Origin of the sequence: Rhodococcus sp. 1168 (assembly GCF_002091955.1) — a bacterium.
Taxonomy (GTDB): domain Bacteria; phylum Actinomycetota; class Actinomycetes; order Mycobacteriales; family Mycobacteriaceae; genus Rhodococcoides.
Genome location: NZ_MKKY01000079.1, coordinates 115,344 through 173,014 on the forward strand (window position 1 = coordinate 115,344; position 57,671 = coordinate 173,014).

Consider the following 57,671-nt stretch of genomic DNA (forward strand, 5'->3'; position numbering starts at 1 on the left):
CAACCAGATCCTCGACGCTGATTCGCTGCTTGCATTGCAGGTCAACGGTGTCGACCTCTCCCCAGACCATGGGTTCCCAGCACGGATCATCGTCCCAGCCATGCCGGGGGTGCACAACACCAAATGGGTCAAGGCAATCGAATTCAGGGGCGCGTGATGGCAGCGTTCACCCGCGTCTACGGTGCTCGCCCCCTGCACCTTCTTGCAGTGTGTTTCGCGTTGTCGCTGGTGGGGTACGTGGTCTACGTGGCAGGCATAGCGACGTTCTGGAATCGGGACGTCTGGTGGCAATCGATTGCAGTGTGGTTCGCCGGTGCCATCGTCGTCCACGACCTCCTTCTCTTTCCCCTGTATTCGCTCGCTGACCGCTCGCTCGCTGCTGGACTCGACGCGATGCGCGGACGCGGTCCCGCACTCACCTGGCGCGTATCCCCGCTCAACTACATCCGCATCCCACTTATGGGCACGGCGCTGACCTTCGTCCTGTTCTTTCCCGGAATCATTCAGCAAGGATCCGAAACATTTACTACAGCAACCGGATTGACGCAGGGGCCCTACCTCGGTCGCTGGTTGATACTGACAGCGGTGCTGTTCGGCGTCAGCGCACTGGCGTACGCGATCCGTATCGCACAGACCTCGAGCAGGAGATCGCCGTGAGAGTGACGGCGGACGATCTGTTCAGCAGAGCCTCGTGCGGCCTGCCCTGTTGGATGGGGCACTCGGACGGAACCCGTGAGCCGCTACCGACTGCGCGCTGGATGGGCGGTCCGGCATCGAGCATCGAAGACCGAATCGCCGACGGCCGGATGATCGGCCACTGCAACGGCCCCACACTCGATCTCGGCTGTGGGCCCGGTCGACTCACCGAGGGCCTGGCACGACGCGGCATCTCCGCGCTCGGCGTCGACACCTCGAAGAAGGCCATCGATCTGACTGTCGGGCGCGGTGGAAGGGCGGTACTTCGCGACCTGTTCGAGCCCCTACCCAATGCCGGTGACTGGGCCTGCGTCCTGCTGGCCGACGGCAACATCGGCATCGGCGGCGACCCGGTCCGGTTGCTTCGCCGAGCAGCAGAGCTCATTCGACCCGACGGCGCCGTCATCGCCGAGGTCCACGCGCCCGGTGCCGCCGAAGTACAACGACAGACAGTTCGTTGGGAGACCGACACGATGGTGGGTGACTGGTTCGCGTGGGCGAGCGTCAGCGCCAACGCAACCTATGCCATCGCCCACGCAGCGGGGCTCGCTGTCGTCGATATCGCACCGATCCACGGACGGTTCTTCGCACGGCTGGAGCGTGTTTAACCGCCCGCGCAGCGCATCACCAGTTGGTGAAGAGCAGATGGTTGATTGCAAGGGCCACGAGCACTTGCAATCCCAACCAGAACCGGTGTGTGCGTTGTGGAAGCACAGCGGGCGCCAGGAGCATCCACATGGCGAACGGCAGCCAGATGCGCTCGGTTTCGGCCTTGCTCAGCTGACTCAGGTCTGCCATCACCACCGCCGCAAGCCCGGCAATGACCAGAAGATTGATAGGCTGCACCCGAGAGAAGATGCGCGGAAACGCAGCAGGCACGGCAATCCCGACCGCACAGAACAATGCCGCGAAGTTGGCCCAACCCCAGTACTCGAACGGCCGGTCCGTCGCGATGCCCTGGTAGTAACGCTCCTGCACGAGCTCGTAACCGTCGAACCACCAGAAACCGTAGGCGGTGAAGATCGCTGCCACGACGAGGGCACCAGCGATCGCACCGAGAAGCGACCACACGGCCGGGCGCACCGCGCGCCCGGCGACAAGCACCGCCGCGGCCGGGAGCGCCATCAACGCCAAGCCGTAATTGAGGTAGACGCCGAACCCCAGAAGCACACCCGCGGCAAGCGATACTGGCCGGCGGTTCTCCTGCATCGACAGTGCGAGCAATGCGATTCCCCAGGCCACCACGCCGGCGTAGAACGCGTCGGCAGACACCGCGAGCCAGACAGCTGCGGGAGCAAGCGCCACGAACGGGGCTGCGCGACGCGCCATCGTTTCGTCACCGAGGGCACGAACGGTCACCATGAGCGCCATAGCGGCGCTGGTGCCGACGAGTACGCACAACCATGCCGCCCACGCACCGCCACTGAGCCCGAGTCGATCCAGCCACACGAACGTCAGCAGCGCGCCCGGCGGATGGCCGGACACATGCGTCGTCCACGAGTCTGCCTGGTAATCGAGAATGCGTTCGGAGAAACCCTGCAGCATCGCCGGTATGTCGGTGATGTCGGGAACCTCGTGGAGATACTCGTCGATGGAGGACAACCGCGTCGAGAATCCGCGTCGCCAGCCGTCGACCATGGCGAGCGCCATCGTCCACGCGAGCGACACACCCCAGGTGAGCGGGAGCAGCATCCGCCACGACAGTCTCCGAGCGATCTCCGGCCCCCACAGGACGCCCGCGATCGCGATGAAAATCGCGAACGGAGTGCCCCAGCCGAGGTGAAGCTCACGAAATCCGAAAAGCGGTGCTGCGTCGGCGAAATCACGAACCTGCTGCGGGGTACGGTTGATGATCGGCGTGATCAGCTCGTTGTCCAGATACGGGACCACGAATGCCACTGCGACGAGCGCAACGGCGAGGACAGCCGCGATAGATTCTCTCCAGTACCGGATAGCGTTCACCTAACGTTGCGATCCACGTGGAAATCTCGAACATCGATGGGCTCAGCATACCGAGGACGGAAATGAATCAATGACATCAACGCCGACAACAACTTCGCACCGAGCCGACATCGCGGTCATCGGTGGTAGCGGCTTCTACTCGTTCTTCGGGCAAGACGCACAGTCGGTCACGATCGACACACCGTACGGTTCGACGAGCGGGCCCATCACGATCGACGACGTCGACGGCCGTACCGTCGCATTCCTTCCGCGCCACGGAGCTCGTCACGAGTACTCCCCGCACACGCTGCCCTACCGCGCCAACATGTGGGCCCTGCGCATGCTCGGAGTGCAGCGCATCTTCGCCCCGTGTGCCGTCGGGAGCCTGCTCCCCGAATACGGGCCCGGAACAGTGGTGATTCCCGACCAACTCGTCGATCGCACGAGCGGGCGCCCGCAGACCTACTTCGACAACGGCGGAGTCCACGTCGAATTCGCCGATCCGTACTGCGCCGACCTACGCACCGCGGCGTTGCAGCCCGGCACTGTCGACGGCGGCACGATGGTGATCGTCGAGGGCCCTCGATTCTCTACCCGCGCCGAGAGCCAGTGGTATGCCCGTCAGGGGTGGGCACTGGTGAACATGACCGGACATCCCGAGGCGGTACTGGCCCGCGAACTCGAATTGTGTTACGCCCCGATCGCTCTCGTCACGGACCTCGATGCGGGGGTCGAGGCAGGGCAGGGTGTTCGAGCAGTGGACGTGTTCGCCGAATTTCAGAAGAACATCGAACCACTGAAGGCCTTGGTTCGGTCGGCTATCAGCGCCGCTCTGATGGGCCCATGCGAATCGTGCCGCGTGCACGAGGGCGTCGAACTTCCGATCGAGCTGCCATGACCCGTGTATTGCTCACCGGGGCAGCTGGATTCATCGGCGGACACATCCTCGACGCACTCCGTTCCAGCTACGACGTCGTCGCGATCGACGCATTTCTTCCCTCCGCGCACGGGAGCGATCGACCGATCCTGGGTATCGAGAGGGTCGACGTCCGAGACCACGACTCGCTCGTGGACGTACTGTCCGGAGTCGACGCCGTGTGCCACCAGGCTGCCGTCGTCGGCGCAGGCGTCGACGCCGCGGACGCACCGGCGTACGCAAGCCACAACGATTTCGGCACCGCCGTGCTGCTCTCGGCAATGGCCGAAGCCGGCTGCACACGCTTGGTGCTTGCGTCATCGATGGTCGTCTACGGCGAGGGGCGATACACCAATGCTGCGGGCGAGACGGTGGTGCCCGGTCCGCGCACGCGCGCTGATCTCGACGAAGGCCGCTTCGACAACATCGACCCGAACACCGGCGAAAGCCTGAACTGGGCTCTGGTGAAAGAAGATTCGGCATTGCAGCCGCGAAGCACCTATGCCGCGAGCAAGCTTGCGCAGGAAAACTACGCCCTCGCCTGGTCTCTCGCCACCGGCGGCTCGGTGACCGCGCTTCGCTACCACAACGTCTACGGACCGAACATGCCACGCAACACTCCGTACTCCGGTGTCGCAGCGATGTTCCGCTCCTCCCTCGAGGCCGGACGGCCGCCGCAGGTGTACGAGGACGGATTGCAGGCACGCGACTTCGTGCACGTCTCCGACGTCGCCGCGGCAAACGTACTGTCCATCGCGGCCGCTCTGCCCGGATTCACCGCACTCAATGTGTCCTCGGGTCATCCGATCACCATCGGTGAAGTCGCGACTGCACTGTCCCAGGCCTGCGCCGGGCCGGCACCCGAAGTGACCGGACAGTACCGCTCCGGCGATGTCCGACATGTGGTGGCGAGCCCCGAATTTGCCGTATCCGCAATCGGATTCGAAGCCGCAATCTCACCGGTCGATGGGCTGCGCGAATTCGCAACCGCCCCTCTTCGCGACGCCGAAGGCACCGGTGCCCCGCGTGTTTGAGCCGACCGATGTCACCGTGGTGATCCCCTGCATGAACGAGGAAGGCTCACTCCCCAGCGTCCTCGCCGACATGCCCGCCGGCTACCGCGTCATCGTCGTCGACAACAATTCTGTGGACGACACTGTCAAGGTTGCCCGGGCGCACGGCGCCGCCGTCGTGCAGGAGTCCGTGCCCGGTTACGGATCGGCCGTACACGCCGGAGTTCTCGCCGCGACAACCGAAGTCGTGTGCGTTCTCGACGGCGACGGCTCGATGGATCCACGTGAGCTACCCCTACTGGTCACCGCTCTCGAAGAAGCGGATCTCGCCGTAGGTCGACGCAAGACCGTCCGCGGGAACTCACCGATCCATGCCCGAATCGGCAATGCCGTCCTGGCCCTTCGGCTTCGAACAAAATACAACCTGCCCGTCCATGATCTCGGCGCCATCCGCGCAGTACGACGCCGAGCACTTCTCGACCTCGATGTGACCGACCGCCGGTCCGGTTACCCACTGCAACTACTCGTCCTCGCCTCGAAAGCCGGCTGGGCAGTCGTCGAACACGACGTCTCCTACAGTCCACGGACAGCAGGGACCTCGAAGGTGTCCGGCTCGGTCAAGGGAACCGTCGTCGCAATGCGGGACTTCTGGAAGGTGCTCTCGTGAAAGTTACCGCCCTCATCGTCGCCAAAGCTCCCGTACCAGGACTCGCGAAAACCCGGCTCGCGAAAACCCTCGGCGACGACGCGGCCGCCGACATCGCTGCCGCCGCCCTGCTCGACACCCTCGACGCCGTATCCGCCGCCGACTTCGACGAGCGCATCGTCGCCATGACCGGGGACCTCGCCCAAGCGAGCCGACACGAAAACATAACTGCGGCACTCGCGTCGTACATCGTGATTCCGCAGCGAGGCGACGGCTTCGCCGAGCGACTGCGTTACGCGCACGAGGACGCTGCAGCGTCGGGCAATCCCGTCTTCCAGATCGGGATGGACACCCCCCAGGTAACAGTCACCCTGCTGAACGAGGCCGCAACGCGGCTCACCGAGCCGGGGCGAACGGTGCTCGGCATGGCCGAGGACGGCGGCTGGTGGGGGTTGGGCATCGCAGACCCCGCGCTCGCCCGCGGGCTACTCGAAGTGACCATGTCCAGTCCCACCACGGGCGCCGACACTCGCAGGGCGCTCGAAGCACTCGGCGCGGACATCGTGGCACTGCCGATTCTGCGTGACGTCGACCACGCCTCGGACCTCGATATCGTCGCAGCTCAGTGCCTGGGCAGCAGCAGCTTCCGAGGGACGGTCGAGCAGGTCGTTCGGCACCAGCAGAGGTAGCCACTGTCGGTCCGTAACCAATCCGTGACCATTGTCGATCGCATTGCAACAATCGAAAAGCTTGGTTTCTACGCGCATTCTCAGATATCGGTGCTAGAAAGACCATGTGCTTGGAATATTCATCGGTATAGCCGTCTGGTTGGTGGTGGCTCTCGCGGTCGCCATCGTGCTGGGCCGCGTCGCGCGTCGTGCCGATTCCGAGGAACTTGGATCGACTCTGGACTGGGATACCGCAGACATCGACGACACCGTCCCGCACGACTGACTTGCACCTCAGCAAAAACGGACTTATCGATTTTTTCTCAGCGCTGACCAAACCATTTGCTTTGCTCTGCCTAAAGAATATAAAAGTCGGCACGACAGGTGAAACCTCGGGTTATGCTTCCCGCGGGCTGTGATGAACTCGAATGACAGCCGGGGGGCTAGTGCCCGTTTCACGTCGGTCGCTGTTGCTGCTGTGGTCACAATTCTCGTGATTGCCGGTCCTGCACGGCCAATCCGATTATCGTAAATACGATTCCAGGACTGAACGGTGTCTTCGGCCTCCCGCAGCTCACCGGACGGACCGTGGCCCTCGCGCAGGCCACGGGATGTCCAGTCCGAACTAAACCCAGAACGTCAACATGCTGGGCACCGACCTCGGAATCATGTGGGACAACGGCAACGGCGAGATCCTGACCGCCTTCGGCGATACGGCAGGCCTCGGATTTCCGAATCTTTTGCAGGACGGGGCAACCCCGGCTACGTCTCACGCGTACTCGAAAAAGACATCCTGGACCTCGCCGCGTACGAATATTGAACCGGCGCCGAATGGAAGATGGGCGACCCCGCGCTCGCGGTCCCCATCGTCGACGACGTCGGCGGGCTGTCCGTCGCGTACAACCAATACCTCGGTCAATACCTGATGCTCACCACGGACGCTTCCGATTCGATCGTCATGCGACGCCCCCCGCCCGCCGGCCCGTGGAGTCCGCCCGAGGTACTCGTGCACACCAACCAGCTTCGCAGTGCATATGCCCCCTACATGCACCCTTGGTCCGCGGGTCCTGACCTGCACTTCCTCGACACGGTGCACCAGAACTACAACGTCCTGCTCCTGCGCACCACGTTGTGACGCGTCGGCGACATATGGTCGTCGGAATGGATGCAACAGCGTGGGACAACAAATATGCGGCCGCCGACCTGGTCTACGGATCGCCTCCCAACCAGGCGCTGGTCGAATACGCCACCGCGCTTCCGCGCGGGCGGGCGTTGGACCTGGCGGCCGGTGAGGGCAGGAACGCCCTGTGGCTGGCCACCCGCGGATGGGAGGTCACCGCCGTCGACTTCTCGGCCGTCGGGCTCGAGAAGGGGCGGCGGATCGCCGCGAAATCGCCCAAGTCGGTACGAGACCGACTCACCTGGGTCCATGCCGATGTGACGAAGCTCTCAACAGAGCCCGGTTATGACTTGGTCCTCGTTCTCTATCTTCACCTGCCCCCAGAACAACGCCGACGGGTGATTCGGAGCGCAATCGACGCTCTGAAACCTGACGGAATCCTCATGATTCTCGGTCACCACTCGCTCAACCTCACCGACGGGGTCGGCGGGCCACAGGATTCCGAAATACTCTATTCCCCTGAGGATTTGGCTTCCGATGTCGACGGATCGGGCGTGGTAATCCGGGCCGAGAAGCGTCTGCGGGACACCGATCAAGGCACGGCAATCGACGCTTTACTACTCGCGAGTAGGTCCCCTCTTGGCAGCGGGAATGAACGGGGGTAATATCCAGTTATGTTACCGACGAGTAGCTAACTTGGGCGGTACTCACGAGACCGCACCACCGAGCATGGAGAGTACGAGCATGGGCCATTACAAGAGCAACCTGCGGGACCTCGAGTTCAACCTCTTCGAGCTGTTCGGGCTCGACGAGTCTCTCGCAGGTGACAACTTCGGCGACCTCGACGGGGAGGCAGCCCGCGACATGCTTCGCGAGGTAGTCCGCCTGGCAGAAGGACCGGTAGCCGAGTCCTTCGCCGAATCCGACCGAAACCCGCCTGTGTTCGACCCCGACACTCACACCGTCAAGCTGCCGGAGGCTTTCAAGAAGTCGTTCAAGGCGCTGTACGACGGCGAGTGGTGGCGTGTCGGTCTCGACGAAGAAGTCGGCGGCATCCCCGCGCCTCGCACTCTCGGCTGGGCACTCAACGAGTTGCTGCTCGGCGCCAACCCTGCCGCGTTCATGTACTCCGCGGGACCAGGATTCGCCAACGTGCTCTACAACAACGGCACCGATGAGCAGAAGGAATGGGCGAAGGTCATCGTCGAGCGCAAGTGGGGCGCAACGATGGTGCTCACCGAGCCCGACGCCGGATCCGACGTCGGCGCAGGCCGCACCAAGGCCATCAAGCAGGACGACGGCTCCTGGCACATCGAAGGCGTCAAGCGGTTCATCACCTCGGCCGTGTCCGACGATCTCTTCGAGAACACCATGCACCTGGTTCTCGCTCGCCCGGAAGGTGCCGGACCCGGTACCAAGGGCTTGAGCCTGTTCTACGTACCGAACACCCACTTCGACTTCGAGACCGGCGAACTCGGCGAGCGCAACGGCGTATTCGTCACCGGCGTCGAGCACAAGATGGGCCTCAAGGTCTCCACCACCTGCGAGCTCACCTTCGGTGGCCACGACATCCCGGCCAAGGGCTGGCTCGTCGGCGAGGTCCACAAGGGCATCGCGCAGATGTTCGACGTCATCGAGCACGCTCGAATGATGGTCGGCACCAAGGCGATCGCCACCCTCTCCACCGGATACCTCAACGCGCTGGACTACGCCAAGGAGCGTGTCCAGGGCGCCGATCTGACGCAGATGACGAACAAGGCAGCACCCCGCGTCACCATCACGCACCACCCCGATGTTCGTCGCAGCCTGATCACCCAGAAGGCATACGCCGAGGGCCTGCGCGCGGTATACCTCTTCACCGCGGCACACCAGGACCCGATCACCGCCAAGCAGGTATCCGACGCAGACGACGACATCGCCTACCGCGTCAACGATCTGCTTCTCCCGATCGTCAAGGGCGTCGGATCCGAAATCGCCTACAGTCAGCTGGCGGAAAGCCTCCAGACGCTCGGCGGATCCGGGTTCCTGCAGGACTACCCGATCGAGCAGTACATCCGCGACTCGAAGATCGACTCGCTGTACGAGGGCACGACGGCCATCCAGGCGCAGGACTTCTTCTTCCGCAAGATCGCCCGTGACCGTGGCGTCGCGCTGGCTCACATCGCCGGCCAGATCAAGTCGTTCATCGACAGCGAAGCAGGCAACGGTCGACTCAAGGCCGAGCGCGCGCTTCTCGCCACCGCACTCGAAGATGTGCAGGCCATCGTCACCACGATGACCCAGCAGCTCATGGGAGCTCAGGAGCAGCCGACCGAGCTGTACAAGGTCGGCCTCGCATCAGTCCGCTTCCTCATGGGCTTCGGCGACCTGCTCATCGGCTGGCTGCTGCTGCGTCAGTCCGAAATTGCCATCACGGCACTCGACAACGGTGCAGAGGGCAAGGAAAAGTCGTTCTACGAGGGCAAGGTCGCAGTCGCGTCCTTCTTCGCCAAGAACATCCTGCCCCAGCTGACCGCCACCCGCGGCATCCTCGCCAACACAGACCTCGACGTCATGGAGCTCGACGAAGCGGCATTCTGATTCACCCCCGTACACAAACGGCCGCATCCCCATCCTTCGGGGTGCGGCCGTTGTTTTTGCGCTCGCTACCCTTCTTCGGCGGCAAGGCGGCGGAACTTACTGCTGTGGAACACGATCGGTGCTACATCTCTGATCTCCAGTTCGTTGATCCGCATCAGCACGATCGCATGATCGCCTGCGGGTACTTGTTCGGTGACGGTGGCGTCGAGCCACATACTCGCTCCGCCGATGAATACGGCGCCGTCCTCGGTCGTCGTCACGTCCAGACCCTCGAACCGGTTACCTGTCTTGGCGGCCAATGTCCGCGCAGCGCCGTCGTGCGCTTCGCCCAACACACTGATGCCGATGCGCTTCGAGACAGTGAATCTAGGCCACGTCGTCGACGTGTTCTGCACGCAGAACGCCACGAGCGGCGGGTCCATCGACACAGCGACGAAGCTGCTCGCAGCCATGCCGACGGGAGCACCGTCGATTTCGGCGCACAGTGCGACGACACCGCTGGGGAACTGACCGAAAGCGGCGCGAAGGACACCGTTGTCGAGTTCGGTGTTGGCGAGAGGCATGAGATATCCGTTCTGGTCTGAGCAGCGTGATCAGGTGGTGACATCTGACCTTACGTTCGGTCATCCTGCCAGCACACCTCGTAGTCCACGCTACGAGTTTCGGTAGACGAGAGTCCTGCGCCCGGATTTTCGGGAATGAAATATGCCGCGACAGTGTCGTACTGTCGAGTAACTAGTTAGCAGTACTCACGGAGGTTGTTGTTGTGTCGAGAATCGATAGCTACGTAGCGCTCGGGGACTCGTTCACCGAGGGCGTCGGCGACGCCGATCCCACCAGCGCAAACGGAGTCAAGGGCTGGGCCGACCGCGTCGCCGAACAGCTCGGCGCCACGAACCCGGAATTTCGCTACGCCAATCTCGCGGTGCGCGGAAGATTGGTCGACCAGGTGATCGGAGACCAAGTCGGCATCGCCGTCGACGCCGAACCCGACCTCATCACCATCTACGCCGGCGGAAACGACCTGATGCGGCCCAAGGTGGACATCGACGCCATCGTCTCCAGATACGACTCGGCACTGGCAGATCTGGTCGCCACCGGCGCGCGGGTCGTCGCCTTCACCGGATACGACGCGGGCTGGGCACCACTGTTCCGCTCACTGCGTGGACGCACTGCGATCTACAACGAACTTCTGCGGGAAGTAGCCGACCGTCGGGGAGTCGAACTCGTCGACTTCTGGCGTCTCGACGGCTACGACGACACCCGGATGTGGGACTCGGATCGTCTGCACATGTCCACGCGTGGACACATGCGGATGGCATCCGAGGTTCTCGATCACCTCGGTGTCTCGCATTCGATCGAACTCGAACCATTGGAGCCACGCGCACCCATCGCGCCTGCGGCCAAGCGGCGTGAGAATGCCGAATGGGTGAAGTCCTTCGCGGCGCCGTGGGTGTCACGACGCCTCCGCGGCGCATCCTCCGGTGACGACGTTGCGCCGAAGCACACGACGCTTCGGTCTCAGCTGCACTAGCGCGGAAAGCGACTAGTTCTCGCTGCTCTCCGGCTGCTCCGCCGGCTCGGCTGCCGGAGGATCGGCAGGAGCGAACGGTGTCGGCTCGGCAGCCGGTGTAGCCGCTGGAGAAGCCGCAGGCTCGGCTGCCGGAGGTGCGGGCGCCGGAGGTGGAGCGTCGGCAGGTTTCGGATCAGGTTCGCGTGACTGGCATTTCACGATCGGAATCGGATCGTACTTCACCGTGCGAGTCTCTCGTGATATCTCTTTGCCCGACGCGATATCGGTGATCACTCTGGTATTGCTCGCCGTGAATCCCGGTCCACCACTGGACGGAACGCACTGATCACCGGCAGGGAGCGTGACCGTATTGGGAGAGGTCGGGTTGGTCCGCGGCCCGGTACTCGACTGGACCTCCACCGTCTTCGTTCCCCAAAGCCGAACCGTCACATCAGAACCCGTACCGAACGACTCGATGACGATGCCAGTCTTGGCAGGGTTGGTGAACTTCAGGTCGATAGCACCCTCGAATACCGTCGCCTCGCGGGCCTCGGGATATCTACTGATGTAATAACTGTGCTCGGTGTGCCCGGCGTCTTCCATTCCGCCGAAGTACGCCGCGTTGTACAACGTCGTCGCGAACTGACTGATGCCGCCGCCGACTGCCCGGTCCGGTCTCCCGTTGTCGATGATCCCCGACTCGACGAAGCCCTGTGCCGTCCCGCGTGGTCCAGTGTATCCGTTGAGCGAGAACGTAGCTCCTGGCTTCACCAACGCACCGTTGACGATATCGGCGGTGAGTCTGATATTGACTCCGGACGCGTACTCGAATCCGCCGGTGGTGTACTCGGCGACAACTTCCTTGATGCCGAGCGCCTGCGCGCCCTCGGTTGTCAGTGCCGGTGGCGCGGGCGCGTACACCGCCTCGGTGGTTCGGGCATCCGGGGAGGCCAACAAGGTCGGCAACTGCTCGAGCGTCACCGGCCACTGCACCAACTCGCCGACGACACCAGGCACGATGGTCGGCGCACCTGATCCCAAAACGAACGACGCATCCTTCGGGACCGTCTCGGTAGCGACCAACTGCGGCGCGAGAATTCGGATCGCTGCGTCGTTGTCGTACCGCGCCGCGAGTGACCCATCCTCTCCCGGCTCGAAGGACACGACCTGGCCGACGACCTCAGGGGCCAGCACTGCGGCTGCAGAGTTCTTGCCGGTGAACACCACCGGCGCGGACACCGCAGGCACGGCGATCTGGGTGAGCACCCGATCGACCTCGTCCTGGTGCACCGTCACATCAGCGGTCTCCACGGGTACCTCGACATCCCCGAAAGCCCAACGCTTCTGCATTGACTCGCGCGCGCCGGCAACGTCGAGCGCCAGGCCGGGAGCGGGCACCACACCTACTGCGGTCGCACCCTCGAAGACGATGTCGCCTTCCACCGGCGCGCGGTCGGTCTGCGCACGAATCGACTCCACGGTCGCATCGAGCGCAGCGGCATCGACCGTCGACTCCACGCCGATCTCGCGATGACCGAAGAACGAACCGATCCGAGTGAACGGATTGATCGGCTGCGACCCCGCGCGATCGAGCGTCGCGTTCCAATCCACACCGAGCCCTGCTGCGGCCGGTACGAACTCGAGGTTCAGCTCTCCTGCCTCGACAGCAACGGGCTGCTCGACGCGTGCGCCGAGCTCCGAACGAAGCTTCGCCTCGGCGTCGTCGTGCGAAAGGCTTCCGACGTCCACTCCGGCAACAGTGACTCCACGCGGAACTGCGCCGCTGGAAGACAACCAGTCCGCGGTGTAGAACACGGCCGAGATCGCTACAGCAGCGCCCGCCAAGACTGCGACCTTCACCCACGGAGGCTTCTGATCCGAGCCGACCGTTCCAGCGCCTGCTGGGTCGGGCGTTGCCGAACTTGCGGCGGGAGAGGTGACAGGCGGTTCGGGCGGCCTCGTAGCGACAACTGGCTCCACAGGACTCGGAGGAACCGCTGAATACGCTTCCGTCGCCGGCTCGTTCTCGTCCTTCGACGGTTGACTCGACTCGTCCTGCACGGGAGGTGAAGAGCTCTCGGGAGGTACAACCGTCATAGCCTCGGTGACCGCGTCGTACGGCAGTACCTCTTCGGGCTGCGTGTCCTCTACTGGGCCTTCAGGGACCGGGCCTTCAGGGACCGGAGGCTCCTGACGCTCGTGCGGTTCTGTGCCGTCTCCACCGATGCTCACGTTCAAGCCCTCCCACAACCCCCACCGATTTCGATCGACTGTCGTGCCCGAGCTTACGCATCCGCTGTCGACGCGGAGTTGTCGAGCCACCTCGATCGAGACGTAGGAGGCTCCGCACCGCTGCCGGGTCGGGGGTCGGGCAGCAGTACGGAGCCACTACGAGTATCGGCAATCTTTGTGAAGCGTTACAACCGAGCTTCGAAAATCTCTGGTGTTCATTCAATTGAATGAACACAGGGCCCTCACCTGTGTCCGAAGTCCACTGCCCGCGCCCAGTGGCCGGTCTTCACCAGGGCCAACGTCAACAGCAGCCGGTTCTGGGGATCGGAGAGAACACGACCGGTCAGCTCCTCGATCTGCCTGATTCGGTAGATCACGGTGTTTCGATGGCAGAAGAGCACCTTCGCGGCGTTGGTCGGGGACCCATCACTGGCTAGAACATGAGCGAGGGTGCCGAGCAGCGTGTCACGCTGCGGCTCCGGGTGTGTCCACAACGACCCGAGTGCGTGACGCACGAGCAGCTCCGAGCATTGGTCGTCGGCCGCCAAGATCACGCGTGGGAGCCGATCGGTAGCCAGCGCGACCCCCGCCTCCCCGTCGGCGACGGTCCCGGCAGTCAATGCTGCGAGTCGATACGCAGCTGCGAACGACGACAGCCCGTCGGGCGAGTGCGCGACCCCCACCCTTCCCGCCGCCCGCGGCACCAACGCCTCGACAACTCCTGCCAGCGATCCGCGCGTCAACGCGACCAACGCGAACTGATGTCCGTCGCGGATGTTCCAGTGCGACACCGCGCCGATTTGGTCGAGCGCGTCCTCCGGCGCCGGCAGCGGCGACTCGCCCTGATCGTCGAGCACTCCGACAACGCACGCGATTGCTTGCGAAGCGGACAGCCCGAGAGTCGCCCTGGCTTCGAGGACGAACGCCGGATCGCCTCCACGACCGCTGCGAAGGCCGTCGAGAATGGCGAGCACATTGGCGATGTCGCGCTGCTGCATTCGCGCGCTTTCGCGTCGATACGCCTGGACGAGTGTTTCGTACTGCCCATCGAGGGCCCGCCAGAGCTGTTGCCCGGCAAGGAGAAGCAACCTTTCGTCGATCACCAATCGGTGCTGTTCCCGCTCGATCATCAACTCTTCCCATAATGTTCTACTGCCGAGCGTGTACGCCTTGAGGACCAGTTCCATCGGTATCCCCTGACGCGCCCGTTCTCGCCCGGTCCGACGCCACACTTCACGGGTCGTGTCCGAGACCTCGCGGGGTCTCGACATCGTGAGCAGACCCTGCCGGACGTGTTCACGGGTGCTGCGTCGAATCTCGGCGGCAATGTCCGGCGCACTGGATGCGAGGTAGGCGGGTTCCTGCTCGATCAATGCCAGCGTGATCGAATCCGCGATCGCATCGGCCCGGCGCAGCAATGTCGACCATGCTTGCTGGATCGTCGCCTGATCCGAGGCACTGAGGTTGCGGCGCGAGGGCTGGCCCGAACTGGTTCTGGCCGGCGGTCCGCTCACAGGCACAGCTTTGCGCACTTCGCCTAGACCTGTGGGCGAATTGACCGGTGCTGGTGTCCTCGAACCCAAACATTTTGTGCGCTGCGTCCATACCGCGCGTTGTGCTGACCGGCCATAGTGAACCCACCACCGATTGTGAGGTAGATCACTTGACCGCAAATTCAGCATGCGAACCAGTGTTCGACATGAAGTCCATCGATGTCACATTCGGCGGCATCGTGGCCCTCTCCGACGTCAGCCTCGACGTCCGGCCAGGCGAGGTCCTCGGAGTGATCGGCCCGAACGGAGCAGGTAAGACGACCCTGTTCAACGTCGCGTGTGGACTTGTCCGACCACAGGCAGGCACCATCACCCGAAACGGGAGGCCGCTCACACGCCTGACCCCCCACCATCTGCCTGGCTTGGGGATGAGCCGGACCCTCCAAGGGCTCGGACTCTTCGACCGGATGACGGTCCTCGACAACGTCATGATCGGCGCCGACCGCACCGCCCACGCCGGATTTCTCTCCGGCATCCTCGGACTACCCCGAAGCTCACGCGACGACGCCGCGGTGCGCGCCACCGCCATGTCCACGCTCGAAGAACTGCGTATCGACTCCTACGCTCACCGATTTCCGCCGAGCCTGCCCTACGCAGTGCGCAAACGGGTTGCTCTGGCCCGCGCTCTTGTCAGCGCGCCGTCCCTACTCCTCCTCGACGAGCCTGCATCAGGCCTGTCCTCGGACGAAATGGACGAACTCGCAACACTCATCCGCTCACTTGCGGGCGGCGAATTCGCGAGCACTTCGATCCTGCTCGTGGAACATCACATGGATCTCGTCATGAGCGTCTGTGACCGAATCTTCGTACTCGACTTCGGCAAGGTCATCGCACAGGGCACACCCGAAGACGTACGCGAGGATCCGGCCGTCCTTGCCGCCTATCTGGGAAACGAAGTGACACATGAAAACTGACACCCTGCAGCTGGAAATCACCGACCTCACCGTGCACTACGGTCCGGTCAAGGCTCTCGACTCGGTATCTATGTCCATCCGCGCAGGCACCGTCACCGCGGTCCTCGGCGCGAACGGTGCAGGCAAGACGACTCTCCTCCGGGCCATCTCAGGTCTGCTGCATCCCACCTCGGGAAGTATCACGATGGCTGGGGGAGAACTCGTCGGGGTCGCACCGGATCGCATGTCGCGCAAAGGACTCGCCCACGTCCCCGAGGGTCGCGGCGTCATCGCCGAGCTGACCGTGGAGGAGAACCTCCGCCTCGGCGCAATGGGCCGCAACAAAAGCCACGACGCGGTCACCCTGGATCGGATCTACACGATGTTCCCACCGCTCGACACGAGGCGATCCTTGTCCGCACACACGTTGTCCGGTGGTGAACGCCAGATGCTCGTCATCGGCCGAGCGCTCATGGCGACCCCGACGGTACTACTGCTCGACGAACCCTCGTTGGGTCTCGCACCGAAAGTGATCGCCCAGATCTTCGAGACACTGCGGATGCTCGTCGAAACCGAGTCCATGACAGTGGTTCTCGTAGAACAGAACGCACGCAGCGCCCTGTCGATCGCCGAGCATGCAGTCGTACTCGACCTCGGCACGGTTGCCGTCGAAGGGTCCGCCGACATCCTGGCCGACGACGACGCTCTCCGCCACGCCTACCTCGGATTCTGACGAGCCGAAAGGAACCCCACCGACGTGCAGCAACTGCTCACCATCCTCCTGAACGGGGTGACGACCGGCATGATCTATGCCGCGTTCGCTCTTGCCCTGGTTCTCATCTGGCGCTCGACGCGCATCGTGAATTTCGCGCAGGCACCCATGGCCATGATCACCACCTACGTCGCTCTCGTCGTCATCGACGCCGGCTACTCCTACTGGATCGGATTCGGCGTCGCGCTTCTCAGCGGGCTGATACTGGGCGCGTTGATCGAACGCCTGGTCATTCGGTTCGTCGACACGTCTTCGCACATCAATCCGATCATCCTCACCCTCGGGTTGTTCATCATCATTCACGCGACCGCCGCCATCGTCTTCGGCAACCAATTCCGTTCTTTTCCAGCACCTTTCGGACTCTCGGGCCGAATGATCGGTGACCTCAACGTCGCTCTCACGGGATACGACATCTTCAAGATCGTCGCCGTGCTGGTCGTACTCGGACTACTCGTACTACTCTTTCGCTTCACCGACCTCGGCCTCAAGATGCGTGCGAGCGCCTTCGAGCAGGAAGTGGCCAAACTGCTCGGCGTCCGCGTCAGCAGAATGCTCACCCTCGGCTGGGCGCTCGCCGCCGTCGTAGGCTCACTGGCCGGCCTGCTCATCGCAGGCGGATCACTGGTCCACCCCGGTTACATGGATTCCATCGTCGTATTCGGCTTCGTCGCAGCCGTTCTCGGCGGACTCGACTCCCCCGGCGGTGCAGTCGTCGGCGGCCTCATGATGGGAATCGGCCTCAGCCTCGTCAGCGGCTACCTCGGCCAGGACCTCGTATCCACTGCAGCCCTGGTGATACTGATCGTCGTCCTGCTGCTGAAGCCGAGCGGACTGTTCGCTCACGCCACGGCAAGAAGGGTTTGACATGAGCGCACCCGCGAAAGATCGAGCCAACCCTGCGCCGAAACCAACACCACCACTGTGGACCCGAGTGATATCGACCCCGGTCCGTCGTCACATACTCTGTGCCGTACTCGCTCTCGTGGTGATCGTGCTCGTGATGGAAAGCATCAGCACCTTCCGGCAGAGCCAACTGACCTCGGTGGCATACCTCGCCATCGCTGCAGGCGGCCTCACCATCCTGACCGGCATCAACGGTCAACTCTCCCTCGGCCACGGCGCATTCATGGCAGTCGGCGCGTATACGGCCGCACTGATGTTGCGGGCCCAGGACTCCGGATGGACCGTCCCGTTGGTCTTGCTCGCCGCAACGGTGGTGACCTCCATCGTCGGCGTCATCGTCGGCATCGCGGCCGCACGCTTGCACGGCCCCTATCTGGCGGGAGCGACACTCGCACTCGCCGTCGCAGTTCCCGGCCTTGCCCTTTACTTCTCCGAATACCTCGGCGGCGAACAAGGTCTCGTGATCCCGGTGCCGAAAGTACCCACACTGCTCGACGACGCGATGTTCTTCCTGACCGGAAACGAGCTCAGCGGAACGAAATTCGTGTCCTACATCAGCTGGGTACTTCTCGTAATCGTCTTCGCACTGTTGGCCAATGTCGCTTCGAGCCGCACCGGGCGACGCTGGCGAGCCGTACGTGACGACGAAGTCGCCGCCGAACTCGCAGGCATAAACCTGGGCCGCGCCCGAATCCTCGCCTTCGTCGTCAGCGCAGCCTGCGCAGGCGCCGCCGGAGCCGTACTGGCAATGGCGTCGAGAATCGCAGCACCGAGCGGGTTCACGCTGACACTGTCCCTGACACTGCTCTCCGCCGTCGTGATCGGCGGGCTCGGATCACTGTCCGGTGCCCTCATCGGCGCCCTACTGCTGACCTACATCCCACCGGTGGTCACCAATCTCGGTCTCGATGCCGGCCTCAGCAGCCTGCAGTCCGCAGAACTCGCACCGCTCGTGACCGGAGTCTTCACCGTCCTGGTCATCCTGTTCGCGCCATCCGGGCTGATGGGCATCATCCGCAACCGGCGTCTGAAAAGAAAAGGGGAGAAATGAAAAGATCCACAACGCTGGCGGTGCGCGTCACCGCCGTCGCGGCCGTCGTGTCCTTGGCTGCATCGTGTGGCGCAGGCGGACGTGACGAGGCCACCGAGACCACCGAAGGCTCGACGGTCGGAATCTCCGACACTTCGGTGAAGATCGGTGCCCACTTTCCGTTGACCGGCGTCGCAGCCCCGGGATACAGCGAAATCCCTACCGGTGCAAAGGCTTACTTCGACTACGTCAACGCCGCCGGCGGTGTGAACGGACGCCAGATCGAGTACGTGGTGCGCGATGACTCGTACGATCCGACCACCACCACACAAGTAGTCAACGAACTGGTACTCCAGGATGAAGTGTTCGCCGTCGTCGGTGGACTGGGCACCGCAACGCACAGCGCGGTCATCGACTTCCTCAACGAGGAGGGCGTACCCGACCTCTTCGTATCCTCGGGCGCCATCATGTGGGGCAACGATCCCGAGAAATACCCGAACACCTTCGGCTGGCAACCCGACTACCAGGTCGAAGGCAAGATCATCGGCGACTGGGTTGCGAAAAACCGCCCCGATGCCAAGATCGGCCTGTTCCTGCAGGACGACGACCTCGGCCGAGACAGCGAGGAAGCCGTCCGCCAGTACCTGGACGATCAGATCGTCGAGGTCGTTCGCTACACCTCCGGCAACACCGACGTCGCCCCACAGATCGCGGCATTGCAAGGCGCAGGCGCCGATCTGATCCTCGGCTTCAACGTACCGTCCTACACCGCTTTGAGCCAGCTCACCTCGATGCGGCTCAACTACACACCCGAGTGGTTCTACAGCTCCATCGGCTCCGACGTCGATCTCGTCGGATCGTTGCTGGGACGCTTCTCGCAAGGCGCCGTCTCCGAGGGCAGCCAGTCCCTCGAAGGCATGCTCTCACTCGAATACATCCCCGGCATCGACTCGAAGGACAACGAGTGGACGAAGCTGTGGAACAAAGTGTGGGCCGAGAACGGCACCGGCGAACCACTGACCAACTATCGGGTCTACGGCCTGAGCCAGGCCTACGCGTTCGTCACGGCATTGCAGGCAGCGGGAGAAAACCCGACACGCGAAGGCATCGTCGACGCAATCCAAGCCGGCGGAATGGACTTCGAGGGACCACAACTCGCACCGTTCCGCTACTCCGAGGACAGTCATCTCGGAATCTCGGGTGCCAGCATCTACCAGATAAAGAACGGTGTTCCCGAGTACCTGACGCCGGTCATGCAGACGGACATCGGTGACTCACCCGTAGTCGAGTACGAGGGCGAAGAGTCCACGCCACCGGAAAGTGGTATCCCGGAGTAGTACTTTTCAGGCCTTGCTATAACGATCGGCAGATCCGTCAACCCCTCGTGTGACAGATCTGCCGATCGTTCCCCCGTTGATCGAGTGCTTGTTCAGCGCTCGATGATTGCGGTGACGCCTTGGCCGCCGGCGGCACAGATGGAGATCAGGCCACGGCCCGAACCCTTCTCCGCGAGCATCTTGGCCAGCGAGGCGACGATACGGCCACCGGTAGCAGCGAACGGGTGGCCCGCCGCGAGCGAGGAACCGTTGACGTTGAGCTTGCTGCGATCGATGGAACCGAGCGCACCGTCCAAGCCGAGACGCTCCTTGCAATACTCCTCGCTCTCGAACGCCTGCAGCGTCGCGAGCACGACGGATGCGAACGCCTCGTGAATCTCGTAGTAATCGAAGTCTTGAAGTGTAAGCCCGTTACGGGCCAGTAGGCGCGGAATTGCGTACGTCGGGGCCATCAACAGGCCGTCCGTATACGAACCGTTGCCGTGGATGTAGTCCACGGCGGCAGTTTCCGAATCCACCAGGTGCGCGAGAACCGGCAAGTTGCGCTCTGCGGCCCACTCGTCCGTCGACAGCAACGCCGCCGAAGCGCCGTCGGTGAGAGGCGTCGAGTTGCCGGCCGTCATGGTCGCGTCACCCAGCTTGGTCCCGAAGACCGGCTTCAGCGTCGAGAGCTTCTCCACGGTTGATCCCGGCCGTAGGTTGTCATCGCGGGTGAGACCGAGGAATGGCGTCACCAGGTCGTCGAAGAAGCCACGGTCGTAGGCGGCAGCCATGTTCTGGTGGCTCGCGGCAGCCAGTTCGTCCTGGTCCTCGCGGCGGATGCCGAATTCCTTCGACGTTATCGCCGCATGGTCACCCATGGACATGCCGGTACGCGGCTCTCCGTTGCGAGGGATCTCGATCCCCAGCATGGACGGTCGAACGTTGCCGAGAAGTTTGAGTCGATCGGTGGCCGACTTCGCGCGGTTGAGCGAAAGCAAGAACTCGCGCAGGTCGTCGCCGACGGCGATGGGTGCATCGGAGGTGGTGTCGACGCCGCCGCCGATACCGGAATCGATACGACCGGCCGCGATGGCATCACCGACGGCCACGATCGTCTGCAGACCCGTCCCGCATGCCTGCTGCAGGTCGTAGGCGGGGGTATACGGACTCAGCGCGCTACCGAGAACGGTTTCGCGAGTGAGATTGAAATCCCGGCTGTGCTTGAGTACCGCGCCCGCAGCGACGAGGCCGAGACGCTCGCCTTGCAGATTGAACCTGCTGACCAGGCCGTCGATAGTTGCGGTGAGCATGTCCTGGTTGGACGCCCGCGCATACTTCTTGTCCGAGCGAGCAAACGGAATGCGGTTGCCACCGACGATTGCGACCGGTCGTAGTTGCTTGCTTGTCACTTGTGGTCTCCCAACATCCGGAAAGAAAAAGGCCTTGGTGGAGTTTCATCTTACTGGCGAGTAAGTTGGTTGTCGACACCCGGTCGTGCGCTTTGCACCCGTGTGTGCGCCTTTCACCGGGCGTGCACGTGGGACCGCGAAGGCGCCAAGTGAAAGGTAGGACAAGTGGCAGCCACCAAGGGAGCCCCAGACCTCTACTCAACGTTCTTGGCGTCCGCGCCTGGAGCATTCATCGCCAAGCAGGCAGGACTGCCGCAGCCCGAGAAGCTGCGTCGGTACAAGGCAGGCGAACCGCCCCTGGCCGGACCCGTCCTGATCGGCGGCAACGGCCGACTCGTCGAGCCACTGCGCGAACTGCTCTCCGACTACCCGCAGGCGCAGGCGAACGACGCCAAATACGGCGCGCTGGTCTTCGACGCCACCGGCATCGGTAACGTCGCAGAGCTCGAGCAGCTCTTCCAGTTCTTCCAGCCCGTCATCCGCAACCTCGCGCCTTCGGCGCGCGTCGTCGTCATCGGCACTACGCCGGAGAAGACGGCAAACGTCGACGAGCACATCGCCCAGCGGGCCCTCGAAGGCTTCACCCGCAGCGTCGGCAAAGAGGTCAAGCGCGGCGCGACGGCTCAGCTGGTCTACATCTCCCCCGACGCATCGACCGGGCTCTCCGGACTCGAATCCACCCTGCGCTTCCTCCTGTCCGCCAAGTCGGCCTTCGTCGACGGCCAGGTCATCGTCGTCGGCGACGCCGATTCCACCGCACCTGCATCCTGGGACAAGCCGCTTGCCGGCAAGGTCGCAGTAGTTACCGGTGCGGCCCGCGGCATCGGTGCCACCATCGCCGAGGTGCTGGCGCGCGACGGCGCACACGTCATCGCAGCAGACATCCCCGCCGCCGGTGAGGCGTTGTCCGAGACCGCCAACAAGGTCGGCGGCACCTCACTCGCACTCGACGTCACCGCACCCGATGCCGCCGAGGTGCTCGCCAAGCACCTCCTCGAGCGTCACGGCGGCGCCGATATCATCGTCCACAACGCCGGCATCACCCGCGACAAGACACTCGCCAACATGGACGAGAGTCGCTGGAACTCGGTCATCGGCGTGAATCTGGCTGCGCCACAGCGCATCACCGATCACCTGGTGAAGGTCGGTGCACTCAAGGAAGGCGGCCGCGTCGTCGATGTCTCTTCCATCGCAGGCATCGCCGGTAACCGCGGCCAGACAAACTACGGCACGTCCAAGGCGGGCGTCATCGGCCTCGTCCAGGCGTCGGCCCCCGTTCTCGCGGCCAAGTCGATCACCATCAACGCCGTCGCACCCGGATTCATCGAAACCGCGATGACCGCCGCCATCCCCTTCGCCACCCGCGAGGCCGGCCGACGCATGAGCTCGCTGCTGCAGGGCGGCCAGACCGTCGACGTCGCAGAACTGGTGTCCTACTTCGCTTCTCCCGCATCGAACGCCGTCACCGGGCAGATCGTCCGCGTCTGCGGTCAGAGCCTCCTCGGCGCATGAGCGTCGTCGAGCTCTCGGAGCAGCCCAAGATTTCGGAAATCTATACCGCGGCGGCGCGTAGTGCCTTGCCGTTCTTCGGCGCGAAGTCGTCTTCGGTGCCGTCCACCGAGTTCGAGCTCCGCGGCCTGAGGGTCGATCTCGACAATCTCGCCGATTACTGCAAGGCCACCGGATTGCGCTTCGGTGACATCCTGCCCATCACGTATCCGTTCACGCTCGTCTTCCCGACGGTCATGAAACTGATGGTGTCCAAGGGCTTTCCGTTCGCGGCGATCGGTTCGGTGCATGCGGAGAACGTTATCGAGGCGCTTCGGCCGATCTCTGCCTCGGAGCCACTGGACGTTCGTGTGCACGCGGAGAACCTGCGCGAGCACCGCAAGGGACTACTGGTCGACCTGATCAGCGAAGTAAGCGTCGGACGCGAGCTCGTCTGGAGGCAGACCTCGAGCTTCCTGAGCCTGCAGAAGACCTCACTGTCCGGCGAACTCCGTGAAGCCCCGCCTGCCGACGAGGTGCCACCGCCCCCGACGCGGACACTTCGAGTCGATCAGAAGACGATCAGCAAGTATGCGTCGATATCGGGTGATCGCAATCCGATTCACGTATCCACGCTCGGTGCTAAGGCATTCGGCTTCCCGAAGACCATCGCGCATGGAATGTGGAGCGCGGCTGCAGCATTGCAGATAGTCGAGGGCCGAATTCCCGAGAAGGTCACTTACAGCGTCAGTTTCGGCAAGCCGATCGTGCTGCCCGCAACCGTGAACCTGTATGCCGAATCCGTCGGCACCGGTTGGGACCTCTCGCTTTTGAACCCCAAGAAGGGGTACCCGCACCTCACCGCCACGTTGCGGTAACCGAAGCAGCCCCTACGTCAGCCGAACGTAGGGGCTGTTTCATGCCCAAGCGTTCGTACACGAAGCGCAGGTCCTACGCGTTGGTTGCGGACTTCTTACCCGCCAGACCTCGCCATGCGAGGTTCTCGAGCAGATCGGCAGCCGCGTCGACCTCGATCTCACCGCCGGCGACACGATCGGCTACTGCCTCACCCGCGCCCACCAACGCCACTGCCATCAGCGTGTAGTTCTGACCCTCGTCCGGATCCTTCGTGCTCATCTCCAGCAGACCCGCCGTCAGCTCGATGAGTCGATCTCGGCTGGTCTGTACCTGCGAAGCAAAGGCGGTCTGACCGATCGCCTGCCGGTAGAGCACCATCCAGGACTTCCGGTGATCTCCGACGAAACCGAGAAACCCGAGCAATGCGCGACGCAGTTGCTCGCGAGGTGTCAGCGTCGGATCCGCGGCCGGAGTCATGGCCTCGACGAATTTGACGCCTTCGCGATGGATACACGCGGCGAACAGTTCGTCTTTCGACCCGTAGTAGAGGTAGAGCATGGGCTTGGAAATCGACGCCCTCTTCGCAATCGCGTCCATCGAAGTTTCATGGAAACCGTTGTCGGAGAACACATCCACTGCCGCGTCGAGCATCTGCTGCTCACGGACGGCGCGGGGCAATCGTTTGGTGCCGCCAGCCATGTGTCCTCCAAACCAAGGTCGAAGCAGGGTCGAAGCAGGGTCGAACAAACAAAGGTAGAACCACTGATCTTACTCCACGGTAAGAATGGCTGCGTCGCTTCTGCCGTGAAGCTAGCAGGCACCCTTGAACCGAGCGACCGTGGCTGCAGACGCGTCGACCTGCGGTGCGGGCAATCTTCCGGTGGCAACCGCATTCTCCAAATTGTCCAGCACCTGAGGGACGTCGTCGGTGGTCAGCCACAGCGCGATGTCAGCACCCGCGACCAGTGCCGCCTCGACGGCCGCCACGATACCGAGCCTGTCGGTGATCGCAGCCATGCCGGAAAGATCGTCGGTGAAAATCGGCCCCGTGAACGGGCTCGCGCCGTAACCGACACCGTCGCGCAGCAGTGCCATCGCTGCCGGGCTGATACTCGCAGGCACTCCAGGATCGGTCAGTCCCGGTACATCCAGATGGCCGACCATGATGCCGACGCCGGTCTGCGACAGTGCGGTGTACGGAACGAGATCGGACTGCTGCAGCTGATCGAGCGGAGGCGTCGTAACCTCGCCCGTGTGCGAATCGCCGGAGCCGGATCCGTGCCCGGGAAAGTGCTTGAGGACAGGCCCGATTCCGGCATCACGGAGCCCCTGAGCGTAGGCGCCCGCATACGCGATCACCTCGTTCGGATCGGAAGAGTACGACCGATCGCCGATCACCGAGTCGTCCGGCTGACTACTGACATCGACCACCGGTGCGTAGTCGACGGTGACGCCGAGATCCTGCAGACCACGCCCCCGTTCGAGCGCCATGCGATAGGTCTCGTCCACCGACATCGTCCGGGCAGTCTCGCGTGCGGATGGATCGCTTCCCAACAGATCCTCCACCCGCGACACTCGACCGCCCTCTTCGTCGATGGTCACCATCGGCGGCACGGCCGCGGCCGCAGCGATCCGGGGCACCTCGCGGTTCGACAGCGTTTGCGAATCCGTCCAGCTACCGATGAAGATGCCGCCGACCTGCTCCGTCGCCACTATGTTCACCGCGTCCTCGGTACCGGTGACCCCGACCGTCAGTAGTTGCGCGAGGCGCTGACGCTCGGTCAACGACCCGACGAACGCCGCACAACGATCAGGCGGCGGCGCGGGCGTCGTAGCTTCCGTAGTGGCCTCAGGGGACACCGAGGTGACGGACGGTGCAGCTACGGACTCCGGTTCCGCGTCGGTTCCGCAACCGGCGGTGAAACCGACCCCCAGCACCAACAGAGCGATGGGCACAAGCGAGCGGAACTTCATCATGGTTCTTTACGGTAGCCGAGGTGGCCGTAGCGCCGCGATCGGCGACCTCGACGCGATAGCCTTCGAACACAAGCTCACCAGGAGGAGACGGATGCCTGCAGATCTGATACTCATCGCCTACGACGGCTCGGACAACGCCAAACGAGCCATCGATTACGCCGGCCGATTTCTGATGACGAAGCGTGCCATCGTCGTCACCGCGTGGGAGCCGATGGTTCGACAAGCGGCACGCATGTCCGGACTCTCCGGCGTCATGCAACCTGAATGGGTAGCCGACGACGAAACCGAGGACGTGGCACTGACCGACGCGAAAGCCATCAACGAAGCGGGCGTTCGACTCGCCGGTGAAGCCGGACTCGAAGTGGAGGGGCACTGCGCCGAATGCACGACGGCCATCTGGAGCGCCATCGTGGAGAAAGCCGACGATCTCGACGTGGACATCATCGTCACCGGAACCCGTGGCACCACAGGCCTTCGTTCGCTGCTCCAGAGTTCGGTGGCAGATCATGTGCTGCGCCACAGTCACCGGCCGGTGCTGATAGTCCCGCCCGGCAGGTAACCGCGAGTGCGTCACAGCATCATGGCCATCGGGTGATACCTTTAGCGGCGCACGGGGGAAAGTCGCCGTCATTGATGCCTGCCGACGAAAGTGGAGACCGAGATGAAGTTTGCTGTCCCGGGAATTGTTGCTGCAGTAGTCGGCGCTGTATTGGGCGCCGGCGTCGTGTTCGGGGTGACTGCGGCAGCATCGGACAACACTCGTCCCGAGATCGACCGCACCGGCAACGCCGACTCGTCGTTGCTCAATCAGGTTGAGTACGGCAGCCGCTGACGCTGCTGGAACGATCTCGTCCGAGCGATTCGGACGTAAGTGGCTGGTCGGGGTCTCCGCTCTAGCGTTTCTCGTTTCGTTCCTGCAGATCCCCGGCTACACAGTCGCGGATACGAAGTACGACCTCTCCCAGAATCCGCTGGGATTTCTTGCGCGCGCTTCACACCAGTGGACGAGCCAAGCGTCCCTCGGTCAGGTGCAGAACCAGGCCTACGGATACTTCTTCCCACATGGCACATTCTTTGCGCTCGGTGACATTCTCGCGATTCCGCCGTGGATAACCCAGCGTATCTGGTGGGCGTTGCTGTTGATCGCCGGATTCTGGGGAATCATTCGGTTGGCCGAAGCATTGGGAATCGGCTCCCGTAGCTCACGGCTCATCGCTGCATTCGCATTCGCTCTGTCCCCGCGCGTCATCACCACTCTCGCGTCGATCTCCTCCGAGACGATGCCGATGATGCTGGCACCGTGGGTACTGATTCCCGTGGTGCGCGCATTCAGCGGAAGCGGCTCCGACGCAACACGATCGAGCGGCCAGTGGGGCGGGCCTCGAACCCTCGCGGCGCAATCCGCGTGCGCCGTCGCATTGATGGGCGCCGTCAACGCCGTCGCGACGGCCGCCGCCTGCCTCGTCGCGGTGATCTGGTTGCTGTGCCACCGACCGAACCGGGCGTGGGCCGTGTTCGCCGCCTGGTGGGTGGGCTTCGGCATCCTTGCCACCCTGTGGTGGATCGTCCCGCTACTCCTCCTCGGACGCGTGAGCCCACCGTTCCTCGACTACATCGAATCCTCCGGAACCACGACACAATGGGCCTCGCTCGCCGAGATCCTCCGCGGGACCAGCAGTTGGACACCGTTCGTCTCCCCTGAGCGCGTGGCGGGTGCCATCCTGGTCACCCAACCGGCCGCCGTCATCGCCACCGGGGTCATCGCTGCCGCCGGAGTGGCCGGCCTCGCGATGCGCACGATGCCCGCCCGCGGGCGCCTGACAGTGGTACTGCTCGTCGGAATAGTAGGGCTCACAGCCGGCTACGTCGGCGATCTGAGTTCCCCCTTCGCCGAGTCCGTGCGCCTGTTCCTCGACACCGCGGGCGCCCCGCTGCGCAACGTGCACAAGCTCGAGCCCCTCATTCGAATACCGTTGGTGCTCGGGCTCGCTCACCTTCTTGCCAAGGTGCCGCTCCCCGGATCGGTACCTGCGGCCCGATGGCGAGCGGCGATCGCCCATCCCGAACGCGACAAGATGGTGGCCGTCGCCGGGCTGGTGCTCGTCGGCTTGACCTTCTCCACCTCGCTCGCCTGGACCGGCAAACTCGCGCCCCGCGGCGCCTACGAGGCCATCCCCGAATACTGGCACGACGCGGCCGACTGGCTTACCGACCATGCTTCGGGCTCCTCCCCCGACGGTTCGGACGCTCAGCGCGCCCTCGTCGTCCCCGGTGCACCGTTCGCCCTCCAGACGTGGGGCCTGACCCGCGACGAACCACTCCAAGCTCTTGCCACGACGCCATGGGCGGTGCGCGACGCAGTCCCGCTGACTCCGCCAGGAGCTATCCGCGCACTCGATTCCGTGCAGCGTCTCATCGCGGATGGCCGCCCGTCCGCCGGGCTTGCCGATACCCTTCTGGGCCAGGGGATCAGCTACGTGGTGGTGCGCAACGATCTCGATGCGGAGACCTCGCGTTCCACGCGACCGGTGCAGGTTCACAGTGCTCTCGACGGCTCACCGGGCCTGACGCGTGTCGCCCAGTTCGGTGAGGACATCGCCCCGGGCACCGTGGACGGCATCACCATCGACGGTGACCTGCGGCCGTCTTACCCCGCCGTCGAGATTTACGAGGTCGAAAACCCAACCGCCATACCGGCATCCGGCCCGTACACAGTCGACTTGAATCGAGTTCCCTTCGTGCAGGGCGGGCCGGAGTCGGTGGCACGTATGAACGAGCAGCGCCGAAACGGTGCCCCGGACCCAGTGCCCGCTGGACCTATCGTCCTGGCCTCCGACGCAGCGGCGGCCGGGATACCGGTGGACAAGGTGACCGTCACCGATACGCCGATGAATCGAGAGACCGACTACGGTCAGGTCGATTTCCACAGCTCCGCGCTGCGTTCGAGCGAAGAACCACGAAGATCACTCAATGCCGTTTCCGATTATCCGGTGTACGGCGCCGCTACGGTCGACGGCGAATGGGAGGGCGCGCGCATCACCGCATCGAGTTCGGCATCGGATTCGACGCAGATCGGTGGAACGGCCCCCGGCAGCAGTGTCGCGGCAGTCGTGGACGGCGATCTTGCGACGAGTTGGGTATCCAACGGCATCGAAAATGCACTGGGCCAATGGCTTCAACTCGACTTCGACACTCCGGTCGACCAAGGACTGCTACATCTGCGCACCAGCCCGGGGACTATTGGGGACCCGGTCAAGTGGATCGAGATCACCACTCCCAACGGCAGTACCGCGGCGCGAATCGACAAGGCCGGAGAGCCGATGACGGTGTCACTGCCCGGCGGTTCGACGCCGTGGGTGCGCATCACCGCCAAGTCCACGGTGGACGGTACCAGCGGAAGCCAGTTCGGGATCAGCGAACTCTCCGTCGAAGACTACTCCAACCGCGAAGCGCCACAGCAGGTATCGATCGTGCACCGCGCGGTACTGCCGCCCGTCACTACTGGCGCCGACGTGCAGGGCTGGGAACTGAGCCAGGAGTTCCCAGGCCGTACGGGATGTATCGACACCACGGATCGAATTCGCTGCAGCAGCGGATTGTCCCTCCCGCCTGAGGAACTCGGACGCTTCTCTCGCACCCTGTCGGTACCCATGGGCACTGCGGTACTGCCCGAGTTGATGCTACGAACCAGGCAGAGCCCCGAACTCGAATCTCTCCTCTCGCAGCCCGGTCGCCCCGTGGCCACCGCTGCCTCGGACGTCGGCGATCTACACGGCTCGGCATTCGCCGTCACCGACGGTGACGACAGGACCTCGTGGACCGCGCCCACCAAGAGCATCGAGAAGCAAGCGGGTACGCAACCCACCCTGACGGTGAATCTTCCCGAACCCACCCTCGTCGACGGCCTCACCCTATCCCCCAGCCTGGGTGATCTACCTGCTCACCCGACGAAGGTCGCGGTCGATTTGGGCGATGGACCGATGGTCCGTGACATCGACGGCCCCACCACGATCGAGCTGAGCCCGCGTGTCACAGACCGGATCGTCATCTCGATTATCGACTGGGATGACCTGCTGGACAAGAACTCTCTAGGCTTCGTGCTGCCGTCGCCTCCAGGTCTGGCCGAGGTGAAAGTACTGTCCGGTGGCACGGTTCTGGGCGGCGCACTCGACGCGAACCGGATAGTTACTGTCGGCTGCGACCGTGGCCCAATCCTTTCGATCGCCGGACAGACCGTGCGCGCATCGGTGACCGCAACCGTCGACACATTCCGAGCGGGCGAACCGCTGAAGGCGACGCTGTGCGAGGGGATATTCCCGGTGGAGACCGATGCCCTCAACCCGATTGCCCTTCCGGCGGGCGAACAGGATGTCGTCGTGGATCCGGGCGCCGCATTCTTCGTCGACGGAATGCGATTGCGCACCATGCCCGTTCCCGCTGCCAGCGCGACGAGTTCTTCACCCGTCAGTGCCGACACGACCGCCTGGAGTTCGGACCATCGCGAGATCGAGGTATCGGCTCGCGGCACCGACCAACTCCTCGTCGTACCGGAGAGCAACAATTCCGGTTGGCACGCAACGTCTCCCGACGGCACCCCCTTGACACCGATCACCGTGAACGGTTGGCAGCAAGGATGGGTGATCCCGGCGGGTGTCGACGGAACCGTCGCACTCGACTACCCGAGCAATACGTGGTACCGACTCGGCATCTTCGGCGGACTACTCCTGCTGATCCCGTTGGCATTCTTCGCTTTCCGCGCCGGCCCACGCCGCGCCGGTGCGCCGCCACGGCCCTGGAACCGGTCGATCGTAGGCGTGATCGCACTCCTCGCCGCCGCAATCGTCATCGCCGGCATCACCGGAGCCGTCGTGGCCGTGGCCCTCTGGGTCGGTACTGTGGCGCTCCAACGGCGGTACGGCACCACCGTCGCAGCTCGGGTGCTGGTGTCCATCGCCGGTATCGGTACGTTGACAGCTATGGCACTGCTTTCACGCGGGCCGTGGCGATCCCCGGAGGGTTATATCGGGCACGTCTATCTGGTGCAGTTCGCCGCCCTCGTCGCCGTACTCGCGCTCGCCGTGGCCGTCACTGCCGAGAACGACTGAACCGCCTGCGCATCGGATCCTCCACCAGCGCATAGCTCGCGGCCGCGACGGGAATCGACAAGGCCACCGTCACGCACAGGACGAGCCAGAAATGGCCCTGGAACGGCGCGACGCCGAAGACGGGGAACACCATGGCGAGCACCGCCAGATGCCAGATGAAGATGCCGTAGGACCATCGGCCCAACGCCAACATCACCGGATGCTCCAGCACGCGGTGGTGCCGGTGGTCGTCGGCGAGCACGAGTGGGGCCAACAGTGCGAATGCGAGTACCGAGCCGAGCACGATCTTGACTTCGTACTGCCACGGCTCGGGCCGAACGAGCCCCTGGGGTCCGGCGAGTGGCGTCGCGGACAATGCGAAGGCGAGCAGAGCAATGGCACCGACGATGCGACGGTGCGAGCACAGCCGGTGCACCCAGGTGATGGGTCCGACGGAAATTTCGGCGAGCACCATGCCCGCGGCGAACCACGGGATATAACCGGGGAGCCAGTTGTCGTGATGGGTGTTCGGGGCTGCTACGACCGGCAGAAATGCCCAACTCAGACTGATCGCCGAGACCACAGCGAGCACCGGAATCCGAAGATGCGCCGCCGAACCCCGCAGTTTCACCATCGCGAAGGCAGCAAGCGGCAGCAGCAGATAGAACGCCACTTCCACCGACAGACTCCACATCTGCGTCATGCCCTCGGTCAACGTAAGAGGCACGAATACCTGCGTCAGCGACAAGTTGGCCAACCAGACGCGGTAGTCACCGCCTGCACCGGGGAGAAAGAGCAGAACGAGCACGACCACTACCCAGTACGCAGGCACGATGCGAAGGACACGAGAGTAGAAGTACCGGCCCGCCGACTGTGCACAACCGACCCCACGTGCCTGCGCCGCATGCGGACGCCACAGCAAGAACCCCGACAGGGCGAAGAAAATGGCGACCGTGAGATCGAATCGGCCCCAGATCCGCCCCATCACGGGCGAACTCGCGGCACCGGTTTGAAAGGCCACGTGCGTGACGATGATGCCGAGGGCCGCAAACGCGCGCATGCCCTCGAGCGAGGGGATGAACCCACGCAGCGGCACGACGGCTCGCGAGAGGGTCTCGGTCGATGTGCTCATGATCGAACCAGTGAATCATTCCAGATGGCCCGAGCGCGAAAGTCGACCGTCATCGGGCGTGCCCGCGCCCGCAATGGCGTATCACTGTTACTCTCACCACCGACGTGGCGGTCCAATCGGACACTCCAGGTCGGGGGGGATCACACACCTCGATCTGTCGGGGGTGGAAAATGGCACGCCGAGAAAACGACTAAGGAGATTCTCACATGGCGGAGCGCTCAGGGCCGAGCCGGATCGTTGCCCTTGTACTCATCGGTTTGGGCGCTTTCCTGTTGGTAGCGGCCATATTGATTCCGACGTACACGGTGTCACGGCTGGAAAAGACGCCCCTAGATCTAGAGGTCACCACGATCTCGACTGGAACGGGCAGCGTACTCAATTCTGCATCACTGGCAGCGGGACGCGCCGTCGTCGACCAGAACGTTCCATTGGTATCGCAGCGCTTCGTCACCGTCGAGGATCCCTCCGGCGCAAACGAGATCACGGTGCAGGCCGGACAGACACTGCTTCGCAGTGACAAGCAGGGCGAATCCGGTCTGCTCACCGCAAGCGTCGACCGCGTGACGCTCGACCGCGTCAGCTCGATGCCGGTCGAGAACCCGGTCGGGACCATCCAGTTGCAGGCCGACAAGCCTGCCGAGGAAGTGCCGCACACCGGCCTGCAGTACAAGTTCCCGTTCAACGCCGAGAAGAAGAGCTACCCGTACTTCGATGTCAATGCCCGTGAATCGAAGGACATCGACTTCGTCGAAGAGACCGAGATCAACGGCACCACGGTCTACAAGTTCGAGCAGCAGGTCGGCCCCGTCGACTTGTCTTCGGTAGTGAACCTTCCCACCAACAAGCTCACCCTGCCTGCCGCCACCTGGGGCGTCGAAGGTGGAGACGCACCGGTCACGATGACTCGCTGGTACGAGAACACGCGCACCCTGTTCGTCGAGCCCGAAACCGGCGTTGTCGTCAAGGGCGGCGAGGATATTCACCAGTACTACTCGCGCACTGCAGGCACCGCCGAGGTCGAGGTCTTGAAGGCACCGATCGATTTCGACGAGAACACCGTCGAGTTCCAGATCCAGCAGGCCAAGGACGGCATGGACAGGTTGTCGTTGTTCGGACGCACCGTTCCGATCGTTCTCGGCATCCTCGGTGTCATCGCACTGATCGCCGGCATCCTCCTCGGACTCCGTAACGGCGGACCTCGTCAGCCTGCACGCACCGGTGGACCGCAGCACAACGACGGTGGCGGTGCCGCTCCCACCGAGCCCCGCAATCGTGACTGGACGACGGATCAGACCGAGGTCATCCCGCGTACCAACCTCGCGAAAGAGTAAGAGCTTCCACCGCAGATGAGCGGAAGTACAGCCTCTCCGGCTGTACTTCCGCTCATTTTTTTGTGCTCAACTGCGTGAAGAGCTCAAGGCGACTGCGCTGACCACCGCAGCACATACAGCAGCCACCGACGCCGCGACGATGACGAACTGCAGCGGCGTCGCGGCCACGAAGAACAGCAGCACAACTTCGACGGCCAAGCCGATCCACGCAACGATGGCGAGCTGGGTCCTCTCACCGGCGATCGCCCACAACAGTCCGCTCTGCAACAGCGCCAGGCATGCACCCTGCAGCGCAAAGATCCAAAGGTAGCTCTGCACAGGCGCATAACCTTCGCCGACGATCGACGGCAGCAGCGGCGCCACCAGCGCAGCGCCGAGAACCAACACGGCCCCTATCGCGGCGACGACGGCCATTGCCGAGCGAACAGCCTTGAAAGATTCTGCTGGATTCGCCATCCGCGGATAGAGAACCACTCCCACAGCCTGCGGCAGCCAGAACGCAGCTTTGGTAGCCACTGCGCCGAGCGCATACAAACCCGCCTGCTCCGCACTCAACAGCGCGGCCGCTATCACCAGGTCGAGCGCAGAGAGGCCGATGAGCGCCAACTGCACCTGTGACGCCCGCAGAACCGTGCCGACGGTCAGCGGGGAACGTACTGCATCACCCTCCCTCGTCGCGCTCGCGATCCTTGCCCCGACAGCAACCACTGCAGTCCCGATGGCGCTGGCGGCCAACACAATTCCGGGACCACCACCCGCTGTGAGCACCGCAACAGCGGGGATCACCTTGCCGAACCCTGCGGCAGCAAGGACAGCACCGAGCCGACCGAACTGTCCGGACCCTTGCAACAGACCCTGTTCCGTCCCGAGCAGCACGAGCACCGGTGCCACGACGAGCGCCGACGCTGTTGCCAGCACTCCGGTACCGAGCACGACGGCCACCACCGGCGCCAACGCCGACGCGAGAATCGCGACCACCCCGGCACACCGATAGCCGAGCTTTCTGAGTTCGGCAGTGCCACGCCCGCGCGCTACTTCACGAGCGACGACGGACTGCAAAGCCAACGCCGGGACAGCGAGAACAAGTTGAGCAGCAAGCAGACTCGCGAACTCGCCGTACCCCTCGACGCCGAGAAATCGACTAGCGGGCAGATGCAGAAGATACGACGCGGCATTGGCCGTCATCGAACCAACCGTCACCAGAGTCATCCCGGCGAGCGCCGACGTACTTGCAGTGCGGTTCGGCATGGGAACACGGTATAGGGTGCCGAGAGTGTCGTGGACGCAGCGCAGTCGAACCGCGGCACCGGCCGTGTGGAGCTTCGTTCTGGCGATGATCGTCCTGGGCCCGCTGTGGGGTAACGGCTATCTGCTCCTTCGCGACGCGGTCAGCACCCCTCGGTCCTATTTCACCGATTCTGCACTCGGCACCACCGACGCTGCCGCCCGTGCGGTCCCGCAGGACGGCGTCATAGCGGCGTTGTCCATCGCGTTCGACGGCGGACTAGTGGTCAAGACGATTCTTACGCTGGCGCTGTGGCTCGCCGGTTGCGGTGCCGCGGTCATGGTTCGCCGGTTACTACCGACCACGACGACGCCTGCATTGCTCACCGCCGCGACCCTCGCCATCTGGAATCCCTACGTGGCCGAGCGGTTACTACAGGGGCACTGGAGTCTGCTCGTCGGCTACGCCGCGCTTCCGTGGACGGTGACCGCGGCGATAACCCTGCGTGAGACGGGACGGTGGCAAGGACTGGCAGTCTGCCTCGCCGCCGCAGGGCTCACGCCCACCGGAGCGATCCTCGCGGCCGTCACCGCCCTCGTCGTCGTTGCGCTGCCCTCCGACGTGCAGCGCTCCCGACGGGTACTACTGACTGCTCTGCTTGCGCTGGCCGCTTCCTCGCCCTGGCTGGTGGCCACCGCAGTATCCGGCGGCGGAACCCTCGGAACCGACCCGGCAGGCGTCGCCGCCTTCGCCGCCCGGGCCGAGCCCGGCCTCGGCACACTTGCCAGCCTGGCGGGCCTGGGAGGCATCTGGAACGCCGACGCCGTCCCCGCCACCCGCACGACGCACTTCGCCGTCCTCGGAACACTTCTGCTGCTCGCCGTCGTCGCAGTCGGGTTGCCGCCGTTGTGGCGTCGACGCAGAAACCCGATCATCGCCGCCCTCGCCGTCATGGCCGTCCTCGCCGTCGTCACGCCCGCGCTCGGTGCGACCGGAATCGGCCTGCGCGTCGGCGAGTGGGCAGCGCAGGACGTCCCGGGTGCGGGCCTGCTGCGTGACAGCCAGAAATATCTCGCACTGGCGATGCCGTTCTACGTGCTCGCCGCCGCTGCCGGAGTCACCTGGCTCGGAGCAAGAATTCGTATGCCCTGGGTCCCTGCCGTCGCAGCCATCACAGCGTTGCTGCTGGCACTACCGGACCTGGTGTGGGGAGTGACGGGTAAACTCACCCCCGTCGAATATCCGACGTCGTGGAACGCTGTCGCCGAAGAACTCCAGGGCCGCGACGGGGACGTGGCAGTGCTGCCTGCCGGAATCTTCCGCATCTTCCCCTACAGCGGCGACGCACCCGTTCTCGATCCCGCACCGCGAATGCTCCCGCTCGACGTCCTGCAGACCGGTGAACTCATCGTCGCAGGAGGATCGGTACGCGGCGAGAGCAGCCGCGCTTCCACCGTCGAAAAGACGTTGCTCGACGGCGGATCCGCAGCCGAACTGGCACAACTGGGCGTCGGCTGGGTCCTCGTCGAGCGCACGACGCCCGGACTGCTCGGCGAGTCGGCGGACACGCTGGACCAACTCGAACGCGTCTACGCCGACGACGAACTGGCGTTGTACCAAGTGCCAGGGGCAATCGGAACGACCGAGGTCAGTCCAGCGTCGTACTGGATCGTCGTGGCCGCGCACCTGGGGTGGGCCCTGTCAATAGTGGGCGGACTCTGCTGGGGCCTGCGGCGAAGATGACACGAGCCCGGAGACATGGGCGCCCAGTGCCGACGCCACCAGCACACTCTCCACACCCTGCGCGCATTGCTCCCACGAGAACTCGAGCGCGCGCACCCGGGCCTTCTCGCCCAAGTCGGCGCGGACATCGGCGTCGAGCAGCAGTTCCCCGATGGCGTCGGTGAGTGCGGGCACGTCGCGGTCATTCCCTTCGGAACCAACCAGCACACCGGTCACACCGTCGATGATCGAATCGGTCAGGCCCTTCGAACTGCGGTAGCCGACGGTAGGGACACCATGCTGAGCTGCTTCGACGACGGCAAGGCCCCACCCCTCCTTCCTCGAGGGCATCACATGCACCCAGGAGCGGCCGAGCAGTTCGTGTTTACGGTCTTCGTCGACGTGTCCGTGGAACGTGACAGCACCTTCGATGCCGAGCTCACGCACACGCTCACGCAGGTTTTCTTCCCACCAGCCGCCACCGACGACGTCGAGGTGCAGGTCCGGGAGCTGTCGTCGCAGGGTGGCCACGACAGCGAGCGCATCCTCGATCTGCTTGTGCGGCACCAACCTCGACAACACCGACAGAGACGGGTACGAGGTTCTGGTGTGCGCCCCACCGACCGACGCTGCCGGGGACGCGCCGTTTCGAACGACGGCGACCCGGTCGCGGTCGACTCCGAGTGCAACGAGCTCATCCGCCGACGGCAACGACACCGTCAAGTACTGATTACGCCGATGAACGCGCGGTGAGACCGTGCTCTCGAGCCACCAACCGATCTTCGCCATCACCGGGCCCGCCACCGGCCACTGCTCCCGATGGCAATGGTGAACCAGCAACGTCACCGGTGCGCCCGCGACGAGACGCGAGAAGAAAGGGATGCCGTTCTGAGTGTCGACGACAGCATCCGGGTTGATCCCGCGCAAAGGACCGAACCCGAGCCGGCCGGCAGCGACCGCAGCGAGAGCCCTCGGATACACGCTCAAGCGGCCACCACCGCGGCTGATCTGGATACCGTCGACGGTCTCCCGCGCGGGAGCGCCCGGATACGACGCCGTCCGCAGCGTCACCCGCACTCCGCGTCGCGCCAGGCCCGCACCGACCTGCTCGAGGTAGCGCTCGCTGCCGCCGCCCTGGGGATGGCCCGTATCGCGCCAACAGAGCAAGAGCACCTCGCGCACAGCTGGCTCCCCCATCACGGCGTAATCGAATATGAACTTCCGACACCTTAACGGTTCACCCGCCCCGCGGCGTCGCGACAGGGTGTATTCCCCTACTCTTTTGCAACGTGCCACGTCGTCAGGGTCGATTCGCGAGCTCTCGCCGTGTCGAGCGACCCGTAACCCACTTCTTCGCCCAGCGCGCGACCCTTCGCCGATCGGTGAGCCTGCTTCGGGATTTCGGACACGAGCAGAGCTCTCCCGACATCTTCTACAGCGCCCTGGCCCGCGATTCCGTCGAACTCATCAGTGATCTGTACCAGGGTCTGACCGGCAACATTCTCGAGGATCGCGTGGTCATGGACGTCGGCGGCGGGCCCGGTTATTTCGCGGACGTCTTCCGCGCCAGCGGAGCTCGGTACATCCCCGTCGAACCGGATCCGACAGAGATGCACGCTGCCGGTCTGAACGTGCACGGCAGCGTCCGCGGATCGGGAATGGCGTTGCCGTTTCGGGACGACAGCGTGGACGTGTGCTTTTCCTCGAACGTCGCCGAACACGTGCGGCATCCGTGGGTCATGGCCGAGGAAATGTTACGTGTCACCAAACCCGGTGGGTTGATGGTCCTGTCGTACACGCTGTGGAGAGGGCCGTTCGGCGGCCACGAAACCGGTCCCTGGCACTACTTCGGCGGCGAGTTCGCAGCCCGCAGATACCTTCGCAAGCACGGCCGCGAACCCAAGAATCGTTTCGGTGAATCCCTGTTCGACGTCGGAGCATCGGAGGGACTGCGGTGGGCCCGCGAGACTACGCAGGGCACTGTGCTGGCCGCATTTCCGCGCTACCACCCGAAATGGGCGTGGTGGATGATCCGTGTTCCGGTACTTCGCGAATTTCTTGCCAGCAACCTCGTCGTGGTCCTGCGCGCCGACGCACGCTGACAGTAGTTTGGGACATATGACAGCGTTGGCATTGGACATCGGGGGCACCAAGATCACTGCGGCGATCGTCGACGCCGACGGTAGACCCGGTGAGGCTCTCGTCGTTTCCACCCCGAAAGTCGATGTGTGGCAGGCCTGTTCCGAGTTGCTCGACACGGTCGTAGCGGGATCGGATATCGCCGCCATCGGTATTGCGTGCGCAGGCCCGGTCGACCTGGTCGCCGGGACGGTCGCACCGATCAACATCGACGAGTGGAAGGGCGGTTTCGGCCTCACCGAGGAAATCGCCAAGAAGTTTCCCGACGCCACGACACGCCTGGCCGGTGACGGTGGGTGCGCGGCACTCGGCGAACATCGGTTCGGTGCCGCACAAGGCGTGGACAACCTCATCAGCGTGGTCGTCTCCACCGGAGTCGGAGGCGGTCTGGTGCTCGGCGGCGAGATTGTGCACGGCCGCAGCGGAAATGCCGGCCACATCGGCCACATCGTCGTCCCCGGTTCGACGGCCTACTGCTCGTGCGGCGGTCTCGGATGTGTGGAGACCGTCTCGAGCGGCCCGTCTGCGGTCGGATGGGCGCAAGAACAAGGCTGGACCGGCACCACCGGCGCCGAGCTCGCCGAGGATGCCGCGAACGGAAACGTCGTAGCGGTGACGACATTGCAGCGCGCGGGCGTAGCGCTGGGTCAGGCGATCGCGTCGGCCGCTGCCCTGGTCGATGTCGAGCTCGTGGTCATCGGCGGAGGGTTTGCGCAGGCAGGCCCACCGCTGTGGGATCCGATCCAAGAGTCCGCGGCGCTGCATGCGCGGCTGAGGTTCCTCGACGGGCTCACGATCGTGCCGGCGAAACTGGGTGCGGTAGGGACGTTGACCGGGGCTGCGGTACTTGCGGCCTCGGCCACCTGATCCAGCTGCGCTCGCACGTAGGCATCAGTCGAATCCTTCCGAATCACTGCAACGTGTTCTAGTCTCGATCCATGACCGACTTCGCCAAGCTGTTCATCGGCGGGCACTGGACCGCACCGTCAACCGAGGAGACGCTCGACGTCTTTTCACCCGCCACCGAAGAGCGCGTCGGGAGGACTCCCGTCGCCGCCCCCGTAGATATCGACGCGGCGGCACAGGCCGCGCGCACAGCCTTCGACTCCGGCCCCTGGGCCCGATCATCCCCCACTGAACGAGCGCAGGTGCTCGCGAACTTCGCCAAGCTGATCGAGGAACGGAGCGCCGAGCTCACCGAGGTCATCTCGGGCGAAATGGGTGCCCCGCACGCCATGGTCGGGATGCTGCAACAGACTCCCGCACTGGCTGCGCTCAACTACTACGTTTCGCTCGCCGAGACCTTCCCCTGGAAGGAATCCCGTCACGGAGCATTCGGCCAATCCAACATCACCCGCGAACCCGTCGGCGTCGTCGCAGCCGTCATCGCCTGGAACGTCCCACTGTTCCTTGCGATCAACAAGCTGGCGCCCGCACTGCTCGCCGGCTGCTCGGTGTTGCTCAAGCCCGCTCCCGAAACACCCCTGTCTGCCAACCTCCTCGCCGACCTCCTGACCGAGGCCGGACTACCGGAAGGCGTGCTCTCGGTCCTTCCCGGTGGTGCCGAGACAGGCAAGTACCTCACCGCGCACCCACTCGTGGACAAGGTCACCTTCACCGGCAGCACCGACGTCGGCCGCAGCATCGGCGCAACCGCCGCGCAGCAACTCAAACGATGCTCACTCGAACTCGGCGGAAAGTCCGCAGCAATCCTGCTCGAAGACGTGGACATCGCGTCGGCGATCCCGATGCTGCTGCTGTCCGGCCTCATGAACAGCGGGCAGGCCTGCGTCGCACAGACTCGCATCCTCGCCCCGCGCTCGCGCTACGACGAGATCGTCGACGCCATGGTCGCGGGAGCCGGCTGGATGAAGATGGGCGATCCGACGGACCCGGCAACACAACTCGGCCCCCTCATCTCGGAGAAGCAGCGCGACCGCGTCGAGGCATACATCGCGAAGGGAAACGAAGAAGGTGCACGTCTCGTCCTCGGCGGCGGACGCCCGGAGGGTTTGGACAAAGGCTGGTACGTCGAGCCGACCATCTTCGCCGATGTCGACAACTCGATGACGATCGCCCAGGAAGAAATTTTCGGCCCGGTCCTCGCGGTCATTCCCTACGACTCCGAAGACGAAGCCATCAAGATCGCCAATGACTCCACCTACGGCCTCGCCGGATCGGTCTGGACCACCGACATCGAACACGGCGTCGAGGTCTCCGCACAGATCCGCACGGGCACGTCGGCGATCAACTGGTACGCATTCGATCCCAGCGCCCCGTTCGGTGGCTACAAGAACTCCGGCATCGGACGCGAAAGCGGCCCGGAAGGCCTCGAGGCGTACTGCGAACTCAAGTCGGTCCTCATGCCGCCGGGGTACGTGGCGCCGACTGCTTGATTCCCGCAGGCAGCGGTTCGGCGTCTGACAATCCGCTCCCCTAGTTGATCCCAACAGCGGGGGTAAATTCCGCCACCGGACGCCACCGACACCACCGACACCACCGACATAAAAACGAAGCGGGGCTCACCCAAAAGGGTGCGCCCCGCTTCTTACTGTCGGACTATGCGCCCAGACGCTGCTTCAGCGCTTCGAACTCGTCCTTGATACCGGTGGGAAGCTTCTCCCCGACGAACTCGAACCACTCTTCGATCAGTGGGATCTCGGCCTTCCATTCGTCGACGTTCACCGCCAGTGCCTCGGCGACGTCTTCGACGGTGGTGTCGAGGCCCGTGATGTCGAGTGCAGCTGCTGTCGGGACGACACCGATGGGCGTCTCGACGCCTTCGGCCTTGTGCTCGATGCGCTCCACGATCCACTTCAGGACGCGGGAGTTCTCGCCGAATCCTGGCCAGAGGAAGCGCTTGTCGTCGCCGCGGCGGAACCAGTTGACGTAGAACACCTTCGGGAGCTTCGACTCGTCGGCGTTCTTGCCGAGGTCGATCCAGTGCTGGAAGTAGTCACCGACGTTGTAGCCGAGGAACGGGAGCATGGCCATCGGGTCGCGGCGGATGGTTCCGACCGTGCCCTCTGCTGCTGCTGTCTGCTCGGATCCGACGGTGGCACCCATGAACACGCCGTGCTGCCAGTCGCGAGCCTCGGTGACCAGCGGAACCGTCGTCTTGCGACGCCCACCGAACAGGATGGCCGAAATCGGCACACCCTCCGGGTCGTCCCACTCGGCGGCCATCGACGGGCACTGAGCCATGGGCACGCAGTAGCGCGAGTTCGGGTGTGCGGCGTTCTGATCGGACTCGGGCGTCCAGTCGTTGCCCTTCCAGTCGATCAGATGCTGCGGGTCTCCTTCGAGGCCCTCCCACCACACGTCGCCGTCGTCGGTCAGTGCCACGTTGGTGAACAACGAGTTGCCCTGATCGATGGTCTTCATCGCGTTGGGGTTGGAATCCCAGTTGGTTCCGGGTGCGACACCGAAGAAGCCGAATTCGGGGTTGACGGCGTAGAGACGGCCGTCCTTGCCGAAGCGCATCCAGGCGATGTCGTCACCGATGGTCTCGGCGCGCCAGCCCGGAATGGTCGGCTGAATCATTGCGAGGTTGGTCTTGCCACATGCGGACGGGAACGCCGCGGCGATGTAGTAGGCCTTGTCCTCCGGCGAAATCAGCTTGAGGATCAGCATGTGCTCGGCGAGCCAGCCCTCGTCGTGAGCCATTGCCGACGCAATACGCAGGGAGTAGCACTTCTTGCCCAGCAGAGCGTTGCCGCCGTAACCGGAGCCGTAGCTCCAGATCTCGCGATCCTCGGGGAAATGCGTGATGTATTTGGTGCTGTTGCACGGCCACGGGACGTCGTCCTGGCCGTCGGCGAGCGGAGCGCCGAGCGAGTGCAGCGCCTTGACGAAGAAGCCGTCGTTGCCGAGCTTGTCCAGTACTACCGAGCCCATGCGAGTCATGACGCGCATCGAGACGACGACGTACTCCGAGTCGGTGATCTCCACACCCAACTTGGGGTCCTCTGCAGCGAGCGGGCCCATGCAGAACGGGACGACGTACATGGTTCGTCCGCGCATGCTGCCGCGGTAGAGCCCGGTCATCAGCTCGCGCATCTCCGACGGGTCCATCCAATTATTGGTGGGGCCTGCGTCGATCTCTTCCTTGGAACAGATGTAGGTCCGCGACTCGACGCGTGCAACGTCGGTTGGATCGGAATTGCCGAGGAACGAGTTCGGCTTCTTTTCGTCGTTGAGCCGCGTGAAGGTGCCTGCGTCCACCAAGTGTGTGGTGAGCCGCTCCCACTCTTCGTCGGATCCGTCAGCGAAGACCACCCGCTCCGGCTCGGTGAGTTCTGCTACTCCCCGCACCCACGCAAGAAGTTCCTTGTGTTGGGTGGGAAGTGCGGCATCAGTGCCGTTCAAACCGGGAATGGTCGCTGAGGTCATCTAACTCTCCTGGGGTGAGCCGGAACCAGATACACTTCGTCGCTGCCGGGCTGAGCAGCGGCACAAGCAAACCTGATCATCCCTTTCTGTGGGGCGCTGCCCGATTGCCGAATTGCGTATACCGCATCCTACCGGTCACGTCAATCGAGAACACGGGCGCCGGGTGTCCTGGTCTCAGGTTAACGCCGAGTGACGCTGTTCCGGAACCGGGGTGTTGTCCGATTGGTCACAAGAACGATTCAGCTGATGGAAAGTCGATTCGCGCCGACGCGGTTACCGGTACTGACATGGAAGAACGATCAACTACAACTAATCGAAAATCTCGCCCGAATCGGTGCGCTCCCACCGCGAAGATCCGTCGGCGGTACGAAATATCTCCCAGGATTGGTAACCGCCGTCACGTCCGAAGCTTGTGAACGTTTCGATCATGCCGTCGGCGTCGGCATCGCGTGCAATGGTCACGCCTGCATCGGTGTGGGTGACCCGAGTCTCGTCGAACCCATCGCCGTCGACGTCGAACATCTGGGTCGAGAGCCCATCCGACGGTTCATCGTGGTCGGCCGTGGTGCTCGCGTCTACAAAGAACGCGTCGGTAAAGTCCATGGTCCCCACCTCGATGTCTCGTACGAGTAGTACTGTCGCGCCCCTATCTGTTCAGACGCGCCGCGGAACGCGTCGGTTCCACCCTCGACTCGAGGGATTTCCGGTGACTGTTCGCAGGGCCGGACACGTCGAACTTCTCGATTCCGCGATCCAGCGATGCAAGGTCCCTGTCGCACGCCGCGAGAACCGTCGCCCGATGTTGCGCGGCACCTCTCAGCGCGGCCTCGACTCGTCCGAGTTCGGTCTCGGCCGAGATCGCCATCGCACGCGAAGTCTCACCTTCCGCCTGCGCGAACGCGGTTTCGGCGGCGAGGATCCGGGCGAGCACATTCTGCTCCCACAACGACTTGGCCGATCCTGCCCTCTCGTACGCCCACGAACGCACATGTACCCGATCGGCAACCAGCGAGCGTGAGCGCACCAGCCACCAGGCAGCGAGGGCGCCGAGTATCAGCGAGACAGGAATGACGGCAATCGCCAGCGCGGGCACCATCGACAACGGCGACACCGCAATCCGACCCAACCCGACACCGGCGGATGCACCGACGAAGATCATGATGCGGTCTTCCATGCTTCGGCGACGCGAGGCCGGTTCCTCGATCTCGGTCCGAGCCTCGACCCGACCGGGCACTTCCGCACCCAAACCGAGATCGGCATCGATCGAGCGCAGTCTCGTCACCAACGAGGATTCCACCCCTTCTCTGGCGCGTTCGAGCAGCCGAGTCAGATGTGCGGGTAGTTGCGAAAGTTCCGCTCTACTTGCCGCATCGGCGGATTCTCTTGCATGAGAGGTGAATTGGCGTATCGCCTCGTTGATCTCGTGCATCGTTTCCGCGCGGGTCAGCTGAAGCCTGCTACGCAACGTTGCAGCGCGGTCGGTCCGCCCGCGATCACGTGAGTCGGCGAGACGAGCTCGCTCTGCCCGCAACCCGGCTGTCGCCGACGCGCTCGTGACTGCCCGCGCCTTGTTCACGATCTCGCGACGCGCACCCGCGGCGGCCGCACGTACTGCTGCGTTGTACTTCCGCTCGCGCACCGCGTGGTCCGCCTGCATCATCGCTGAGCAGACGAAGGCCCCCAGCGCATCGATGCCCGACTCGTCCGCGAGAGAGGCGCGCGCGTCACGATCTGCCGAGGTGCGGCTGCACTCTGCGAGCTTGGCGGAGGTGGGCCACAGTGACACGTCGACAGCGCGGGGAACGCAGTCGCTGATCACTGCCGACACCGATCGCCGAACCTCACGCCAATCTCGGTGGGCATCGATCTTGTTGATCACCACAGCCACGGTCGTCGACTCCAACGCTGGCGCCAGCTCGGCCAGGGCGTCGCGGCCGAGAGGTGCAGACGCGTCGAGCACGTACACCACTACCGCTGCCGTGGTGACGTCATGAGCCCACTCGAGTACCCCGTCTGCTGCGACGGCCAACTCCTTCTCGACGGCGGAGACGCCCGATCCACCGACGCCGGAGAGATAGACGCCGCGGGGATCCGCGCGTCGTGCGTTCGCGATGTCGTCCGTTCCGGTCGGGTACCACCGGCGAACGACGCTGTCCATGTCTGCGGGTACGTCGATCACGAGCGGGCTCGCATTCGTAGATATCCCCGCGAGATCGCGTGCGCTGCCCGGCTGTAGTTCGGATCCTCGGCGGACTGTGCGCGTGCAAGCCACAGTGCGGCCGATTCGACCTCGCCCCCGGGCTCCACCGTCTCGTCGAGCGCATCCAACGCCGACCGCATGATCGCCAGGACTGCCTCGTCGGAGGCCAGGAAGGTCTCGAGTTCCTCGGCGCTCGCCGGATGCTCGGCAACGAGTTCGGTCAACCGGTGCAGTAGGCGGGCCTGCCTTTCGGTGCGCACCCGCTCGACGCTCCGCCGCACGGCTTCGATGAACGGCGCTGCTCCACTGACACCGAGCAGCATGAGCCGAATCTGCACGTCATCCATCGTGGGATCGGAGCGCAGAGCATCTACGACGGTACGCACACCGAGTATTTCGATCTGCTCGACAAGATCGTCCCGCTCGGCCGCAGTCGGCGCTTCACGCGAGACCGACGCGGGGGAAATATCGGCGCGCAGAAACCTTTCCCGCGTCAGCAACATGTCCGAGGAAAGGTGCGGAGCCGCGCGGCGCAGCATCTCGAAGGACTTCGGCTCTCGCTCCGACACCGTCCGGGCCATCGTTCCCATCAGCGGCAGCACTTCGCTACCGACCGCGGACGTCAGCCGGTCGAGTGCCCCAGCAAGATCGTCGACGGTGTCGGCCTTGGCCAGTACCGGCACCACGTGCGACGCCGACGCCGACGCCACAGCGTCGACATCCGCCTTCTGGGCACCACTCGTGAGCACATAGACCACTATGTCCCCGTCGAGATCAGGGTCTGGTGCGCTCGGCACGTCCATCGCAGCGGTCTCGGTGATCTCGACGTCTTCCCACCCGGCATCGGCCGGCCCGGAAACAGCGGATGCAGTCAGCACCGCACGCACCGAGGACTTGCCCACCCCGACCCGGCCGGACACTTGAATCCGAATTGGGGCGAAGCAGCGGTCGAGGGCGAGACCGATCTCGCGGCCCGAACCTGGATCGCGCTCGGACACACTCGACGCAAGAGAGCGCATTCGGCCCTGGTTCACTCCGCTCATGACGTCCCCCCACCGAGATTGCTGCACGTAACCGGGTTTTGCGCTCACGACGGGGTCCCAACCCGTCGTGCGGACCGATTCTGACACAGACCAGCCAAAAACTTTTCACGGCAGACACCCGCTGGCCTGCATCTACACACAAAGTCTCAACTTCAACTCCAGACCCATCTGTCACACACTCGCCCGATGGGCGACAATGGTCCAGTGAACGACGCACGAAGCACCACGCCGAACCTCGAACCAGGGGACAACCAGGGCCAAAATCGAGGGTCTCGGCTGTACCCGAGGGTGACGAGCTTTCGCTCCCGGCGCGGAGCTTTGACCGCCGCGCAGCAGACCACCTGGGACACGCTGTGGCCGAAGATCGGCCGCGATGTCGCCGACGAACTCATCGACATCGACGGTTGGTTCGGCCGTCCAGGGCCGGCGATCCTCGAGATCGGATCCGGAACTGGTACCGCCACGACCGCGATGGCTCAGGCCGAACCGCACGTGAATTTGATGGCGGTCGAGGTCTACCGTCCCGGCCTCGCTCAGACGCTGCAGCAGATCGAGCGCGAAGAGATCGACAACATACGTCTACTTCGTGGCGATGCGATGGACGTGTTGGAGAACATGCTGACCTCGGAATCGTTGACGGGCGTCCGGGTGTTCTTTCCGGATCCCTGGCCCAAGGTCCGCCACCACAAACGACGGCTACTGCAGGCCCCGACCTTCGCGATGATCGCCGATCGGTTGAAGCCGGGTGGAGTTCTGCACGTCGCGACCGATCACGCCGAGTATGCAGAATGGATCGCCGAGGCCGGGAACGCAGAACCGTCGCTGACCGTTCTCGATTGGGAGTCTCCGATGACACACGAGCGACCCGTCACCAAGTTCGAGGGCAAAGCCCAACTTGTGGGCAGCTCGGTGACGGAGTTGATATGGGGGAAGATCACACCATGAGCGTCAGCGAAGAAGTCTCGAATACAGCTTTCGCTCCCATACCCGCCCTCGACACAAGTGATTCTCATCACAACAAACGAGTACTTCTGGTGTGGGATGCCCCCAACCTCGACATGGGGCTCGGCGCAATTCTCGGCGGTAGGCCGACTGCGGCGTACCGTCCACGGTTCGATGCGCTGGGCCGATGGCTGTTGCAGCGCACCGCCGAACTGTCGACGAACGGTTCGGGGATTCTCGAAGCCGAGGCAACCGTCTTCACCAATATCGCCCCAGGCAGCGCCGATGTCGTTCGCCCCTGGGTCGAAGCGTTGCGTAACGTGGGTTTCGCGGTGTTCGCCAAGCCCAAGGTGGACGAAGACAGTGACGTCGACGACGACATGCTCGACCACATCGAGTTTCGCAATCGCGGTGGCGGGCTGGCCGGAGTCATGGTCGCTTCGGCGGATGGCCAGGCCTTTCGTGAGCCACTGGAGAACATCGCCGCAACTGGTGTGCCCGTTCAGGTGCTCGGGTTCCGTGAGCACGCAAGCTGGGCGGTCACATCGGAGACCCTGGAATTCCTCGACCTCGAGGACATTCCCGGAGTCTTCCGTGAGTCTCTGCCTCGCGTGAGTCTCGACTCGCTGCCGGACGAAGGCGCATGGCTGCAGCCGTTCCGACCACTGTCCGCCCTTCTCGTCGGGCGTCAAGGAGTTTCTTAAGTGTTCGCCAGATGGGGAGATCTCGTCTACCGCTTGCGGTTCACGGTCATCGGAGTCATGGTGGCCGGGCTTCTGGGCTTCGCAGCGTACGGGTTGGATCTCAACGACCATCTGAGCCAGAGCGGCTGGGACGACCCGGGTTCGGAGTCGGCCCAGGCCGCTCGCCTCGCCGACGAGACCTTCGGGCGTGATCAGTCCAGCGATGTGATCGTTCTCTACACCGCGCCCGAAGGTAAGACCGTCGACGACCCGGACTTCAACGCGAAGGTCACCGACAGCCTCAACTCTCTCGTCGGCGAACATCCCGACCAGATATCCAAGATCAATGGCACCTACTTCAAGGTCGACAACGCCGTCAGCGCCCCGGCGCTGGCCACCCCGGACAGAACCCACGCCATCGCCAGTATCGCGATCGTCGGTGACAACGACACCGAGCTGACCAACAATTTTCAGAAGATCAAGGACGTCTTCTACGTCGACGGCGTCAACGTGCAGGTCACCGGTCTGCAGGCAGTCGCCGGAGCGTTGCAGTCCACCATGGCCGGGGATATCCAGCGGATGGAACTGCTCGCCATTCCCGCCGTCGCGGTCCTGCTCTTCTTCATCTTCGGTGGCGTCGTAGCCGCCGCGCTGCCCTTGATCGTCGGCGGGCTCACGGTCGTCGGAGCCAACGGAATCGTCAAGGTTTTCACCAACTTCACCGAGGTCAACAGCTTCGTTGCACCGGTGGTCTCTCTCGTCGGGTTGGGCTTGGCGATCGACTACGGGCTCTTCATCGTGTCCAGGTTCCGAGAAGAGCTCGGCGACGGCTATTCGACCACCCAAGCTGTCCGACGCACCGTCATGACCGCAGGCCGCACCGTGGTCTTCTCGGCGACGATGATCGTCGCCTCGTTGGGCGGCCTACTGCTCTTTCCGCAGGGCTTCCTCAAATCTGTTGCCTACGGCTCGATCGCCACCGTCGCGCTCGCCGCACTGACAGCGATCACGATTCTGCCCGCAATGCTCGCGATCCTCGGCCCACGCGTCGACGCGCTGGGTTTGAAGTTCATGCGCAAGACCAAGTCGTCCGAGGAAATCGAGAACGGCATGTGGGGCAAGCTGACCCGCTGGGTCATGCAGAACCCACTCAAGGTGACGATCCCGATCGTGCTCGGCCTGGTGCTGCTGACACTGCCCGTCGGCAACATCAAGTTCGGTGGAATCAACGAGACCTACCTGCCGCCCGACAACATCACTCGTGAAGCACAGGGCGAGTTCGACGTACTGTTCCCAGGGTTGCGTACCGAACCGCTCAAGCTGATCATTTCCGACGCTCAAGGCTCGTCTCTCGCGCAGATCACCAAGCAGGCCAACGAGGCCCCCGGGCTCATCGAGAAGTTCGCTCCCGACGGCGCGAGCAAAGACGGCGTCATCGTCTTCAAGGCCGGCCTCGTCGACCGAAACGACTCCAAACCCGCCATCGACTATCTGCGAAGTATCGACGTGCCCGCCGGGGCCACAGTGATGGTGACGGGAACGCCTGCGATCGAGCAGGACAGCATCGCCGCCCTCATCGACAACCTGCCGCTGATGGCTCTTCTGGTCATCTTCATAGTGACGCTGTTGATGTTCTTGACCTTCGGATCGCTGGTGTTGCCGATCAAGGCTGTCCTCATGACGACCCTCGGGTTGGGCGCGACGATGGGCATCCTGACATGGATCTTCATCGACGGCAACGGCGCGAGCTTCATGAACTTCACGCCCGGGCCGATCATGGCACCAGTGTTGGTGTTGATCATTTCCATCGTCTTCGGACTATCAACCGACTACGAAGTCTTCCTCCTCTCACGCATGGTCGAAGCACGCGAAAAGGGAGCCAGCACCAGCGAGGCAATCCGCATCGGAACCTCGCACACCGGCCGAATCATCACCGCGGCCGCCCTGATCCTCATCGTCGTGACCGGCGCATTCGCGTTCTCCGACCTGGTGATGATGAAGTACATCGCTTACGGCATGATCGCCGCGCTCATCATCGACGCGACGCTCATCCGTATGTTCCTCGTCCCTGCCACCATGAAACTGCTCGGCGACGACTGCTGGTGGGCGCCACAGTGGATGAAGCGAATTCAGCAGCGGCTCGGACTCGGCGAGACGATCCTCGAGGACGAGCTGATGCCGGACGACGTCCCCGAGCTCGCACTCGTCGGCGGACGCCCGGTCAACACAGTGAAGCCGCCGATGAGGCCGGCGCCACGAGCCGCAGAACCTCTGACCGAACCGATCCCGATGATCGCGCCTGCGAGCGCAGGCCCCGTTCGATCGACCTATGCAGCAAAAGAAGCAGAACGGCGTTCGGCGACCGGCAAGCCTGCCACCGCACCAGCCGAAGATACACAGGCAGCCGAGATCGTTCGGGCTGCTCCCCCCGTCGCGCAATCGGAGCCCCAGAAGCCGGCAGTTCGGCAACAGCCGGTGGTTCCAGAGCGACCGGCAGTTCGGCAACAGCCGGTGGTTCCAGAGCAGCCAGTAGTTCGGCAGCAGCCGGTAATTCCTGAGCAGCCAGTGGTTCAGCAGCCGCCGCCCCGCACCCCGGAACCTGTACGGGCCGCCACTCCGGACGTCCGCTCGATCGAGAGCTGGCTGGCAGATCTACGTGCGCCCACCGACTCTCCCGAAACGCCGAAGGAAGCCACAGCGGCGCCTGCCGAGCGCTCGGTGTCCAACGGCGCCCGTAACGGCTCCTACAGCAATCGTTCGACCGGCCGTGAGTCCGACAGCTCGCGCACCGGAACCGGTGGGAGCCGCGACGACACCCGAGACGGCGGCTTCGGCGAAGATCGCAAGACCAACGGGTCTCCGCGCAACGGATCCCCCACCAACGGATCCTCAACCAACGGCTCGCACACCAACGCCTCGCACACCAACGGCTCGCACACCAACGGTTCCGCTGGTAGCGACGACGCCGGTGCCCGCCCGAGCGAACCGCGTGCGCGCTACGACATCACGACTCGAAATGCGCCCGGCCGGCGCAATGAGACTCCTAGTGATCCGCCGACACCTACAGACCCCGAGCGCACCGACTCGACAGCGGGCGCGGACACGCCGTCGCAAGGTCGACGTCGAATCAGCGATTCCGTCAATCCTGATCCCTCGGAAGCCGATATCGATAGTGGACGCCACCGCGGCGGTCAGCAGGCCTTGAGTGTCAGCGAACTCCTCGCACGAGAGCGTCGGAAGTAGCCCTACCGCAGTCGAATCACATCCTGGATCGCTCTCGGTGCCGGGAAGGTAAGACACCGCTGTGGAATCTCACAGCGTGAAATTCGGGAACGCTGCATTCTTTCCGACCGTTGTCCCCTGGGAAGCAAGATCACGACCACAGATCGAGTCCTGGGGCGAGGTGTGGTGTCTTACGTCGAGATGGGGGAAGCATGGCTGTCATTGCCGAACTTCGAGGAGTGACCTGAGTGTTCGCCCGATGGGGAGATCTTGTCCACCGCTGGCGATTCACGGTCATCGGAGTCATGGTGGCCGGCCTTCTCGGTTTGGCCGCGTACGGGGTCGGATTCGAGAATCGACTGAGCCAGGGCGGCTTCGACGACCCCGGTTCGGAATCGGTGCGTGCTGCTCAGTTCGCCGACGACACGTTCGGACGTGACACAGAGGGCGATGTCATCGTGCTCTACACCGCTCCCGAGGGAAAGACGGTGGACGATCCTGAATTCACTGCCGCGGTCACTGCCAACCTGAACTCGCTTGTCGCAGAACACCCTGCCCAGATCGCCAAGATCAACGGCACCTACTTCGCCGTGGACGGTGCTGCCCGCGCAGCCGCACTGGCAACCACGGACAAACAGCACGCTGTCACCAGCATCGCGATAGTGGGTGACGACGAGACGGCCCTGACGAACAACTTCCAAGCCGTCAAGGACGCGTTCTACATCGATGGCGTCGACGTCCAGGTGGCGGGACTCCAGGCGGTTGCCGGGGCCTTGCAATCGACGATGGCCGACGACATTCATCGAATGGAGATCCTCGCCATTCCTGCTGTCGCTGTGCTGTTGTTCTTCATCTTCGGTGGAATCGTCGCCGCTGCGCTCCCCCTCGTCGTCGGCGCTTTGACGGTGGTCAGCGCCAACGGAATCGTCAAGTTGTTCACCAACTTCACCGAAGTCAACACGTTCGTGGCGCCAGTGGTGTCGATGGTCGGACTCGGCCTTGCAATCGACTACGGACTCTTCATCGTCTCCCGCTTCCGTGAGGAACTGGGCGACGGATACTCGACTCGAAATGCAGTCCGCCGCACGGTGATGACGGCGGGGCGCACTGTGGCGTTCTCTGCGACGATGATCGTTGCCAGTCTCGGTGGCCTACTGCTGTTCCCGCATGGATTCCTTCGGTCCGTCGCATACGGATCCATTGCGACCGTCGCGATGGCCGCTCTCGTCGCGGTGACCGTACTACCTGCGCTGCTTGCAGTTCTCGGTCCACGCGTCGACGCACTCGGCTTCAAGTTCATGCGTAAAACCAAGTCGTCCGAGGAAATCGAGAACGGCATGTGGGGCAAGCTGACCGCCTGGGTGACGCGTCGTCCCGTCAAGGTTGCCGTCACGATCGTGCTCGCGCTGCTGGTGCTGACCCTTCCGGTGGGAAGGATCGAATTCGGTGGGATCAACGAGACGTATCTTCCGCCCGACAACCCGACGCGTGTGGCGCAATCTCAGTTCGACGAACTGTTCCCCGGACAACGCACCGAGCCGCTCGAGCTGGTGATAACCAACGCGCAGGGCGCATCCCTCGGGCAGATCACCAAGCAAGCCAACGAAGCTCCCGGACTCGTCGAGAAGTTCACACCTACCGGTGCAAGCAAAGACGGTGTCATCGTCTTCAAGGCAGGCCTCGAGGACCGCAACGATTCCCAGCCTGCGCTCGATTACCTGCGCGCCATCGAAGTTCCGGACGGCGCAAGCGTCCAGATCACGGGAACACCTGCGATAGAACAGGACTCGATCAGTGCGCTGGTGGATCGACTGCCGATCACCGCAATCCTGGTAGTCCTCATCGTAACGCTGTTGATGTTCCTGACGTTCGGCTCGCTGATTCTGCCGATCAAGGCCGTGCTCATGACCGCGCTCGGATTGGGTGCGACGATGGGCATTCTGACGTGGATCTTCATCGGCGGACACGGTTCGGAGTTGTTGAACTTCACGCCGGGTCCGATCATGGCAATGATTCTTCTTCTCATCGGCGCTATCGTCTTCGGACTGTCCACCGACTACGAAGTCTTCCTGCTCTCGAGGATGGTAGAGGCGCGAGACAAGGGTGCAAGCACCACCGACGCAATCCGAATCGGCACCTCACATTCCGGACGCATCATCACCGCGGCAGCACTGATACTCATCGTGGTGACGGGCTCGTTCGCATTCTCGGACCTGGTGATGATGAAGTACATTGCCTTCGGCATGATTGCTGCGCTCATCATCGATGCGACGGTGATCCGCATGTTCCTGGTCCCGGCAACCATGAAGCTTCTCGGCGACAACTGTTGGTGGGCACCGGAATGGATGAAGCGCATCCAGCGTCGAACCGGCCTCGGCGAGCCGGTCCTGGAGGATCAGAGCGTCGAGACTTCGACTGGGCAAGAATCGACAAGCGCACGTTGATCTCTGGGTTTCGAGTGTGTGTCGGTGGGAGAAGTTACACTCGACAGTATGTTCGGATCGGGGTTCATCGACACCACTGACCAGGCGGTTGGCGGCATGCTCTACATCCTCACCGAATGTGCGTCGGCGGAGAATGTTCGTCGCGGCCGCCTGGTCGAGGCAGTATGCGAGATCCTCGATCGCCGCCTCGCCGATGCCGAAGAGTGCGGCGGAGATCCGTCGGAGTGTCATCGTGAAGTGCTCTGTGAGATCTCGACACAACTGACGGTGTCACTGTCGACAGGTCGCACTCTCCTCGATACCTCCGAGGCGTTGAACCATCTACCGTTGACGGCGCTGCGGTTGATATTCGGGGGCATCGACTGGGCTCGCGTAGTGGTGTTGGCATCGGTACTCGGCAAAGCCAGCGCACGCACCGTAAAGGTAATCGAATTTCAAGCTCTCGCGGCAGCCGAAAGTATGGCACCACGCCGTTTGCGCAACCGCGTGTGGAGTTTGTGGATGCAGTTCGCCGGAGCGGAAGCGACTGCGGCACAGACGGAAGCGAAGGCAAAGTCGACCGGAGTCAATATCCACGAGGATGGGACCGGGATGTCTGTACTGCGCGCGCAGATGTCGGATCTGCAAGGGGCCGAGGCAGAGGCATTGATTTCGGAGATCGCCGCGACCGTATGCAAGAAGGATCCGCGTACCGGGCAGCAGCGCCGCTTGGATGGATTGTTGGCTTCGCTGTACGGCGAGCGTGCCTTGGCGTGCCGCTGCGAGTTCGCCGAGGAGTGTTCGGCTGCGGGTGTCGCGGAAGAGATCGCTCCGCGCCGCGGTCATCTACTCAACATCCTCATCGACGTCGAAACACTGTTGGGATTGTCCTCGACACCGGCGACCTTGCCCGACGGGACGGCATTGGATCCGGATCTGGTGCGGATGTTGGCCCAAGACGCACGGTGGCAGGCAATCTTGACCGAGTTGGTCGAGGTACTCGAAGTAAACCGAGGTGGAAGCACCGGCTCGGCCACCGAAACTGGCAGTGACGAGACACGCGAGAGAACAGCCCTGCCCACAAACGACGAGGAGGACTCGAAAGAGGACAACTCCGTCGAGACCGTCTTCCGCGACTGTGGGCACGACAATCCTGTTGCCGAACAATCGGATCCAGGATCGAACGGCACTCGCGATGACGGGCCGGAGTCGCCCTTACCGCGGGTCGAGCAGGTACTTCGGCGGATCCTCGGGCGCGGCAGAGTTCGCGGGCCAGCGGAGGTTCCTAGACCAGGCCCACACCAGATCGACCAGCACACCTCAGGGGAGGATTCTGCCTTGCGCCGCTACGTCGATTCACTCCTGCGCGAGATCGAGCATGATCCATCGAAGGCTGCAGGGGTGTTCCCCGACGGGCACGGCGGACTCGAGAATCCACCGCCCGGAGCGTTGCCGTATCGGCCTTCGAGGGCCGTGGCCTCGATGGTCCGAATGGCTTACCGTACGTGCACATTTTCGAGCTGCGACACGCCGTCGTCGCGGTGCCAACTCGACCACATCGTCCCGTTCGACCACGACAATCCTCGGGCAGGTGGATGGACGGTCGGGTCCAATCTGCACCCGGTATGTATTTGTCATCATCAAGCGAAGACTGCCCGCATGTGGCCGTGCGCGATGCTATCCGGTGGCGCGATCCTGTGGACGGGCAACGCCGGATCTCGACGGATAACGCTGCCCGGCCTCTCGGTTCCGAATTCCCCGCCACTTCGCGTTCGCAAAAGGCATCCGGTGCCCCCGGAGACTCGCCCGGACGGCCCGACCTGGTGGGAGAAACACATGCCTCCCCGCACGCACCCGCCCTCGCGTTCCGAACTTGCCCGGGCCGGCACCGACGAAGCTCGGTCCACAATCCGCGAGCTTCGCCGCCGCTTTCGGGAACACCGCGCTGTTGAAGATGCCCGCGAACGCCGCCGGCCAGCACCCTACTGAGCCGGCGGGTTCGTCCCGTCTCGGGTTATGCCTGTTCAGCCTCGCGGTCTGCGAACACCTTTGCGTATCTGGTGCCCGCGAAGAGCAACAGAAGTCCGACGACGATGAAGGCGCCGACACGGAAGAGACCGTCGAGAGCATCCAGATCGAACAGGAACAGCTTCGCCACAGCGGCCCCCGTCAGCGAAAGCCCCGCCAATAGTGCTGTGTGCGCATACTTCTCACTCCGGAGGCCCATAATCAGCAATGCCATGGCCACCGCCATCCATCCGATGGTGGCCGCACAGTGACCCGCGATGAATCCTGTTGTGCCACCGATTGCTCCCACTCCGAGCGCGACCGTCGCGGACGTCAGACCGTAGAGCGAGACAACGCCTGCGAACACCCAGCAAGACTGCACGTTCTGCTCGACGATTCCGAGTTGGACAGCAATCAGAACCAGTCCCGCCGCAACCGCTACCAACAGCAACCCAGCAACCACGATGCCGAAATGCCCGGTGGCGTAGTCCGCATCCATAAGACCGTCGACGGGTGCGATGACTACGAAACCGATGGTTCCGAGTGCGGCGAAAGCACCGCCGAGGAAGTAGGCAATCTTGGATGAGAGCTTGTGCGCGAGAACGAGCGCCGCAGCAGCGACCGCCAACAGCGTGAGCGGACGCAGCTCCACTGCGGTCGGAACGACAACAGCCTGCAACAACGCCGCCGCGCCGAGAAGCGAAAGCACAATCCTGGCATGCACCGGCAACCAGCGTGCCAAGGCGATGGTTGCCGCGCAGGTAACGGCGACCAGGAGTTCGACCAGCGCGAGTGTCCACCGCTCGAACAGGGTGCCCACCACGAGGATCGGCAGTGCAGCAAGCGCCATCATCATCGATGCCATCGTGTCGGATGCGTTGCGGCGAAGGAGTTCGAGCGAGCTTCCCAACCCGAATGCGGCGACGACGGATGCAACGAACAACAGCGTGACGGCATCACCGGTCCCGACTCCATAGGACGAGGCCTCCGCTATTCCCAGCAACGTGGCGGCAACGATCGGCAGTGTGCGCGCCACATTCAACAACGGCCAGTCACGTCCGAGCTGGGCGGGGAAGGTCGCGATGAACGTAGCAGCGAAAAAACCGATGACCGGCAACGTGATTCCGCCGCTTACCACCGGTGCACACACGGCGACACCGGCAAGAATCAACACCGCCATCGCTTGCGAACGCCACGACACCGCCAGCGCGATACCAGCCGCTGCGATTCCGAAGGCACCGGCCAAACCTAGAGCCGGCTCGAGCCAACCGTAGATCACGGTGACGGCCACGACGTCGAGATACAGACCAGCAACTCCGGTCGCCGCGACGGCGATGCCGCCGACCCTGCCGCCGGATCTACCGAAAACGCGGGACCCGATGTACACCAACGCCACCGAGAATGCCGCTCCCGCACCGACCCGTAGCTCCGGCCCGAACCACCCTGCCTGCGCTGCCAGAACCAGCAGCATTACGATGCCGACCAACGTCACTCCGGCGCCAGCGATCGCGAGCAGCCGAGAGATCACACCGTCCCGCTGCCACCATGGCTCCTTCTTCGGCGCGGCAGGCCGGGGCGGCGCAGGCTGGGGCGGTCGAGGAAACTGCTGAGGCTGGGCAAACTGCTGAGGCTGGGCAAGCTGCTGAGGTTGGGCAAACTGCTGAGGCTGGGCAAACTGCTGAGGCTGGGCAAACTGCTGAGGCTGGGCAAACTGCTGAGGCTGGGGCGGAGTGAAGGGACGGGGCTGGACAAATGTCTGGGGCTGGACAGGAAAAACCGGTGTCTGCTGCGCTGCCAGTTGCGAATGCAGCTGCCCGAGTTCGCCGGAAACCTGCCGGAGGTGCTCCCCCAGTGCAGCGAACTGGCCTGACAGTCTCGCCACCAAATGCGGATCGACACCGGCACTACGCGGATTCGTCATGAACAGATCATGTCGGACGGTGCCCGGCAACGGCTGAGTATTTCTACTCCTCATTACCTAGGGGTTTGCCGAACTGCGTTACGAGAACACTCAGTTGCCGAACATCCGTTTCAGCGACGTACCCAGTGGATGCTTGGCGGTGAGTGTCCCGAACCGGACCTTCCCGCGCACGATGATGTGCAGCGGCCCGATCGGCGGGCCGGTGCGTACCTTGTTGTTCGCATTCCCTCCGACGGTTTCGAGGCCGTTGAGGTCAGCGGTAGCAGCTGGGGGCAGGATCAGCGAGATAGTGCTGCAATAGTCGCTCACCATGATCTCGACGACCTGCGTCGACATGATTGCCTGCGTGAAGTCCAGCGTGACCTGCGAGAGTTTGCTGTCGATCGTCATCCGGGGTGGCACGTTCCACGGACCTTTGCGGGACACCGTCGACATCGTGCCGCGGACGACCGAAGCCTGACTTCGATCCCACGACAACGTATGCGCCCGGTCGTAGGTGGGGACGGCCTGCTGATACGACGTCGAGGCTGCGGGGACCGTCGGCCGATACTGCTCGGCTATCTGCATCCCGGGCAGATCCGCCACGACGGCGTTCAGCTCACCACGCGTCTTCGCGGTAAGCGCAGTGTCCATACGTTCAGTGAACTCCCCTAGGGACAGCATCCCCAGACCCACCGC

47 protein-coding genes and 1 pseudogene (2 of these 48 cut by a window edge) are annotated in these 57,671 nt (G+C 63.7%); 32 read left to right on the forward strand and 16 right to left on the reverse strand.

The features are described 5' to 3' along the window. The 3 genes in view from BJI47_RS18175 to BJI47_RS18185 are tightly spaced (each overlapping or abutting the next) and all read left to right on the forward strand, a layout consistent with a single transcriptional unit that may run on beyond the window. Positions 1 to 157: the final stretch of a molybdopterin-dependent oxidoreductase gene (locus BJI47_RS18175; protein ID WP_254900678.1), read on the forward strand. 1,121 nt of this gene lie to the left of the window's left edge; only the last 157 of its 1,278 coding nucleotides appear in the window; its start codon lies off the left edge, out of view; it ends in the stop codon at positions 155 to 157. Further along, positions 157 to 657, forward strand: coding sequence for a hypothetical protein (locus BJI47_RS18180; RefSeq protein WP_088945052.1), 501 nt, complete (start codon positions 157 to 159; stop codon positions 655 to 657). Before BJI47_RS18175 ends, BJI47_RS18180 begins: the two co-directional genes overlap by 1 nt. Beyond that, positions 654 to 1,304: a methyltransferase domain-containing protein gene (locus BJI47_RS18185; protein WP_088945053.1), complete on the forward strand. Its 651-nt coding sequence runs from the start codon at positions 654 to 656 to the stop codon at positions 1,302 to 1,304. The genes BJI47_RS18180 and BJI47_RS18185 overlap by 4 nt, the downstream gene beginning before the upstream one ends. 16 nt (positions 1,305 to 1,320) lie before the next feature. On the opposite strand, the gene BJI47_RS18190 is transcribed toward BJI47_RS18185, so the two are convergent. Then, on the reverse strand, positions 1,321 to 2,658 hold the full coding sequence (locus BJI47_RS18190) for a hypothetical protein (protein WP_088945054.1): 1,338 nt from the start codon (positions 2,656 to 2,658) through the stop codon (positions 1,321 to 1,323). Between the two features lie 70 nt (positions 2,659 to 2,728). Here BJI47_RS18190 and BJI47_RS18195 point away from each other — a divergent pair, with 70 nt between their 5' ends. The 8 genes and pseudogenes from BJI47_RS18195 (at position 2,729) to BJI47_RS18225 (ending at position 9,580) form a co-directional block, all read left to right on the forward strand. Next, complete coding sequence (locus BJI47_RS18195) at positions 2,729 to 3,535, forward strand: S-methyl-5'-thioadenosine phosphorylase (RefSeq protein ID WP_088945055.1); 807 nt, start codon at positions 2,729 to 2,731, stop codon at positions 3,533 to 3,535. After that, positions 3,532 to 4,587, forward strand: coding sequence for an NAD(P)-dependent oxidoreductase (locus BJI47_RS18200; protein WP_088945056.1), 1,056 nt, complete (start codon positions 3,532 to 3,534; stop codon positions 4,585 to 4,587). Before BJI47_RS18195 ends, BJI47_RS18200 begins: the two co-directional genes overlap by 4 nt. Then, the gene (locus BJI47_RS18205; RefSeq protein WP_254900679.1) at positions 4,580 to 5,233 is read left to right on the forward strand and encodes a glycosyltransferase family 2 protein; all 654 of its coding nucleotides are present in this window, start codon (positions 4,580 to 4,582) and stop codon (positions 5,231 to 5,233) included. Before BJI47_RS18200 ends, BJI47_RS18205 begins: the two co-directional genes overlap by 8 nt. Beyond that, positions 5,230 to 5,901 carry a DUF2064 domain-containing protein gene (locus BJI47_RS18210; protein ID WP_088945058.1) on the forward strand — a complete coding sequence of 224 codons (672 nt, stop codon included), beginning with the start codon at positions 5,230 to 5,232 and terminating at the stop codon, positions 5,899 to 5,901. Before BJI47_RS18205 ends, BJI47_RS18210 begins: the two co-directional genes overlap by 4 nt. Before the next feature lie 106 nt (positions 5,902 to 6,007). Continuing rightward, the gene (locus BJI47_RS24180; RefSeq protein ID WP_176224949.1) at positions 6,008 to 6,166 is read left to right on the forward strand and encodes a hypothetical protein; all 159 of its coding nucleotides are present in this window, start codon (positions 6,008 to 6,010) and stop codon (positions 6,164 to 6,166) included. A gap of 132 nt (positions 6,167 to 6,298) precedes the next feature. Next, positions 6,299 to 7,015: pseudogene (locus BJI47_RS18215) on the forward strand (DUF4185 domain-containing protein). A 26-nt stretch (positions 7,016 to 7,041) separates the two neighbouring features. Further along, positions 7,042 to 7,665 carry a bifunctional 2-polyprenyl-6-hydroxyphenol methylase/3-demethylubiquinol 3-O-methyltransferase UbiG gene (locus BJI47_RS18220; RefSeq protein WP_088945136.1) on the forward strand — a complete coding sequence of 208 codons (624 nt, stop codon included), beginning with the start codon at positions 7,042 to 7,044 and terminating at the stop codon, positions 7,663 to 7,665. 79 nt (positions 7,666 to 7,744) lie between these two features. Then, a complete protein-coding gene (locus BJI47_RS18225; RefSeq protein WP_088945059.1) occupies positions 7,745 to 9,580 on the forward strand; it encodes an acyl-CoA dehydrogenase in 1,836 nt (611 codons plus the stop codon). Between the two features lie 65 nt (positions 9,581 to 9,645). Here the strand turns inward: BJI47_RS18225 and BJI47_RS18230 are convergent, their stop codons facing one another. Next, positions 9,646 to 10,143 (reverse strand): flavin reductase family protein, encoded by a 498-nt coding sequence (locus BJI47_RS18230; RefSeq protein ID WP_088945060.1) that lies wholly within the window; start codon positions 10,141 to 10,143, stop codon positions 9,646 to 9,648. A 203-nt stretch (positions 10,144 to 10,346) separates the two neighbouring features. Here BJI47_RS18230 and BJI47_RS18235 point away from each other — a divergent pair, with 203 nt between their 5' ends. After that, complete coding sequence (locus tag BJI47_RS18235) at positions 10,347 to 11,114, forward strand: SGNH/GDSL hydrolase family protein (RefSeq protein ID WP_088945061.1); 768 nt, start codon at positions 10,347 to 10,349, stop codon at positions 11,112 to 11,114. A gap of 12 nt (positions 11,115 to 11,126) precedes the next feature. Here the strand turns inward: BJI47_RS18235 and BJI47_RS18240 are convergent, their stop codons facing one another. Together BJI47_RS18240 and BJI47_RS18245 are read right to left on the reverse strand one after the other, a co-directional pair. Next, the gene (locus BJI47_RS18240) at positions 11,127 to 13,325 is read right to left on the reverse strand and encodes a VanW family protein (RefSeq protein ID WP_368655907.1); all 2,199 of its coding nucleotides are present in this window, start codon (positions 13,323 to 13,325) and stop codon (positions 11,127 to 11,129) included. Positions 13,326 to 13,567: 242 nt separating this feature from the next. After that, a complete protein-coding gene (locus BJI47_RS18245) occupies positions 13,568 to 14,839 on the reverse strand; it encodes a PucR family transcriptional regulator (RefSeq protein WP_254900680.1) in 1,272 nt (423 codons plus the stop codon). A 149-nt stretch (positions 14,840 to 14,988) separates the two neighbouring features. Between BJI47_RS18245 and BJI47_RS18250 the strand changes: the two genes are divergently transcribed. The 5 genes from BJI47_RS18250 to BJI47_RS18270 are packed head-to-tail and all read left to right on the forward strand — an operon-like array spanning position 14,989 to position 19,813. Next, positions 14,989 to 15,792 (forward strand): ABC transporter ATP-binding protein, encoded by an 804-nt coding sequence (locus tag BJI47_RS18250; RefSeq protein ID WP_254900681.1) that lies wholly within the window; start codon positions 14,989 to 14,991, stop codon positions 15,790 to 15,792. After that, entirely contained in the window at positions 15,782 to 16,504 is a 723-nt protein-coding gene (locus BJI47_RS18255; protein ID WP_088945064.1) for an ABC transporter ATP-binding protein, read from the forward strand. Before BJI47_RS18250 ends, BJI47_RS18255 begins: the two co-directional genes overlap by 11 nt. A 24-nt stretch (positions 16,505 to 16,528) precedes the next feature. Next, positions 16,529 to 17,407: a branched-chain amino acid ABC transporter permease gene (locus BJI47_RS18260; RefSeq protein WP_088945065.1), complete on the forward strand. Its 879-nt coding sequence runs from the start codon at positions 16,529 to 16,531 to the stop codon at positions 17,405 to 17,407. 1 nt (position 17,408) lies between these two features. Continuing rightward, positions 17,409 to 18,497, forward strand: coding sequence for a branched-chain amino acid ABC transporter permease (locus BJI47_RS18265; protein WP_088945066.1), 1,089 nt, complete (start codon positions 17,409 to 17,411; stop codon positions 18,495 to 18,497). Beyond that, positions 18,494 to 19,813 (forward strand): ABC transporter substrate-binding protein, encoded by a 1,320-nt coding sequence (locus BJI47_RS18270; RefSeq protein WP_088945067.1) that lies wholly within the window; start codon positions 18,494 to 18,496, stop codon positions 19,811 to 19,813. Before BJI47_RS18265 ends, BJI47_RS18270 begins: the two co-directional genes overlap by 4 nt. Positions 19,814 to 19,905: 92 nt before the next feature. On the opposite strand, the gene BJI47_RS18275 is transcribed toward BJI47_RS18270, so the two are convergent. Further along, entirely contained in the window at positions 19,906 to 21,204 is a 1,299-nt protein-coding gene (locus BJI47_RS18275; protein WP_088945068.1) for an acetyl-CoA C-acetyltransferase, read from the reverse strand. Between the two features lie 165 nt (positions 21,205 to 21,369). On the opposite strand from BJI47_RS18275, the gene BJI47_RS18280 reads away from it, so the two are divergent. Continuing rightward, positions 21,370 to 22,716: a 3-oxoacyl-ACP reductase gene (locus BJI47_RS18280; protein WP_088945069.1), complete on the forward strand. Its 1,347-nt coding sequence runs from the start codon at positions 21,370 to 21,372 to the stop codon at positions 22,714 to 22,716. Beyond that, positions 22,713 to 23,570: a MaoC/PaaZ C-terminal domain-containing protein gene (locus BJI47_RS18285; RefSeq protein WP_088945070.1), complete on the forward strand. Its 858-nt coding sequence runs from the start codon at positions 22,713 to 22,715 to the stop codon at positions 23,568 to 23,570. Before BJI47_RS18280 ends, BJI47_RS18285 begins: the two co-directional genes overlap by 4 nt. A 73-nt stretch (positions 23,571 to 23,643) precedes the next feature. Here BJI47_RS18285 and BJI47_RS18290 read toward each other — a convergent pair whose 3' ends face one another. Next, positions 23,644 to 24,249 carry a TetR/AcrR family transcriptional regulator gene (locus BJI47_RS18290; protein WP_084347308.1) on the reverse strand — a complete coding sequence of 202 codons (606 nt, stop codon included), beginning with the start codon at positions 24,247 to 24,249 and terminating at the stop codon, positions 23,644 to 23,646. Between the two features lie 111 nt (positions 24,250 to 24,360). Then, complete coding sequence (locus BJI47_RS18295) at positions 24,361 to 25,527, reverse strand: glycoside hydrolase family 3 N-terminal domain-containing protein (protein WP_088945071.1); 1,167 nt, start codon at positions 25,525 to 25,527, stop codon at positions 24,361 to 24,363. A gap of 91 nt (positions 25,528 to 25,618) precedes the next feature. Here BJI47_RS18295 and BJI47_RS18300 point away from each other — a divergent pair, with 91 nt between their 5' ends. From BJI47_RS18300 to BJI47_RS18310, 3 genes are all read left to right on the forward strand, one after another. Beyond that, positions 25,619 to 26,086: a universal stress protein gene (locus tag BJI47_RS18300; protein ID WP_088945072.1), complete on the forward strand. Its 468-nt coding sequence runs from the start codon at positions 25,619 to 25,621 to the stop codon at positions 26,084 to 26,086. Positions 26,087 to 26,188: 102 nt separating this feature from the next. Continuing rightward, positions 26,189 to 26,359: a DUF2613 domain-containing protein gene (locus BJI47_RS18305; RefSeq protein WP_084347479.1), complete on the forward strand. Its 171-nt coding sequence runs from the start codon at positions 26,189 to 26,191 to the stop codon at positions 26,357 to 26,359. After that, the gene (locus BJI47_RS18310) at positions 26,340 to 30,632 is read left to right on the forward strand and encodes an alpha-(1->3)-arabinofuranosyltransferase (protein WP_088945073.1); all 4,293 of its coding nucleotides are present in this window, start codon (positions 26,340 to 26,342) and stop codon (positions 30,630 to 30,632) included. Before BJI47_RS18305 ends, BJI47_RS18310 begins: the two co-directional genes overlap by 20 nt. Here the strand turns inward: BJI47_RS18310 and BJI47_RS18315 are convergent. After that, on the reverse strand, positions 30,613 to 31,743 hold the full coding sequence (locus BJI47_RS18315) for an acyltransferase (RefSeq protein ID WP_088945074.1): 1,131 nt from the start codon (positions 31,741 to 31,743) through the stop codon (positions 30,613 to 30,615). The two genes, BJI47_RS18310 and BJI47_RS18315, sit on opposite strands and share 20 nt — an antisense overlap. A 206-nt stretch (positions 31,744 to 31,949) precedes the next feature. Here BJI47_RS18315 and BJI47_RS18320 point away from each other — a divergent pair, with 206 nt between their 5' ends. Beyond that, on the forward strand, positions 31,950 to 33,074 hold the full coding sequence (locus BJI47_RS18320; RefSeq protein ID WP_088945075.1) for a DUF3068 domain-containing protein: 1,125 nt from the start codon (positions 31,950 to 31,952) through the stop codon (positions 33,072 to 33,074). Positions 33,075 to 33,140: 66 nt separating this feature from the next. Here the strand turns inward: BJI47_RS18320 and BJI47_RS18325 are convergent, their stop codons facing one another. Further along, positions 33,141 to 34,322, reverse strand: a complete 1,182-nt coding sequence (locus tag BJI47_RS18325; RefSeq protein ID WP_176224950.1) for a polysaccharide biosynthesis protein — start codon at positions 34,320 to 34,322, stop codon at positions 33,141 to 33,143. Positions 34,323 to 34,347: 25 nt separating this feature from the next. On the opposite strand from BJI47_RS18325, the gene BJI47_RS18330 reads away from it, so the two are divergent. Then, positions 34,348 to 36,042 (forward strand): hypothetical protein, encoded by a 1,695-nt coding sequence (locus BJI47_RS18330; RefSeq protein ID WP_088945076.1) that lies wholly within the window; start codon positions 34,348 to 34,350, stop codon positions 36,040 to 36,042. Here the strand turns inward: BJI47_RS18330 and BJI47_RS18335 are convergent. Further along, positions 36,001 to 37,203: a glycosyltransferase family 4 protein gene (locus BJI47_RS18335; protein WP_088945077.1), complete on the reverse strand. Its 1,203-nt coding sequence runs from the start codon at positions 37,201 to 37,203 to the stop codon at positions 36,001 to 36,003. The genes BJI47_RS18330 and BJI47_RS18335 overlap by 42 nt on opposite strands. A 107-nt stretch (positions 37,204 to 37,310) precedes the next feature. On the opposite strand from BJI47_RS18335, the gene BJI47_RS18340 reads away from it, so the two are divergent. From BJI47_RS18340 to BJI47_RS18350, 3 genes are all read left to right on the forward strand, one after another. Further along, entirely contained in the window at positions 37,311 to 38,123 is an 813-nt protein-coding gene (locus BJI47_RS18340; protein ID WP_088945078.1) for a class I SAM-dependent methyltransferase, read from the forward strand. Between the two features lie 16 nt (positions 38,124 to 38,139). Next, positions 38,140 to 39,027, forward strand: coding sequence for an ROK family protein (locus tag BJI47_RS18345; RefSeq protein ID WP_088945079.1), 888 nt, complete (start codon positions 38,140 to 38,142; stop codon positions 39,025 to 39,027). A gap of 71 nt (positions 39,028 to 39,098) precedes the next feature. Continuing rightward, the gene (locus BJI47_RS18350; RefSeq protein WP_088945080.1) at positions 39,099 to 40,556 is read left to right on the forward strand and encodes an aldehyde dehydrogenase; all 1,458 of its coding nucleotides are present in this window, start codon (positions 39,099 to 39,101) and stop codon (positions 40,554 to 40,556) included. A gap of 163 nt (positions 40,557 to 40,719) precedes the next feature. Here BJI47_RS18350 and BJI47_RS18355 read toward each other — a convergent pair whose 3' ends face one another. From BJI47_RS18355 to BJI47_RS18370, 4 genes are all read right to left on the reverse strand, one after another. Continuing rightward, on the reverse strand, positions 40,720 to 42,552 hold the full coding sequence (locus tag BJI47_RS18355; RefSeq protein WP_088945081.1) for a phosphoenolpyruvate carboxykinase (GTP): 1,833 nt from the start codon (positions 42,550 to 42,552) through the stop codon (positions 40,720 to 40,722). A gap of 309 nt (positions 42,553 to 42,861) precedes the next feature. Next, complete coding sequence (locus tag BJI47_RS18360; RefSeq protein WP_088945082.1) at positions 42,862 to 43,155, reverse strand: DUF6802 family protein; 294 nt, start codon at positions 43,153 to 43,155, stop codon at positions 42,862 to 42,864. Positions 43,156 to 43,198: 43 nt separating this feature from the next. After that, on the reverse strand, positions 43,199 to 44,731 hold the full coding sequence (locus BJI47_RS18365; protein ID WP_088945083.1) for a hypothetical protein: 1,533 nt from the start codon (positions 44,729 to 44,731) through the stop codon (positions 43,199 to 43,201). Beyond that, a complete protein-coding gene (locus BJI47_RS18370; protein WP_125458755.1) occupies positions 44,728 to 45,843 on the reverse strand; it encodes a hypothetical protein in 1,116 nt (371 codons plus the stop codon). The genes BJI47_RS18365 and BJI47_RS18370 overlap by 4 nt, the downstream gene beginning before the upstream one ends. A 138-nt stretch (positions 45,844 to 45,981) precedes the next feature. On the opposite strand from BJI47_RS18370, the gene trmB reads away from it, so the two are divergent. From trmB to BJI47_RS18395, 5 genes are all read left to right on the forward strand, one after another. After that, positions 45,982 to 46,740, forward strand: a complete 759-nt coding sequence (gene trmB, locus BJI47_RS18375) for a tRNA (guanosine(46)-N7)-methyltransferase TrmB (protein ID WP_088945085.1) — start codon at positions 45,982 to 45,984, stop codon at positions 46,738 to 46,740. Then, entirely contained in the window at positions 46,737 to 47,441 is a 705-nt protein-coding gene (locus BJI47_RS18380; RefSeq protein ID WP_088945086.1) for an NYN domain-containing protein, read from the forward strand. Before trmB ends, BJI47_RS18380 begins: the two co-directional genes overlap by 4 nt. Further along, the gene (locus BJI47_RS18385; protein ID WP_088945087.1) at positions 47,442 to 50,663 is read left to right on the forward strand and encodes an MMPL family transporter; all 3,222 of its coding nucleotides are present in this window, start codon (positions 47,442 to 47,444) and stop codon (positions 50,661 to 50,663) included. It abuts the gene before it with no gap. A gap of 227 nt (positions 50,664 to 50,890) precedes the next feature. Then, positions 50,891 to 53,086, forward strand: a complete 2,196-nt coding sequence (locus BJI47_RS18390) for an MMPL family transporter (protein WP_088945088.1) — start codon at positions 50,891 to 50,893, stop codon at positions 53,084 to 53,086. A 48-nt stretch (positions 53,087 to 53,134) separates the two neighbouring features. Beyond that, a complete protein-coding gene (locus BJI47_RS18395) occupies positions 53,135 to 55,054 on the forward strand; it encodes an HNH endonuclease signature motif containing protein (protein ID WP_125458756.1) in 1,920 nt (639 codons plus the stop codon). 25 nt (positions 55,055 to 55,079) lie between these two features. Here BJI47_RS18395 and BJI47_RS18400 read toward each other — a convergent pair whose 3' ends face one another. Together BJI47_RS18400 and BJI47_RS18410 are read right to left on the reverse strand one after the other, a co-directional pair. Next, positions 55,080 to 56,993, reverse strand: a complete 1,914-nt coding sequence (locus BJI47_RS18400) for a DUF2339 domain-containing protein (protein WP_176224951.1) — start codon at positions 56,991 to 56,993, stop codon at positions 55,080 to 55,082. 90 nt (positions 56,994 to 57,083) lie between these two features. Beyond that, positions 57,084 to 57,671 carry the 3' portion of a DUF1707 domain-containing protein gene (locus tag BJI47_RS18410; RefSeq protein ID WP_088945092.1) on the reverse strand. Its footprint extends 66 nt past the window's final position, so only the last 588 of its 654 coding nucleotides appear in the window; the start codon falls outside the window, past its right edge; its stop codon occupies positions 57,084 to 57,086.

Coding starts and splice junctions, on each gene's coding strand:
- BJI47_RS18200 (WP_088945056.1), top strand. CDS start 3,532: ATGACCCGTGTATTGCTCACCGGGGCAGCTGGATTCATCGGCGGACAC.
- BJI47_RS18290 (WP_084347308.1), bottom strand. CDS start 24,249: ATGGCTGGCGGCACCAAACGATTGCCCCGCGCCGTCCGTGAGCAGCAG.
- BJI47_RS18255 (WP_088945064.1), top strand. CDS start 15,782: ATGAAAACTGACACCCTGCAGCTGGAAATCACCGACCTCACCGTGCAC.
- BJI47_RS18220 (WP_088945136.1), top strand. CDS start 7,042: ATGGATGCAACAGCGTGGGACAACAAATATGCGGCCGCCGACCTGGTC.
- BJI47_RS18180 (WP_088945052.1), top strand. CDS start 157: ATGGCAGCGTTCACCCGCGTCTACGGTGCTCGCCCCCTGCACCTTCTT.
- BJI47_RS18230 (WP_088945060.1), bottom strand. CDS start 10,143: ATGCCTCTCGCCAACACCGAACTCGACAACGGTGTCCTTCGCGCCGCT.
- BJI47_RS18295 (WP_088945071.1), bottom strand. CDS start 25,527: ATGATGAAGTTCCGCTCGCTTGTGCCCATCGCTCTGTTGGTGCTGGGG.
- BJI47_RS18195 (WP_088945055.1), top strand. CDS start 2,729: ATGACATCAACGCCGACAACAACTTCGCACCGAGCCGACATCGCGGTC.
- BJI47_RS18320 (WP_088945075.1), top strand. CDS start 31,950: ATGGCGGAGCGCTCAGGGCCGAGCCGGATCGTTGCCCTTGTACTCATC.
- BJI47_RS18380 (WP_088945086.1), top strand. CDS start 46,737: ATGAGCGTCAGCGAAGAAGTCTCGAATACAGCTTTCGCTCCCATACCC.
- BJI47_RS18315 (WP_088945074.1), bottom strand. CDS start 31,743: ATGAGCACATCGACCGAGACCCTCTCGCGAGCCGTCGTGCCGCTGCGT.
- BJI47_RS18350 (WP_088945080.1), top strand. CDS start 39,099: ATGACCGACTTCGCCAAGCTGTTCATCGGCGGGCACTGGACCGCACCG.
- BJI47_RS18305 (WP_084347479.1), top strand. CDS start 26,189: ATGAAGTTTGCTGTCCCGGGAATTGTTGCTGCAGTAGTCGGCGCTGTA.
- BJI47_RS18265 (WP_088945066.1), top strand. CDS start 17,409: ATGAGCGCACCCGCGAAAGATCGAGCCAACCCTGCGCCGAAACCAACA.
- BJI47_RS18270 (WP_088945067.1), top strand. CDS start 18,494: ATGAAAAGATCCACAACGCTGGCGGTGCGCGTCACCGCCGTCGCGGCC.
- BJI47_RS18300 (WP_088945072.1), top strand. CDS start 25,619: ATGCCTGCAGATCTGATACTCATCGCCTACGACGGCTCGGACAACGCC.
- BJI47_RS18325 (WP_176224950.1), bottom strand. CDS start 34,322: ATGCCGAACCGCACTGCAAGTACGTCGGCGCTCGCCGGGATGACTCTG.
- BJI47_RS18360 (WP_088945082.1), bottom strand. CDS start 43,155: ATGGACTTTACCGACGCGTTCTTTGTAGACGCGAGCACCACGGCCGAC.
- BJI47_RS18285 (WP_088945070.1), top strand. CDS start 22,713: ATGAGCGTCGTCGAGCTCTCGGAGCAGCCCAAGATTTCGGAAATCTAT.
- BJI47_RS18400 (WP_176224951.1), bottom strand. CDS start 56,993: ATGACGAATCCGCGTAGTGCCGGTGTCGATCCGCATTTGGTGGCGAGA.
- trmB (WP_088945085.1), top strand. CDS start 45,982: ATGGGCGACAATGGTCCAGTGAACGACGCACGAAGCACCACGCCGAAC.
- BJI47_RS18355 (WP_088945081.1), bottom strand. CDS start 42,552: ATGACCTCAGCGACCATTCCCGGTTTGAACGGCACTGATGCCGCACTT.
- BJI47_RS18345 (WP_088945079.1), top strand. CDS start 38,140: ATGACAGCGTTGGCATTGGACATCGGGGGCACCAAGATCACTGCGGCG.
- BJI47_RS18225 (WP_088945059.1), top strand. CDS start 7,745: ATGGGCCATTACAAGAGCAACCTGCGGGACCTCGAGTTCAACCTCTTC.
- BJI47_RS18395 (WP_125458756.1), top strand. CDS start 53,135: ATGTTCGGATCGGGGTTCATCGACACCACTGACCAGGCGGTTGGCGGC.